This is a genomic window from Kitasatospora sp. NPDC092948, from assembly GCF_044754805.1.
GTDB lineage: Bacteria > Actinomycetota > Actinomycetes > Streptomycetales > Streptomycetaceae > Kitasatospora.
The window spans coordinates 168,181-225,851 of record NZ_JBIVPU010000003.1 but is presented as its reverse complement, the minus strand read 5'-3'; the positions used below and the strand labels follow the sequence as shown (position 1 = coordinate 225,851).

Genomic DNA, 57,671 nt, shown 5'->3' with positions numbered 1-57,671 from the left:
TCGGCGTCGTCGGCTATCACCCGGAGCTCCTCGACGCTGACGCCGTCGAGCTGCTCCTCCTCGTCCAGCAGGTGCTGGGCGAAGACCCCGGCCTCGATGCGCAGGGACAGCTCGACCTCCTCGGCGGCGTCGAGCAGGGGCGTCCTGGCGATCTCGTCGAGGTACATGCCGACCAGGTCGCGGTCGGCTTCGAGGTTGGTCGGTCGGGCGGTGCGCGTCCGATCGGCCCTGTCGCGTACGACGGCACGGGTGGCCATGCTTGCTCCCTCACTGACGGTGCCGGGGGGCTCCGTTCCGCCACCTGGCACAACCGTGTGGGCCAGTTCCCGGCTCACACGTAACGATCCAACGCACAGAAATCGGACAACATTCCCAAGTAGCTCAGTTTTTCGTGAGCCATGCAGTATCCTGCCGATTTTCATCCGATCGATAGACGCAGCGTGACGCAGCCCGCACACCCCGCGTCCATCCGGCGCCACCGAACCGGCGCGGGACCTTCGCGACACATCCGCACAACCGATGCCGAATCGCTATCGCCGGACAGCCGGTTGACCCGCGCCGCGGGGAAGGTTTCTGTCATGCACCAGCCCAACGATGGTTCATCGGCGGCCGGCCGCGGCAGCCGCCGCTCTCCGGTTCAACGCCGGACCCTGCTCGGTTGTGCCTGGATCGGACTGACGGGCCTGCTGCTCTTCACGGTGCTGCTGGTCCTGGTGAAAGCCGACTGGTCCCCGCTGGCCCGGCTGGACCACGGCTGGGCGGCGGCACTGCACCGGTACGCGCTGCGGCACCCGGTGTGGACGGCCGCCATGCAGACGCTGGCCGACCTGGGCGCGCCGTGGACCATGCGCGCCCTGCTCGGCGCCGCCGCGCTCTGGCTGTGGTGCGTGCGCACCCGGGTGCTGGCCGGCTGGGTGCTCGCGGCCGGCCTGCTGGGCTGGGCGGCGAGCACGGCCGGCCGGGCGCTGATCGGCCGCCCCCGGCCGCACTTCGTCGACCCGGTCGCGGCGGGCTCCGGCGCGGGCTTCCCGTCCGGGCACGCGATCGCCTCCGCCGTGACCTGCGGGGCGCTGCTGGTGCTGCTCCGGCCGCGCGCGGACCGGGCGGTGCGGGCGGTGGCGGGCACCGGCGCGGCGCTCACCGTGCTGGCGGTCGGCTGGACCAGGCTCGCGCTGGGCGTGCACTACCCCAGCGACGTGCTGGCCGGCTGGGCTGCGGCGGCCGTGGTGCTGGCCGTCACGACGCTGGCGGTGGAACTCTGGCTGCCGGGCGGACTCGCCCGGGACGTCCGCCGACTGCACCGGCGGCTGCGATCCCGGGTGCAACGGGTGCTGGCCGCGCCGCTGCCCGCCGAACCGGCCGCGGAGCACGACCCGAGCCGTTCCTGACGGTTCGTGAGCAACGTCACACTCCGCATCCGCCCGCTCCGGGGGAGGGAACGGACGTGGGCGGCATTCCGCATGTTTCCGGGCGGAAACGACGCCCGGCGGCCGACCCGCCACCACTCCCGGATGCCCACCGCAACGGGCCGGGCAGGCCCTCGAACGGCACCCGACTCCCCATCGGGTGCCGAGTTGCGGCAGACTTCTGCGGCTGGGTGCACCCTGCAACCGGCAGGCGCCGGACGGAAACCAGGTCGTTCCCCGCGCTTTTCCCGAACTTTTCCCGCGCAGCGCCGGACGGGTACCGATCGACGGGGGGTCCGATGACCATGCACACCGCGGACGGCCCGACCGACCCGTACGATCCGTACGCCCAGCAGCGCGGGCCCTACCCGCAGCAGGGCGGCCCGTACGTCCCGCAGGACCCGCCGACCATGCAGCTCGGCCGGATTCCCGACTTCGACCAGTACAGCCAGGCCGGCTACCCGCCGCCCCCGCCGCAGGCCCCGGTGCCGGCGCCGCGGGCGAGCGAGGAGCAGGAGGACCCGAAGCCCGCCGCCGAGAAGCCCGCCGCGTCCACCGGCCGCAACGGCCTGATCATGGCGCTGGGCTCGCTGGCGTCCCGCGCGCTGGGCTTCGTGCGCAGCGCGGTGATCGTGGCGGCGCTGGCCACCGGCCCGGCCGGCGACGCGTTCACCGTGGCGAACTCGCTGCCGAACATCGTCTACATGATGCTGCTCGGCGGTGTGCTGGCCTCGGTGTTCGTGCCGGAGCTGGTGCACGCGATGCAGACCCACAAGGACGGCGGCCAGGCGTACACCGACCGGCTGCTGACCCTGTGCGGCGTGATCCTGGTGGTGCTGACGGTCGGCGCGTGGCTGTTCGCCCCGCAGATCGTCGACTTCTACGCGCCCAAGTTCAGCGGTGTGCAGCGCGACCTGGCGATCACCTTCGCCCGGTACTGCCTGCCGCAGATCCTCTTCTACGGCGTGTTCACCCTGCTCGGACAGGTGCTGAACGCCCGTGACCGGTTCGGCGCGATGATGTGGACGCCGGTCCTGAACAACGTGGTGGCGATCGGCGTGTTCGGCGGCTACCTGGCGATGGGGCACCACGCCTACCGGGCCGAGGAGGTGAGCAGCGGCGACGCGCTGCTGCTGGGCCTCGGCTCGACGCTGGGCATCGTGGTGCAGGCCGCCGCGCTGCTGCCCTCGCTGCGCAAGGCCGGCTTCACCTACCGCCCGCGCTTCGACTGGCGCGGCGCAGGCCTCACCCGGCCGCTGCGCGCGGCGGGCTGGGCGCTGGCCCTGGTGGCGGCCACCCAGCTGTCCTTCGCGGTGATCACCAACCTGAGCACCGGCGCGGGCGACGCGGCGCACGACGCCGGCATCCCGGGCGGACGCGGTTTCAGCGCCTACAACAACGCCTACGCGCTGTTCGTGGTCCCGCAGGGCGTGATCACGGTGTCGCTGGTGACGGCGCTGCTGCCGAGCATGGCGCGGTCCGCGACGGCGGGCGACTACCGCAAGATCGGCGAAGACCTGTCGGCGGTGCTGCGCTCCTCGGCGGCGATGGTGGTCACCGCGGCCGTGCTGTTCTTCGCGCTGGGCTCGCAGATCGCGATGGCCGCGTACGGCTACGGCACCGGCAAGACCGTGCACGACGACGCCATGGTGGTGGGCCAGCTGCTGATGGCCTTCGCGATCGGCCTGCCCGCGTTCTGCGCCCAGTACGGCCTGGCCCGCGGCTTCTACGCGATGGGCGACGCCAGGACGCCGTTCTGGCTGACCCTCGTCAGCACGGGTACGAACGCGGCGCTGTGCTGGGTGGCGTACGAGGTGCTGCCGCTCCAGAACAAGGTGATCGGCATGGCGGTGGCACACACCGCAGCCGCCACCCTGTCGGTGGTGGTGACCGGCGTCGCGCTGGGCCGCCGCCTGGCGAAGGGCGCTCCCCCGGCCGCCGTGCCCGCCCCGGAACCGAGCACGGACCTGGACTCGACGATGGTGCTGCGCACCGACGCCTTCGCCCCGGGCGCGAACGCCACCGTCGACCTGGGCGTGCGGCGCGGACGGCGCGGCAGCGGGCTGGAGGGCTTCCGGCTGGTGACCCTGCACCTGGGCCTGATCGTGGCGTGCCTCCCGGGCGCGTTCGCCGCCCGCTGGCTGGCCGGCCAGTTCGGCGCAGGGCTGTTCGCCAGCATGGCGGGCCTGGCCGCGGGCGCCCTGGCAGTGCTGGTCTCGCTGTTCGTCCTGGCCCGCCCCCTGGGCGTGGGCGCATCCGTGGCACCGTTCGCCCGCAAGCTGCGAATCCCGTACCCGACCCCGACCCCGGCCGGCGGGGGCAAGCACCGGCGATAACGGACGTCGACCGGGGCAGGCACCTGCGGCGGCCCAAGGCGGGCATCGGCCGGTGACATGCGCGTCGGGCCGGGCAAGCACCGGCGGTGGCGGACGGCTGCGGCCCGGGACGAGCACCGACCGGGGCAGCCGTCAGGCCTGGGCAAGCGCCGGTGGAAGCACGCGGCAAGCAGGGGCAGGCACCTGCGGCAGCGAACGACGGCGAGCCGAGACAGGCACAGCACGCACCAGGCCCACGCAAGCGCCGGCGGTGGCCCATGTCGGGTCGAGGCAAGCACCTGCGGCAGCGAACGACGGCCCGGGGCAGGCACTGGCCAGCGACACGCGCGTCGGGCCGGGCAAGCGCCGGCGGTGGCCCGCGTCGGGCCGGGGCAAGCACCAACAGCAGCCCGCCGTCAGGCCTGGCAAGCGCCTGCGGCGGCCGCCGGCGGGTAGCGGTCAGGCGGGGGCGTCCTCGGCGGCGCCGAGCCAGCCGAGGGCGGCTACCTGGATGCCGGCCTGGAAGCGGCTGCGGGCGTCCATGCGGACCATCAGGTCGGCCATCATGCGGCGGACGGTGCGGAGGGAGACGCCGAGGCGTTGGCCGGCGCGTTCGTCGGTGAGGCCTTCGGCGAGCAGGCGCAGCAGTTCGCGTTCCTGGCCGGTGAGGCCGTGCGGGTCGCGGCGGTCGGGCTCGCCGAGCGGGCGGGCGTGGTCCCAGACCTGGTCGAACAGGGCGCGGAGGGCGGCGACCACGCCGGGGCTCTGGAGCAGGACGGCGCCTTTGCGGGGGTCCTCGGGGTCCATCGGGACGATGGCGGTGGCGTTGTCGACCACGATCATGCGCAGCGGCAGGGTGGGCGCGGTGCGGACGGCGCCGCCGAGGCCGTGCAGCCAGCGGGCGTACTGGACGGTGGTGGGGTCGTTGCGGACGCTGTCCTGGTAGACGGTGCGCATCCGGACGCCGCGTTCCAGGGTCTCCTGGTCGAGGGCGCGGCTGGCCTCCATGACCTGGGCGGGCTGCGGGCCGCCGGGGGCGAAGGAGAGCACTTCGGCGGTGGCGTCGGAAGCGAGCTGGATCAGCCGGTCGCGGACCTGGTCGAGGCTGGCGAGCATTTCGATGCCGCGCTGTTCGCCGGGGGCGTGCAGGCTGGCGTATTCGGCGATCAGTCCGGCCATCGCGGCGCGGCTGCGTTCCATCTCGCGCTGGCGGCGGGCGGCCTCGGCCTCCTGGTGGGCGAGGAGGGCGGCCAGGCCGCGTTCCGGGTTGACGGCGCGCCAGCGGGTACCGCAGCTGGTGGGGCGGGTGAGGGCGAGGTCGGCGAGGCGGTCGAGGGCGGCGCAGACCTCCGTCTCGGTGCTGTCGAGGTGGGCGGCGAGGCCGCCGGTGTCGAGGTCGGGGTGCAGCAGCATCGCCCGGTAGACGGCTTCGCCGAAGGCGTCGAGCCCGATCGGGCCGCCGGCCGTCAACGGTCGGTCTTCCGCATGTCCTGCCCGGTGCCGTTCCGCGTCGCTCTGTTCATGTCGGCCTCCATGGCGCCGGTTCACGGCGCTGCCCCCGGGTAGCGTGCTGATCGGGCGTCAGGTGTTCGAGCCCGCTCAGGTATTGAACTGACTTGCGGAGATTCTGTCTGACAGGTGGGCGAACAGTGAAGGCCCCCGGACAACTGTCATTTTCGTGCCAGGCGGATATCTGTCACCCGTGACCCGGTCCGGTGGGGGCCGCGGTTTGTCACGCTGGGGGGGTGTACGCGATCCGCCTGGAGCTGGTTCCGCCGCGCCCCCTGCCGAGTGGGCCGGAGGTGGAGGCCGGGGCCGGTCCGGTGCGGCAGGCCCTGATGCGGCTGTCGTTGGACGGGGCCCGGGTGTGCCACGCCCGGGTGCTGTTCGGGGCGGACGGGCTGGCGGCGGTGTGTTTCCTGGCGGCTCCTTCGCTGCTGGCCGCGGAGTTGGCGCTGCGGGCGGGCACGGGCGCGCTGGTGGAGCCGGGCGGGCCGCTGGCGGGCTGGGCGGTGGTGCGGTGCGAGGCCGATCCGTGGATCGCGCTCGGCATGCTGGCGGCCCGGGCCCGGAGTTGACCGGCCCGCACCCTCATTTGGCAGGCCCATGACCGGAGTTGGCGCCCCGTCGACCGGGTGGCCGTTCGGTGTCACGGCACTCTGGTGCCAGCTCCGGGTGCTGACGCGGGGGTGCCGCCCGGGCCACTCTTGGTGATGTCAGCAGGACGGCGGTGCGAGACCGCGGGAGCAGCCCCCGACGGGGGCCGCGGATCGGACCGGCCACCTGACGGCAGTTCAACACCACACTCCCCGGCGGCAGCCCGGGGATCGGCGAACGCGAGAGGATCGGGCACTCCCATGACGCTGAACATCCGTTTTGTCACGATTGCCGCTCTGGGTGCGATGCTGGTGGGTGGCGTCGCCACCGCCGCCGAACTGGCCGGGCCGAGCCGGCCGGGCGCGGTGGTCACGGCGGACGGCGCCGTGGTCGGCGGGCCGCAGCAGGGCGGCGACACGTCGTCGCAGGCGATCGTGGTGGGCCCGACCCCGACCCCGGCCCCGTCCGGCAGCCCGACCTCGACCGAGCCGCCGCACTCGGACACCTGGGGCTGGGGCTGACCGGGCCGGGCCGCAGAGCCGGGGAGGCGTCCGGATGACCACCGCACTGGAACGCCCGCTGGTGCAGCGGGCCCTGCCCCATCAGTTCCCGCTCGCCGCGGCAGCGACGGCGAGCCCGACCCGGGTGCTGTTGGCCGATCGGCACCACCTGTTCCGTTCGGGTCTGGGGGCGTTGCTGGACCGGGAGGAGGACCTCGCGGTGGTCGCCGAAGCGGTCGGCGGCGAGGAGGCCGTGGCGGCGGCGGCCGGGGTGCGCCCGGCGGTCGCGGTGCTCGGCCTGGATCCGGAGCAGCCGGATCCGACGGCCGCCGCGCGGCGCCTGCAGCATGCCGCACCGAACGCCGCGGTGCTGCTGCTGGTGCCGGCCCTGCCGCGCACGGCGCAGGACCGGCGGACGCTGGTGGAGGGCGCGGCCGGGGTGCTGTTGAAGGACGTGCAGGCGCCGGCGCTGATCGCGGCGGTGCGCGAACTGGCCCGCGGCGGCCGGGTGTACGACCCGCGGCTGGTGCTGGAGGCGGTCCGCACCGGGCAGGCGGGGCCGCTCAGCCGCCGGGAGCTGGCGGTGCTGGGCGAGATCGCCGAGGGCAGCACGGTGCAGGAGGCCGCGACGGCGCTGTCGCTGTCGCCCGGGACGGTGCGCAACTACGTGTCGGCGGCGATCGCCAAGACCGGGGCGCGCAACCGGTGCGACGCGATCCGGATCGCCCGCGAGTGCGGCTGGCTGTAGGACCGAACGACACCGAGACACGCCGACGACCCGTCAGATTCCCGCTGACGGGTCGCAGGCGTGCGTCCGGCCGTTCAGAAGCTCCCGCCGAGGCCCTCCCCGGCCCGGGCGGCGTCCACCACGTCGGCGAAGCCGTGCGCGGTGCGCGGCAGGCCGCTGGGGCGGCTGCCGATCAGGAACTCGCCGACGGAGGATTCGGCGGCCCAGTCGAGGCCGAGGGCGCGGGCGGCGGCGTCGGTGTCGCCGGAGCCGAGGCCGCAGGGGGCCAGACCCATCGCGGTGGCCACCAGGTAGAGGGTCTGGTAGAGCACGCCGACGTGCTTGAGGGTCAGCGCGTAGGCGATCTGGCTGTACTTCCAGGACAGTCGGCCGAACCGGGTGGTGACGGTGAGCAGCACCTGCGGTTCGACGCTCTGGGCGGTGGCCCGCCAGGCGGAGGTGATCAGTTCGGCGAACGCGTTCTCCTCGGCGGGGTTCTGGAACGGGCGCGGGCGCAGCCGGTGCGCGGCTGCGTCGTAGCGGTAGACGCCGGGCTCCAGGCCGACGCACCTCACCACCGAGAGGTAGACCTCCAGTTCGCCGGTGGCGCCGCCGGCCGGGTAGGGGCGGTCGACGCCGTCGTAGCTGTGCGGGTCGGCGGGGTCGCCGGGGATGATCCGGCGGACCCGGGCCACCCGGTAGAGCAGTTCGGCGAGTTGGTCGAGCGTCACCGGGGTCTCGGCGTAGAGGCGGACCGAGCGGCGGCCCTCCAGCACCTCGCTGAGCGCGGGGTCGCGGGCGAGCACGGTCTCCCAGTCGGGGACCGGCAGGTCGATGCCGGGGCCCTCCTCGCGGGTGCCGGGGCCGGAGACCGCGGGCAGTTGCGGGATGTCCTGGTGGGAGAAGACGCCGCCGCTCGGGTAGTCGTGCCGGCCGGGTCGGCTGCGGGCGTGGAACAGCAGGTCGTGGAAGTCCCACAGCGGGGCCTCGGCGCCCTGTCCGGCGTCCAGGAAGCCGCCGCCGGCCAGCAGTCCGGCCAGGGCCTCGCCCTCGCCGGCGGACATTCCGGCGAGCAGCGCGGCGTCCTGGGCGGTGCGGGCGGTGCCGAGCGCCGTCACGAACGCGCCGGCGGCGGCCCGGTGCAGGACCAGCCGGAACGGCGCCATCGGCGATTCGAGCACGCAGGACTCGCCGTGGCCGTCCGGCAGCCGGCGCAGGTAGGCGAACCGGGAGAGCACCAACTGCCCAGTGGGGCGGGCGAATCCGGGCAGGTCGGCGGAGCGGGCGATGGGGACGGCGGTGGCCAGCGGGTCGCCGAGCGGGTCGGTGACGGTGGTGGTGACCAGGTACGGGAAGCGTTCGAGCAGTTTGAGCAGCCGGACCTGGTCGAGGGCCAGTTCGTCCAGGTCGGCGTCGGTGCGGGTGAGTTCGGCGAGGGCGGCGACGGTGCGTTCGCCGAGGGCGTGGACGCGCTGGCGGCCCCACGGATGGGCGAGTTCGACGTCGGCTCCCTGGGCGGTGACGTCGACCTCGGGGCGCAGCCGGAGCAGGCGGCGGAGCGGGCGGTGGCCCCCGGTGGCGGGGGCGGGTGGCAGGTGTTCGATGACGGTCATGGGTACCTCCCCGGGTGGGCGGGGCAGCCGGGCCCGGCTGCCCCGCGCTTCGGTCAGATGAACATCGGGATCGGGTTGAGCGCGCTCTCCGGGGTCGGGGTGTCCAGCCAGCCGAGCCGGACGGGGACGTCGTAGAGCCGGCCCGGCGCGAAGCGGGCCCAGAAGTGCCGCATGCCGGGGACGATCACCCGGGCGACGGGCAGGCCGACGTCGGGGCGGGTCTGGTCGGCGACCAGGAACTCCATGCCGTGGTCCTCGACGATGCGCTGGACCAGCGCCAGGTCGTCGGCGAGGTCGGCGCCGGCCAGCGGGAGCCAGCTGGCGAGGGTGGAGTGCGGGGCCTTCGGGTCGGGCAGCAGGTAGGGCTGGTTGGCCACGGTGGCGGTGGTCCACCAGGCCTTCTGGTCGCGGTCGGCGCCCGCGTAGGTGACCCGGCCGTGCTCGTCGCCGGCGACGGGGCCGAGGAACTGGTTCATCTCGGTGAGCGCCCTGGTGAGCGCGATGTGCGGGTCGAGGTGAGCGCCGAACGCGATCAGCACGTCCTCGTTGGTGCCGGCCCCGGCGTCGGTCCGCCGGGAGAACGCGCCGATCACCGGGATGCCGAAGTCGGCGGTCAGGTCGAGCGCCCAGATCTCCCGGCGCAGGCCGCGGTAGATCTCGCGCAGCTGGTCGATGTACGGGTCGCCGAAGGAGTCCAGGTCGACGCCGGGGCGCTGCACGCGGTTGTACCACCACAGCGCCACCGCGTCGCGTTCGACGAGTTCCAGGAAGCCCTGCAGTGCGGCGTCCTCGAAGGAGGTGCCGGCGGCGCAGCCGTTGGAGTCGCCGGTGGCGTAGAACCGGCCGTGGTGCCGGTAGCCGTAGTACATCGCCTGGGTGGGCAGCCAGCGGTGGCGCTGCTCGGTCAGCGACCAGGCCGGGGACCACTCGATCGGGTCGTCGGTGCGGAACGGCTCGGGGACGACGTTGAAGGTCGACCGCTTGGCGTTCCAGTGGTCCCGTTCGGCGTACTGCTTCGCCGAGTACAGCAGGGTGCGCCCGGGGTGGATCGCGGCGTCGCCGAGCTCGGCGAAGGTGGCCAGGCGGCGGGCCTCGTCGCCCTGGAAGACGCCGGAGAACCGCTCCATGGCCTCGCCGAGCGCGGACGCCCGGGCCTGCGCGTCGGTGCGTCCCTTGCCGCAGCTGTTCGACCGCAGGCCGCTGCGCAGTTGCCGGAGGCTGCCGGCCTGCCGGGACAGGTTCTGCCCGGAGATGTACACCCGCAGGCCGGCCGGGGTGCTGCCGGCGGGGACCAGGGTGGTGACCACGCCGGTGATCGGGCTGAGCTGGGGGCGGTACTTCTCCAGCATGTCCTCGGGCGAGGCGGAGCGGTGCCCGCCGTCCTCGGTGAACGCCTTCGGACGGGACTCGAAGCGGACGGCCTCCAGCTGACGGCGCGTCACGGTGGCGTCGTCGCCGCAGGCGGCGCACTGCGGGCGGCGGACCAGGGTGTGCTTCTCGCTCTCCAGCAGCACGGTGTCCAGGGTGGTGACGGCGGGCTGCGCCGGGCGGACGCCGGCCAGCCACTTGGCGGTCTCCAGGGCGGCGAGCTGGGTGCCGAGGGCCAGCGTGGCGGGCAGGTGGGCGCCGGCGGTGGAGATCGGCTCGTCCTGGCCGAGGCGGTGCTGGAGGTAGCTGAGCGACTGCCGGTTGGCGGACAGCCGGTGCGCCAGGCACTCCCAGCAGCCCGAGCCGTCGACCCCGGGCACGTCCGGGCTGAACACCGGGCCGACCCAGACGATCGAGCCGACCGGGCGGGCCAGCAGCCAGGGGCGGCCCTCGGCGAGCGCCCGCCGGTTGCGTTCGGCGAGGCCGGGGTGCAGGTAGTCCTCGGTGAGGGCGACGGTGAACTCGGCGTCCTGGTCGACCGTCACGCCGGCGGCGGTCAGCGCGGCCAGGAACGGCGCGGCGTCCAGCTCGCCGTGGACCTCGATGCGCACCCGGGCGCTGCGCAGCGCGGCCGCCGCGGTGTCGCCGTCCTGCCCGGCCATCTCGAAGAAGGCCGCGCCGTGGCGGTCGGTGTCCGGGTCGGCGGCGGTGAGCCAGCCGCCCGCCAGCAGCTTGCCGACGCCCGCGTCGACCTTGTCGGCGGGCACGACGCCGTCGAGGGCGGCGCCGATCTGTTCGGTGGTGCGGGTGCCGTCCAGCAGCGGGGCGAGGACCTGGGCGAGCTTGCCGTCGACCACCGAGACACCGCGCTCGGAGACCAGGTAGACGGCCTCGCCGTCGACCACGTACGGGGTGAACTGGCGCTTGAAGCTGATGAGTTCGGACATGGCGGGGACTCCTCGAAGCGGTGGCGCGGTCAGCGCAGGGTGGCGAGCGGGGCGGCGGAGGCGTCGTGCAGGCGCAGCAGCAGCAGGCCGACGGCGACGGTGCCGTCCAGCGCGCCGAGGTTGACGGTGTCGTCGATGACCCGGTCGGGGAACCAGGTGCCGTGCAGGCGGTGCCGGGTGATCAGTTCGCGGACCATCGGCGCGGCGGCTTCCCGGCCGTCGTAGAACGGGCCGGGCAGCAGTGCCTCGGTGTCCTCCGGCAGGGTGTGGACCAGGCCGGCCTCGGCGGCGGTGAGCGCCTCGGTGGCGGCGGACAGCAGGGCCCGGCCGGAGAGCGCGGCCAGTGCGGGGCCGGTGACGGGCGGGGCGAGCGCGCCCAGGTCGGCGCCGTCCACGGCGTCCGCGCCGAGCGAGACGGCGGTGTCCAGGCAGGCGAGCCGGCCGGCCCGGGTGTCGGTGGCGAAGCGGTGGGCGCGCAGCCGGGCGCGGACGGCCTCGGGGTCGGCGAGCAGCGTCGGGGCCTCGGCGACGGTGCGGGCGAGCGCGGCGGCGATCGAGTCGACGCCGCCCGGGACGAGCCCCCGGAAGTCGAACGCGGGGGTCTCGTCGCCGAGCCGGTCGAGCGCCCGGGCGGCCAGGGCGCGGATCGCCCGGTCGGTGTCGGCGTGGCCGGCTCCGGCGGCGCGGCGCAGCCGCAGCAGGTTGAGCAGCAGGCCGGCGGCGCCGATCGGCACGTCGGCGGGCGCGGCCGTCCGCGGGCGGCCGGGCCGGTCGGAGACGGACTCGGCGACCTTGAGCGCGCCGGGGACCAGGGCCTGCGCGGCGGTCAGGAACGCGGGCTCGCCGAGCAGCAGGCCGCCGCGGGCCAGGCCGTGGATGATCGCGCCGGGTCCGGCGAAGCCGCCGGGGACGGGCGATCCGGCGGCCAGCCGGGGGTCGGAGGCGAACACGAAGGCCCGCGGCTGCTCGGGGTCGATCACCTCGGCGGCCTCGGACAGCAGCAGGTGGGCGGCCCGGTGGAAGCGCGGTTCGCCGGTGGCGGACCAGAGCTCGGCGAACAGCAGGGCGATGCCGAGGGTGCCGGACACCAGGTCGGGGGCGATCGCCTCGATCTGCCGCAGGCGGGTGCCCGGGTACCAGCTCTGGCCGAGCCAGCCGCTGGGCCGCCGGTCGGCGAGGATCCGGTCGCCGAGCGCGGTGGCCTCCGCCAGCAGTTCGCCCGGGGTGGGCGGTTCGGCGGCGGGCAGCAGGCGGGCGGGCGCGGCGGGGGCCTGTTCGGTGCCGGCCCGGGCGGCGTCCACGCAGCCGGAGAGCACGGCGACGTGCGTGTCCAGGTCGAAGCCGTCGAGTTCGGCGACCCGCTGCTGCAGGCGCTTCCAGCCGGTGGAGCGGAAGTGCCCGGGGATCTCCCGGCCGTCGGCGGTGAACACCGAGGAGGAGGTGGTCAGCGAGCGGAAGAACGGGATGTCGAAGGAGCGGAAGGAGTCGAGTTCGGCGAGCACCACCTCCAGCAGGTCGCCGCGGGCGGCGTCCCCGGCCCGGGCGGTGACGACGCCGCGCAGCGCGCCGGCGATCACGGTCTCCCGGGTCGCGCCGTCGTCCAGGGCGAGCGGGCTGGTGGAGGCCCGCAGGATCTTGTAGCCGTCCCAGGTGTGGCGCCAGATGTAGCGCACCCAGACGCCCCGGAAGCCGCTCAACGGCCCTTCCGGGTCCGCGAGTTCACCGCGCAGGCGGTACAGGGCGGCGTGCATCTCGCGGTAGCCGTCGATCACCTCGGCGGTGTACTGCCACGGGTCGGCGGGCTGCCCGTCGTGCACCGGGCGGTACGGGGGCAGCGGCAGGACGGGAACGCCGGGGGCGGTCTCCAGGCCGCCGACCCGGGACAGGCAGCCGACGTCGAGGGCCTCGGTGCGCCCGGCGGGCGTCCAGGACTGGAAGGCCATCGCGGTGCGCACCACGGTGGTCTCCAGCTCGTCGAGCAGGTCGTGCTGGGCGGCCGTCAGCACCGGCGGGGCCTGCACCCGCGGGTACAGCAGGCACTCCAGGTCGACCAGCACCGGGTGCTCGCCGTCCGCGATCAGGTTGTCCGCCCACAGGTCGCGGCCCTCCAGCAGTTGGACCAGGCGGATCGTCATGCCGAGGCGGCGGTAGAACCGGGCGAAGCCCTCGCGGTCGGCGCACGGACGGGACGGGACCAGTTCCTCCCAGCCGTAGTCGCCGGAGCAGTCGGTGGTCAGCGAGGCCGCGTGGCCGTCGTCGCCCCGGTCGGAGCGGACCAGCACGGTGCGCACCGGAAGGTCCAGCGACAGTTCGGAGTTGAGGCGCTCGACCAGGCCGAGGAAGGCGGTGGCGTGCCGCATGTCCTTGGGCTTGTAGACCACGCCCGCGCCGTGCTCGAAGTGCAGCAGCGCCACCGAGCGGCCCTGGGCGTGCCGGTCGCCCGCGTCGCCGCGCACCGCGGTCAGCGAGCCCGGTTCGGCGCCCTGCCACATCCGCGCGACCAGTTCGCCGCGGTCGGCGGCGAGCCGGGCGAACATCTCGGTGTACATCTCCTGCCACTGCCGGCAAACCGTGCCGACCAGGTACGCGAGGGCGGGCAGCCGTTCCAGGCGGGCCAGCCAGCCGGCGGCGGAGGCGTCCAGGCCGCCCTGGGCGTCCCAGTCGGTGGCGCGGGGGCGGCCGGTGGCGAGCTGGAACTCGTGGCAGAACGTCAGGTGGCCGACCTCGGTGAGCCGCACGGTCAGGGTCTTCGCCAGGTCGGCGCGGGCCGTGTCGGCGACCGGGACGCCGAGGATGCCGCCCGGCCCGGTGGGCAGCAGGGCATCGGCGGCGGCCGCGAAGCCGGCGGTCAACGCGCCCGGCCCGGTGGCGGGTTCGGCCGGCTGGGCGCGCAGGAAGGCGGCCAGCGCGTACGCCCAGGCCGGCAGCTTCGCCGGGTCGGCGAGGCGGACCCGGCGCAGGCCCTCGCCGAGCGGACGGCCGGTCTCGGCGAGGTGCTCCAGCAGCACGCCGGCGGCGCCCTGGTCGCCGGCCGCCCGGCTCAGCCAGGTCTCGACGGCGGCGGCGCGGCTGCGGCGGTCCTCGGTCGGGTCGGGGGTGAACAGCGCCTGTCCGTCGTCGCGGGCGGCGGCGCGTTCGTCGAAGCTCGCGGCGGCGGCGATCACCGCCCGCAACCGGGCGTCGGCGCCGGGGAGTTCGGGCAGCAGCGCGGCAGTCTGCCGGTCGGGGCCCGGACTTCCGGCGGTGCGGAGCCAGGTCTGCATCTCGAGCGACATCTCACATCTCCTGGAAACGGGCGAGGCGGGTGAACAGCGGGTCGGTGCCGAGGAGTTCGCGGTAGGTGCCCTCGGCGGACACCCGACCCCCGTCCAGCACGTAGATCCGGTCGGCGGTGCGGATGGTGCTCAGTCGGTGGGCGATCACCAGGCGGGTGCGGTCGAGTCCGGCGACGGCGTCGGCGACCCGCTGCTGGGTGGTGTTGTCGAGCGCCGAGGTGGCCTCGTCGAGCAGCAGCACGGCGGGGTCGCGGACCAGCGCGCGGGCCAGCAGCAGGCGTTGCACCTGGCCGCCGGAGAAGCCCTGCGAGTCCTCGCCGACCCTGGTCCCGAGGCCCATCGGGAGGGCTCTCAACTCGTCGGCGATCCCGGCGAGTTCGGCGGCGTGCCAGATCCGTTCCGGGTCGATGTCGGGGTCGGCGCCGGCCAGGTTGTCCAGCAGCGTGCCGCGCAGCATCCGGCCGTGCTGGAGCACCGAGCCGAGCTGTCGGCGCACCAACCGGGCGTCCAGCGCGGCGAGTTCGCGGCCGTCGTAGCGGACCGCCCCGGACTCGGGCCGCTCGAAGCCGAGCAGCAGCCGGATCAGGGTGGACTTGCCCGCCCCGGACGGGCCGACCACGGCGACGAACTCGCCGGGCTCGGCGCGCAGCGACACCGCGTCCAGTGCGGGCAGGGCACTGCCGGGGTAGCGGAAGGTCACCTCGTCCAGTGCGAGTCGGCCCTTCAGGCGGCCCGGGTCGGCGAGCTGCCCGGACCGCTGGGCCTGCGCGCCGGCCGGCTCGGCGAGGATCGGCCGCAGCCGCTCCAGCACCGGGGCGATGCCGTACGCGCTGGTCGCCGCGTGGGTGACCTGGCCGAGCGCCAGCGCGACCTGGCCGATCGCCACACCCGACGCCATCAGGTGCCCGGCCGTGACGCCCGGGCCGAACGTCGCCCCCGCCAGCAGCACCGCCAGCAGCATCGGCTGCAGGGCGGTGGTCAGTGCGCCGGCGAGCGCGTCGGAGCGCATCGCGGCGGCGTCCGCGTGCTTCTGCCCGGCGAACGGGGTCGCCCAGCGGGCGAACGCCTGGATCTCCCGGCCCGCGGTCTGGATCTTGTCGATGCCCAACAGCAGCCCGTACAGCACCCCTTGGAGCCGGCCGTGGGCCTCGAACACCTTCGCCTCGTGCTCCTGGCGGCGACGGCCGAGCAGCAGCAGCACGGCCGTCACCGCCAGCACGGCGAGCAGCAGCAGCCCGCCGAGCCGCCAGTCCACCAGCAGCAGCACCGTCAGGCCGGTGACGGCGAACACCGCGCCCAGCACGGCGCCCACCAGCCCCTCCGAGAGCACCTGTCGGGCCTGCGCCACCGCGTTCGCCCGGTGCACCAGGTCACCCGTGGTGAAGTCGCGGAAGAACCGCGCGTCCTGGGCCAGCAGCCGGTCCCAGACGGCGGGTTCGAGCGCGTTCTGCACCCGGCTGGTGAGCCGGACGGCCGCGGTGTTGCGGACCAGCGTGAGCAGCCAGGACGCCGCCACCGCGGAGCCCAGCAGCACGGCCAGCCAGCGCACCGGGTGCCGATCGGCCAGCAGCAGGCCGGGCAGCAGCACTCCGGTGGACAGCGGGACGAGCAGGCCGAGCAGCGCCGAGACCAGCCCCGCCACGCCCAGCGCCGCCAGGTCCCGGCGGGCGCCGGGGACGGCGAGCGCGAAGCGCAGCAGGGCTCCCGGGGTCGGGCGCCCCGGTGGCAACGGCGGGTACAGCAGCAGCGCCTGGCGGCTCAACTCCGAACGGACTCCGCGCCGTTCGGAGGCCGGGTCCAGGCGGCGGTGCCGTCCGGCCCGGGGAATCAGGGCGATCGGCCGGCCGTCCTCGGCGGCGAACGCCACCATCGGCCCGGCCGTGCCGGTCTCGTCCCCGTCCGGGAGGGTGACGGGACGCCAGCGCACCCCGGCCCGGCGCAGCAGCGCGGTGACCGGATCGGCGGCGTCCCGCACCTCGGCGGGGATCTCCTCGGGAACGTCCACCCCCAGGGCCCGCAGCACCTCCCGCGCCCGGTCCGCGCGGTGGCGCGGCGCGAACGGCGAGCTGTCGCCGGGGCGCGGGTCGGTGTGCGGACGGCTGGTGACGGTTGCTCCCAGTGCGGCCAACGCGTCCGCGAGCGCGGTCCGGTTGGCAGCCGCGGTGGCGTCGACCCGGGTCGCCGGGTCGCGCTCGGTGTCCGCCGCGACAGTCTCTGCGCCGCCCCGGTGGGCGGCGGTCATCGTGCTCATGCCTGCTCCTCCGTTCGGGCGGGAAGGTCGGTGGTCCTGCGGTCCTCGTGCTCGCGCAGCAACTCCCGGTACGGGCCGTCCTGTTCGGCGAGTTCGGCGGGCGGTCCCTGCTGGACGATGCGGCCCGCGGCGATCACCACGACGCGGTCGGCGGCCTGGATGGTGGAGAGCCGGTGGGCGAGCACCAGGCAGCTGACGCCGCGTCGGCGCAGGTGCCCGTTGACGGCGGCCTCGGTGTGCGCGTCGAGTGCGCTGGTCGCCTCGTCGAGCACCACCAGGGCCGGGTCGAGGGCCAACGCGCGGGCCAGTTCCAGGCGTTGGCGTTCGCCGCCGGACCAGTTGCGGGCGTCCTCGTCGATGGCCGCGTCCAGCCCGCCGCGGCGGCGGACGAGTTCGACGGCCTCGGCGTCGGCGAGGGCCCGGTGCAGGGCGTCCTCGTCGGCGGCCGGGTCCCAGAGCGTCAGGTTCTCCCGGACGGTGCCTTCGAACAATCTCAACTGCTGCTCCACGTAGGCGACCTGACCGGTGACGACGCCCCGGTGCCAGTCGTCGCGGGGCCGCCCGTCGAGCAGCACCTCGCCCTTCCAGGGGCGCAGCACGCCCGCCGCCAGCCGGGCCAGCGTGGACTTGCCGCTGCCGGAGGCGCCGACCACGGCGACCCACTCGCCGGGGGCGATCCGCAGCGAGATGCCGGAGAGCGCCGGCGGCCGGTTCGGGTCGTAGCCGAACTCCAGGTCGCGGAGCTCCAGTTCGCCGCGCAGCCGGACGGGTTCGGCGGGCGCTTCGAGCACCGGCGCGAGGTACGGGTCGACCTCGCTGGTCGCGATGTCCTCCAGCAGCGCGTTCTGCGCCCGGGCGATGGTGAACTCGGATCCGGTGCCGACCAGTTGGGAGACCGGCAGGAGGAAGCCGTTGAGCAGCAGCAGGAACGCCACCAGGGTGCCGAAGGAGAGCGAGCCGGCCAGCAGCAGCACCGTGCCGGCGACCACCGCGACGGCGGCGGCGGCCGAGTTGAGCGCGCCGGGCAGCGAGAGCGGCACCAGCACGGCGTCGGAGACCCGCTGGCCGGTGTGCACGACCCGGGCCTGCCAGCCCGCCCAGGCACGGAACAGCGCGTCCTCCGCGCCCTCCGCCTTGACCGTCTCGATCGCCGACACCCCGGCGAACGCCACCCCGTCCCGCTTGTGCCCCTCGGCGTGCAGCCGGTGGACCATGCCGCCGCGCCGCCGGTCGGCGGAGCGCAGCGCGAGCACGTCCAGCACCGCGACGGCGAGCGGGATCACGGCGAGCTTCGGCGCCAGCCAGACCAGCGCGGTCAGGTGCACGGCGGCGGTGGTCAGCGAGGACACCGCCCCCGCGACGCGGTAGGACAGCAGGTTCGACAGGCCGTCGTTGAGCTGCACCCGGGTCACCAGTCCGCCGAGCTGCCGCCGGTGGAAGAACGCGCCGGGCAGCCGCAGCATCCGCCACAGGAACGCGGCGGACGAGCGGGCGGCCATCGCCTCCAGCACCCGGTTGACCATCACCGCCCGCAGCCAGTTCCCGGCCAGCACCAGCCCCGCGACGGTCAGGCCCGCCACGGTCAGCGGCATCGCCCAGGCGTCCGCACCGGCGTTGACCACGGCGGCCAGGTAGGTGCGCAGCAGGAACGCGCCCGCCACGCCCGGCACCGTCATCAGCATGCCGACCAGCACCGCGACCAGCAGCGGCCAGGCGTACGGCCGCATCCGGGCGGCCAGCGCCCGCAGCAGCGGGAAGCGCCGGCCGCCGCGTTCGAAGTCCGGGCCGGGCTCGAAGCCGACGGCGATGCCCGCGAAGGAGTCCCAGAACTGCGCCGGGGTGGCCGAATAGGAGCCCAGCGAAGGGTCGTTGACGTACACCCGGCCGCGCTTGACGCCCTCGAACACCGCGAAGTGCGGGCCGGTGACCAGCACCAGCGACGGCACCGGCACCTCGCCGAGCCCCGCCAGCCGATCGTCCCCGCGCACCACCCGGCGCCCACGGGTCACCAGGCCGTACCGCCCGGCCGCACGCGCCACCGCGGCCACGCTCGCACCGTCCCGGCTCACCCCGCAGGCCCGCGACGCCTCGTGCAGCGTCACCCGGCGCCCGAACGCGCCCAGCACCACCGCCAGGCACGCGGCCCCGCAGTCCTGCTCCTCCATCTGCGGCACGACGGGCGTGCGGAGGTACGTGCGCCGCTTGGCCTTCGGCCGCTTCGGCGGGTTCCCGGCCGCGCGCGCCGGGCCGCCGCCGGAGGTGTCGCGCTCCGCCGCGGCGGGCGGCTCCACGGTCCTGACCGCGGTCGGCTTCATCGCTTGGCCTCCTTCCCGAGCACGGCCTGGTACGGGTGGCGGCTGCCGAGGTCGACCTGCACGTCCAGCGCCAGCGGTCCGGTCACCGGGACGTTCTGCGGCAGGCGGGCGTACGCCACCCAGACGGGGGCGGAGCCTGCGGGCAGGCCGGGGACGGCGACGGGCAGGGTGCCGTCGAGGGTGTCGGCGCGGACCGGCAGCGGGTCGATCCGGTCGACGACCGCGCGCACCGCTCCCCCGCCGAGCACCGGCACCAGCACCGGCAGGCCCGGGGCGAGCTTCGCGGCGTCCTTCGGGTTGTCGATCAGCAGCCTGACGGTGGCCGGCGCGTCGGCCGGGTCGAGGGCCAGGACCGGTGCGCCGGGCGCGAGTTGGGCGCCGGGCGTGGTCAGCAGGGCGCTGACCGTGCCGGTGGCGGGAGCCGTCAGGTCGGTGGTGCCGTCCGGGCCGGCGAGCTGCGCCAGCACCTGGCCGGCCGTCACCGGCTGTCCGGGGCGGACCCGGAACGCCAGCAGGCTGCCGGGGTGCTCGGCGAAGACCCGCACCGGCGCGGTCCCGTGCGCGACGACGGCGTGCACCGTCATGGTGTTCGGGAGCGTGCCCCACACCGCCCAGCCCGTACCGGCGCCGACGGCCAGCACCAGCGCGACGCCGGCCAGCCACAGCCGCGCAGTGACCAGCCGCACCGGATGGTCGAGCCCGGACTCCAGCGTGGCGGCGGCCTGCACGGCGGCCCGGGCGGCCTGCGAGCGCTCCGCGGCCCCGGTGTCCCGGGGTTCCGTCACCGTGCTCATGCCGCCACCCCCTGCGCGTGCTCCCGCGGCGGGCAGGCCACCGGCAGCTCGCGGATGCCGCCGAAGGCGAACTGCTCGTGGCGGCGGGCGGTGGCGTCGGTCAGCGTGGTGCTCAACTCCCGGGTCGGGCCGGCCTCCGCGAGTCCGCGCAGGACGGCCGCGCCGGCGATCCCGGAGAGCGGGGCGCCGAGGCAGTGGTGCGGGCCGTGGCCGAACGCGAGGTGCTGGCGCTCGGCACGGTCGGGGTCGAAGCGGTCGGGGTCGGTGAAGCGCCGCGGGTCGCGGTTGGCGGCGGCGTACAGCAGCACGGCGACCCGGCCGGCCGGGATCACCTCGTCGCCGACGGCGATCTCCCGGGTCAGCGCCCGGGCACTGGCCCGGACGGGGCTGCCGAGGCGCTGGGCCTCGTCGAACACGGCGGCGGCCAGGGCGGGTTCGGTGCGGACGCGGGCCGCCAGGCCGGGGGTGCGGATCAACTCCCAGGCGGCGACGGCCAGTCCGGCGGTGAGCGTCTCCAGGCCGTTGGCCAGCAGCATCACCACGAAGGCGAGGAGTTCCTCGGCGTCGAGCCGGCCCTCGTCGCGGGCGACGGTCAGCCGGGAGATCAGGTCGTCACCGGGCCGGTCGGCCCGGGACGCGCACAACTCCTCGACGTAGCTGCGGAACTCGGCGAACTCGGCGTCCAGCTCGGCGGCCTCCGGGCCCTTCCCGAACGGGTCGAGGAAGGAGCGGGTGACCAGACCGGCCCAGCCGGTGATCCGGTCCTGCTCGCTGTCGGGGATGTCCAGGATCGCGCAGGAGACCGCCACCGGCAGCGGCACGGCGAGGTCGGCGACCAGGTCGAAGGAGCCGCCGGCGATCAGCGGGGCGAGCAGCCGGGCGGCGGTGGTCTCGATCCGCTCGCGCATCTGCTCCAGCCGGCGGTGGCTGAACGCGGTGGTGGCGAGCCGCTTGAGCCGGGTGTGGTCGGCGCCGTCGCGCATCGGCAGCATCCGGTCGACCACCTTGAGCAGGGCGGTGTTGCCCGCCCGGGGCAGTCCGACGGAGGTCGGGTCGACGTGGGTGCCGGGGTTCATCAGGACGGTGACGACCTCCTGGTGTCCGGAGACCACGTACAGCGGGCCGAGGTCCAGGACCGGCGCCTCGGCCAGCAGCCTGCGGTAGAGCGCGGGTGGGTCCTGCTGAGCGGTGGGCTGCTGAATGAACCGCATCAGCTCGTTCCGGAGGCTGTCCATGCCCGGCTCTCCTTCAATCCGACGGTGGGGCAAGGGGGTGGGGACGGTGGGTGCGGGGGTGGGCCGCCGGAACGGACCACCCCCGCACAGGTCCCGAATTACTCGGTCTCGAGCGCCACCGAGCTGAAGCAGGACACCGGGCAGGCCATGCACATCAGCGAGGAGGCGCCACCACCGCTGACGGTGTCCAGCTCCTCGACCTCGATGTCGAACTGCTCGTCCTTCTCGATCTCGTTCTGCGCCATGGGAATCTCCCTCGGTTTCGCGGCGCCGGCCCGCTTCTCGGGACGGCCGCCTCGGTCGACTTCTTTTCCGCCTTTCGCTTTCCCGGTTCTGCTTTCCTCCGGTTCCGCTCCCGGCGATGTCTCAACTATGGCCGGGCGCCGAAAATCTGTGCAGTAGGAGATGTCAGATTCGGGGGAAGGTAAATGTCACCGCTCCACATGACTTTTTGCACATACTCTGACCTGCGACAATGAGCTACTTGCCGACACGCGCGCGCACCCGTCACGCTGCATTCATGACACCTCTTTCCGAGAATTCCCCGGCCGTGGAGGTAATGGATCTGCGGCGCAGTTACGGCGACTACGAGGCGGTGCGCGGCATCTCCTTCACCATCGCCCGCGGCGAACTCTTCGCCCTGCTCGGCACCAACGGCGCGGGCAAGACCACCACCCTGGAGGTGCTGGAGGGCTACCACCCGCCGACCTCCGGCACGGTCCGGGTGTTCGGCCTGGACCCGTTCACGGCCGGTGCCCGGGTGCGCCGGCGGACCGGCACGATGCTCCAGGAGGGCGGGTTCTTCAAGGAGCTGACGGTCAAGGAGACGGTCGACTGCTGGCGCACCTTCACCAGCCGGGCCCGGCCCACGGCCGAGGTGCTGGCCCGGGTGGCGCTGGAGCCGAAGGCCGGCACCCGGGTCGGCCAACTGTCCGGCGGCGAGCGCCGCCGGCTGGACCTGGCGCTGGCGGTGCTGAACGACCCGGAACTGCTGTTCCTGGACGAGCCCACCACCGGCATGGACCCGGAGGCCCGCCGCACCACCTGGCGGCTGGTCGAGGAGCTCCGGGCCGGCGGCACCACGGTGGTGCTGACCACCCACTACCTGGAGGAGGCCCAGCAGTTGGCCGACCGGGTGGCCATCATGGACGGCGGCCGGATCGCCGCCACGGGCACCGTCGACGAGGTGCTGTCCGACCGCGGCGACCTGATCACCCTGCCGCTGCCGCCCGGCCGCCCGCTCTCCGCCCTCCCCGAACTGACCGGCGCCGCGCCCTCGCTGACGAACGGCCGGGCGGTGTACCGGGTCCCCCGCTCGGCGCCGGCGCTGGCCGCACTGCACGCCTGGTCGGCCGCCCAGGGCGTCGAGCTGGACGGCCTGGAGGTGCGCTCCGGCTCGCTGGAGGACCTCTTCCTCGACCTCGCCGCCGCCACCCCTGCCCGCACCTCCGTCTCCGCCACCATCTCCGCCTCCGCCTCCGCCTCCGTCGAGGGAGCGTCCCGATGAGCTGGTTCACGTACGCCAAGGGCCAGTTCGGCCTCTCCTGGAAGGTGTTCTGGCGCAACCGGCGCTCCACCTTCATCGGGTTCCTGCTGCCGGTGCTGCTCAACCTGGTGATCGCCGCACCGCTGCGCGACAAGCGGATCGGCGGGGTGAACGCCGCCGGATACGTGGCGGTCGGGCTGCTCGGGCTGGCCCTGGTCACCTCGTTCGTCAACCTGCTGAGCAGCGTGGTGGCGCGCCGCGAGGAGCTGGTGCTCAAGCGGCTGCGCGGCACCGAGTGCCCGCCGAGCGCCGTCCTCGCCGGGCAGTTGGGCGCGGGCGCGGTGGTGGTGCTGATCCAGGCACTGGTGCTGGGCGGCATCGCGGTGGGCTGGTTCGGCGCGCCGCTGCCGGCCGACCCGGCGCTGCTGCTGCTCACCCTGCTCGCCGGCTACCTGCTGTTCTCGGTGCTGGCGGTGGCCCTGTCCGGACTCACCCCGACCACCGAGACCGCGCCGCTGGTCGCCACCCCCGTGCTGGTGCTCTGCATGTTCGGCGCGGGCGTCTTCACCCCGGTCTCCGCACTGCCCGGCTGGCTGCACGGCCCTGCGGGGGCGCTCCCCCTGACACCGGTGGTCCGCGGGCTGCGCACCGCCTGGTTCGGCCGCGAGTTCGGCGCGGAGAGCTGGTCAGGCGGCCCGCTCCCCGAGCTGGACCTGCTGCACGGCTGGTCGTCCGCCGCCCCGTCCCTGCTGCTGCTGACGGCCTGGCTGGCCGCCTCCTTCGCCCTCTCCCGCCGCCTGCTGCGCTGGGAGCCGCGCCGCGGCTGAGCCCGCCTTCGGCCGGCCCGGCCCGCCCCGAACCGCCCGGCCGGCGAACCGCCGCACACCTCCCGGCCGGGAGCGGAGCCACCGGCCGTCAATGATCGGTCGTCACCTCCCCTCGGCATAGGCTCCACTCCACCGACTCCTTCGAGCCGAGACGCACCCCGAACACCGAATCGACGAGGAAGAGGAGACCGCCCCATGGCCACCACCATGACCGCCCGGGAGTTCCTGGCCCTGCACGATCGCACCGAGCCCGCGGATCCGCTGGTCCTCCCCAACGTCTGGGACGCGATCAGCGCCCGGGCGTTCGCCGACGCCGGCTTCACCGCGCTGGCGACCTCCAGTTCGGCGGTCGCCGCCGCCCTCGGCCACCACGACGGCGAGGACACCCCCGCCGACGAGATGTTCGCCGCGGTCAAGCGGATCGCCCGCTCGGTCGACGTCCCGGTGACCGCCGACATCGAGGCCGGCTACGGCCTGGCCCCGGCCGAGATCGTCGAACGCCTGCTGGACGCCGGAGTGGTCGGCTGCAACCTGGAGGACTCCACCGCCGCCACCCGACAGCTCAAGGACCCGGACCAGCACGCCGATTGGCTCGCCCAGGTACGCGCCGCGGCCGGCGACCGCCTGGTGCTGAACGCCCGGGTCGACACCTTCCTGTTCGGCGACCGCTCCGTGGAGTCCACCGTCAAGCGCGCCGCCCTGTACATCGACGCCGGCGTGGACGTGATCTACCCCATCCTCGCCCCCGAGCACCTGCTCCCCGAACTCGCCGCGAGCATCCCCCGCCCGCTGAATGCCCTCTGCCTGCTCGACACCACCGCCCCCGCCCACCTCGGCACCCTCGGCGCCTCCCGCGTCACCTACGGCGGCACCCTCCAACAACGCTCCGCCGCCGACCTCACCGCCCTCGCCCAGCGCCTCGCCCCGCCCCGCTGACCCCCGCCGCACACCGGACAGAGCGCCGACGGCCCTCGTCCCCGGCACCGCAACACTCGTCAACCGGCGGCCCAACACCGACAATCGACAGCACTCCCGAACGACAGAACCACCACGCTTCGCACCGAAACGCCGCAGGCCCTCCGTCCCGATCGGACGGAGGGCCTGCGACCTGCGGTTCCGCTGTGCCCCAGACAGGAATCGAACCTGCGACACCGGCTTTAGGAGAGCCGTGCTCTATCCCCTGAGCTACTGAGGCGAACCACCCGACAGCCTAGCGGATCGGTCCCGCCCAGTGGCCGCCGTAACGGGCGCGGGACGGGTACGGTGCGTGGCCTTACGGTGGATTTGTTCGTTCTTGCGGCAGATCCAACCTCTCCGAAAGGCACTGGCCCGTGACTTCCTCCCCTCAGACTCCGTTCGACGGCCTCGGCAGGATCCTGGTGATCATTCCGACTTACAACGAGGCGGAGAACGTCGAACGGATCGTCTCCCGGGTCCGTGCCGCGGTTCCGGAGGCCCATGTGCTGGTCGCCGACGACAACAGCCCGGACGGGACGGGCAAGCTGGCGGACGGTCTGGCGGCGGACGACGAGCAGGTCAAGGTGCTGCACCGGAAGGGCAAGGAGGGCCTCGGCGCGGCCTATCTGGCCGGGTTCCGGTGGGGCATCGAGAACGGGTACGACGTGCTGGTGGAGATGGACGCGGACGGCTCGCACCAGCCGGAGGAGCTGCCGCGGTTGCTCACCGCGCTGCGCAGTGCCGACCTGGTGCTGGGCTCGCGCTGGGTGCCGGGCGGCGCCGTGGTGAACTGGCCGAAGTCGCGGCTGCTGCTGTCCAAGGGCGGCTCGACGTACTCGCGGCTGATGCTGAACGTCCCGATCCGCGACGTCACCGGCGGCTACCGGGCGTTCCGGAAGGAGACCCTGCTGGGCCTCGGCATGGACCAGGTGGCCTCGCAGGGGTACTGCTTCCAGGTCGACCTGGCCTGGCGGGCCGTCAAGGCCGGTTTCAAGGTGGCCGAAGTCCCGATCACCTTCGTGGAGCGCGAGCACGGCGCGTCCAAGATGAGCCGCAGCATCGTGGCGGAGGCCCTCTGGCGGGTCACCGCCTGGGGCGTCTCCGACCGGGCGTCCCGATTCACCCGAAAGCGCTGAACCCGCCCACGAAAAAACCTCCGCGGGCGGGTGACAACGAGTGTCACCCGCCCGCGGAGGCCTGTCCGGACCAGGCTGCTGCCTCAGCCGAGGCGCAGCAGGCGGGCGCCGATGGACGGCGGGGCCAAGTCCGACTGGAGAGTCACCGGGATCTCGATCCGGTCGTCGCCGTCGCCCGCCGACAGCGTGCCGACCTGGGTGCCGGCCGGCAGGGTGTGGGCGATCTTGCCGATCGGGGTGAGGGTCAGGTGCGCGGTGATGCCGTTCCAGCCCGCGACGGTGAGCTCCTTGGCGGCCACCACCGGCACCTTGCCGCCGACGCCGTCGCTGACGTAGCCGACCACGTCGCCCTGCTTGGCCAGGGTCTGCCCGACCAGCACGGTCTGCGCGGCCACGTTGATCTTCTGGCTGACCGGCTGGGCCGCGTTCACCAGGCTCGGCTCCTCCTTGGTGGCCGGCTGGCCCAGCGTGACACCGAGCAGGGTCCGCTTGACGCCGCCGATCTCCTTCACCGCCGCCCACATGAAGCAGGACTGCGCGGGGGTCGACGAACCGGTCTTGCCGCCGATCATGCCGTTCTTCCCGAGCACCTTGTTGGTGTTGTAGACCCGCTGGCCGTTGAACTTGGTGTCGGGCTCGGCGATGACCTGCCGGAAGATCTCGTCCTTCATCACCTGCTCGGCCAGCTTCAGCTGGTCCTTGGCGGTCGACTTGGTGTCGTTGTTGTACCCGGCCGGGTCGGCGTAGACGGTGTTGGTCATGCCGAACTGCTTGGCGGTGTCGTTCATCTTCTTGACGAACGCCTCCTCGCTGCCGGCATCCCACCGCGCCAGCAGCCGGGCCACGTTGTTCGCGGACGGCAGCATCAGCATCTCCAGCGCCTCGTACTGGCTGAGCTGCTGGCCCTCCGTCAGGGCGACCTTCGACTCGTCGGCGTTCGACGACTCCTGCGCGGCCTGCTTGTCGACCGTGAGCATCGGGCCGGTCTGGCCCTTCTTCAGCGGGTGCGCCTGCAGGATCAGGTACGCGTTCATCACCTTGGTGACGGACGCGATCGGCACCGGCGTCTCCTCGCCGGACCCGCCGAGGTCACCCACCCCGACCACCTCGGCCGCGGCCTGCCCCTTGGCGGGCCACGGGATGTTCAGCTGCTCGCCCTGGAACGTGAACGAGTCGGCCAGCCCGAGCTTCGTCTTCGGCGAGGGCAGCGGACGCAGCAGCTGCACGGCCGCCAGCACCCCGAACACCACGGCCAGGAAGACGCCCCAGACCACCACCCGCTTCATCGCCCGCCGCAACGGGGTCATCGGCCGCGCGCTCAGCGCCTTCAGGACCTCCAGCGCCTCGACAGTGTTCTCCGGCCCGGCCGGCGGCGCGGACGCCACGGACGCGGGCGCGGCCTTCGGGGCGGGCGCGACGGGCGCCGGCGCGGCCTTCGGGGCCGGGGCCGGGGCCGGAGCCGGAGCCGGCTTGGGTGCGGTCCCGCCCTTGGGCAGCCGCAGCGTCATGGTCGGCTCGGCCGCAGCGGGAACGGACTTCTCCTCCGCCTTACCCATGCGAAGCGTCATGGTCGGCTCGGCCGCCGCAGGAACGGACTCCTCGTCCGACTCCTCCGCCTTCCCGATGCGAAGCGTCATGGTCGGCTCGGCAACAGCAGGGACGGACTCCTCCTCGGCCTCCGACTCCTCCAGTTCCTCCGCCACCTCGGGCTTCGCCGCAGCCTCCGGCCCGGCAGGAGCGGACTCCTCCGTCTCCGCCACCTGCCCGATCCGCAACGTCATCGTCGGCTCGGCAACAGCGGGAACGGACTCCTCGTCCGACTCCTCCACCTTGCCCATACGCAGCGTCATGGTCGGCTCGGCAACAGCAGGGACGGACTCCTCCTCGGCCTCCGACTCCTCCGACTCCTCCGCCACCTCGGGCTTCGCCGCAGCCTCCGGCCCGGCAGGAGCGGACTCCTCCTCGGAAGCGGCCTCCGCCGTCCCCTCCTCTTCCCCGTCCTCCTTCTCCTCTTCTTCCTCCGGCTTGGCGGACGTGAGCGCCGCGCCTGCCTCCGGAAGGTCGAGGTCGAGGTCGGGCTCGGATTCGGGCTCGGGCGAGGTCGCGGGTTCCTCGGCGTCCCGGACGCGGAGGTGCACGGTGGAGCCGCCCTCGCGAGGATCCTCGGCCGGCCGCGTCCTGCCGTCGCGCGGCTTGCTCTGCGGGGACTCGCCCACGTAACCCACTCCTCCTCGTCCGCCCCGGCGGTCGCCGGTCCGATCACACAAGCTGGTTTTTTTCCGGTGGGTTCTCGACCCGCCCGGGTACCTGTACAGTCTCCGGCACCGTGGCCGCGATGGCCCGCCGCACCCCGCCCCACCGGCGGCTTTTCCTGCTCGCGCGGGCCGTCCCCGGATCAGACGCGGGGGCGTCGGACGGCGGTTCCAGCCTGCCTGGGCAAGGTCACGATTCGGAGGCGTACTCGACAAGCCTGTGTGAGAGGCGTCACCCTGTCATTCATCCACGCGGGGAGGCTTGGATGGGCAGGAGCCGCAGAACTATTCCCGAGGAGCTGTTGCTGCTCGCACTGGACCCGGCCACGGGTACCACCGCGCAGCCGCAGACCCTCGACCTCGGACTTGCCGGGGCGCAGCTCGTCGAGCTGTCCCTGGCCGGAAGGATAGTCCCGGACGGGGACCGGATCGCCGTGGTGGTGCCACGGCCGACCGGTGACCCGACGTTGGACCATGCGCTGGAGCTGTTGCGCAGGCGCGGCAGTCCGGTGCGCGCCGCGCACTGGATCGGTGGGCCGCGCCTGGGCCTGAGGCAGACGTACCTGGCGCACCTGGAGCGGTGCGGCATGGTGACGGCCGTGCCGGGTCAGGTGTGCGGCGTGCTGCCGACGACCCGTTATCAGGCGTCGGACGACTGCACCAACGCGGCGATCAAGCAGCGCCTGGACACCGCGATCCGCACCGGTGTGCCGCCGGACCCGCGGACGGCGGCGCTGGCGGCGCTGGCGCATGCGGTGGGTCTGGGCAAGCACCTGTACCCGGGCAACGAGGGGCGGTCCTCGCGTTCCCGGCTCCGGGACCTGATCAGGTACGACCCGCTGGGCGGGATGGTGGCCCACGCGGTGATGGACGTGCAGAACGGTCTGCCGTCCCAGCAGGGCAGGTCGGCGCCCGCGGGTTCGCGCGGTCCGGCCGGTCGGCCCGCACCCGCAGGGCGGGGTGTGGCCAGCCGGGTGGGCGCGCGATGAGCGGTCCACGCCGCCGGGGCCTTGGGTAGGGCCCCGCGTTCGATGCGGTGAAGGGCGGCCGGCCCGGTGCGATGCACCGGGCGGCCGCCCTTCACCGTTGGCGCTCTCGCCCGGGAGGGGTCTGCGACGTGCCGTCAGGGGCCTTGGGACGCACGGGACGTCCATTAGCGCGTGGGGCGGGTGGTCCGCAAGAGCCACCGTCCCCATTGGGTGATTTTCCGACGATCTGTTCTAACGCGCTGCCGCGATTCCCGGGCGTGGACGGCAGTTGAAGTGGCATGCTGCTCAGCGTCAGGGGGTTGGTACCAATTACCGCACTGTTGCCAGAAGTAGGGCCGGAGGTCGATGTGTCCGCCAGCGTGAATCCGACGGTGCGCCGCCGCAGGCTCGGTGCCGAACTCCGGCGCTTGCGTGAACTCCGTGGGATGACCGCGGAGGAGGTGGCCGGCCGTCTGATGGTCTCCCAGTCGAAGATCAGCCGGCTGGAGAACGGCCGCCGCTCGATCAGCCAGCGCGATGTCCGCGACCTGTGCGACGTCTACCAGGTCGACGACGAGCGGGTCCGCAACGGGCTGATGGAGATGGCCAAGGAGTCGCGCCAGCGCGGCTGGTGGCACGAGTTCGGGGACATCCCGTACAGCGTGTACATCGGGCTGGAGGCGGAGGCCTCGTCGATCCGGGCCTACGAGTCCTCGTTCGTGCCCGGGCTGCTGCAGACCCCGGAGTACGCGGAGGCGGTGGTGACCGGCACCCAGCCGGACACCGATCCGGTGGCGATCCGCCGCCGGGTGGAGGTGCGCCTCAAGCGCCAGCACCGGATACACGGCGAGGACCAGATCGGCAGCCTGTGGGTGGTGGTGGACGAGGCGGTGCTTCGCCGACAGGTCGGCGGGCCGCAGGTGATGGCGGCGCAGCTGTACCAACTGGTCGAGCTCGGCGAGCGGCCGAACATCAATCTGCAGGTCATACCGTTCAAGCACGGTGCCCACCCCGGCATGACCGGGACATTCTCCCTGATGGAGTTCCCCGAGTCAGCGGATTCCACGGTCGTCTACTTCGAAGGAGTGACGAGCGATCTCTACCTCGAGAAGGAAGCCGACGTACGCCGCTATACCAATCTGTACGACCATCTGCGAGCCGCGGCGCTGAGTGTCACGGAAAGCCGGTCGATGATCACCCAATTGGCAGAGGAGTTCACGAAATGAGCAAGGCCATCGAGACCCTGACCTGGCGCAAGAGCAGCTACAGCGGCGGCAACGGCGCGTGCGTCGAGATCGCTGTCCCGTCTTCTGCCTCGATCGCGGTCCGGGACTCCAAGGACCCGCAGGGCCCGCAGCTGCGCTTCTCCAGCGCGAGCTGGGCGGCTTTCGCAGCGGCTGCCGGTGCGGGCGCCTTCGGCGAGATCTGATCCACGGCTCCCTGCTGCACACCCCGGTGCCCGTCGCCTCCCCGCGGCGGGCACCGCCGCACCGACGCCCGTCCCGCCGGGCGAGGGGGCGTCACACGCCCGTCGGGTAGCGGGTGTTCCAGGCCTCGGTGCCGTGCAGGGCGGGGCCGTGCAGCAGTTCCAGCACCAGGTCGTCGGCCAGCTCCAGGATCGTGCCGCGGCCTTCGAGTTCGGCCAGCAGTTCGGGCGGCAGCGAGGTCTCGCCGTGCAGGGCGCCCAGCAGGTTGCCGCATATGGAGCCGGTGGAGTCGCTGTCGCCGGAGTGGTTGACGGCCAGCAGCAGGCCGCTGCGGACGTCCTCGGCGACCAGCGCGCAGTACAGGCCGATGGCGAGCGCCTCCTCGGCGGTCCAGCCCTCGCCGAGCTCCTCGACCCGTTCGGCGGACGGCACGCCGGCCCGGACGGCGTCCAGCGCGGCGCGCAGCGCGGCGGTGGTCTCCTCGTGGCCGGGGCGCTCGGACAGCAGCGCCAGCGCGAGGTGGACGCCCTCCTCCAGGGTGCCGCCGCGGGCCACCGCGTGGACGATCACCGCGAACGCCCCGGCGGACAGGTAGCCGGTGGGGTGCCCGTGGGTCAGCACCGAGCATTCGACGGCGAGTTGGAACACCAGGGTCGGTTCCCAGGCGGTGAGCAGTCCGAACGGGGCGGCGCGCATCACGGTGCCGCAGCCCTTGGAGGCCGGGTTGCGCGGCTCGTCGACGGTGGGCAGCGGGCCCTCGCCGGTGCCGCCCAGGCCGGACAGGCAGGCGTTGCCGGGGGCGCGGCGCTGGTACAGCCATTCCTCGCGGCCCAGCCAGCCGAGGTCCTGGCGGCGCTCGTCGGGGCCCCAGTCCTGCTGGGTGGCGTACCAGCGCAGGTAGGCGCGGTGCACGTCGGACGGCGGGTGCCAGGTGCCGCTGTCGCGGCCGATGTGGGAGCGGATCAGGCCGTCGACGGTGAACAGGCTCATCTGGGTGTCGTCGGTGACCGCGCCGCGCCGCCCGTAGGCGGGGAGGTATCCGGTGACACCGGCCTCGCCGTGGGCGGCGCGGATCTGCTCCAGCTGTTCGAACTCGATGCCGGCGCCGAGGGCGTCGCCGATCGCACCGCCGAGCAGACAGCCCCGCACCCGGCTGCGGAAGTCCTGCTGCTGGGCGCGTGACCACAGGGGCATCACGGGTGAGGGCCTTTCGGTCGGTGGCATCGGACAGCAGACGCACTGTATTCGAAGGCCCGCCCGGACCCGCCGGACTCCACCGAACATCCATCCGCCGGTCGCCGGGCGGCCGCCGTCAGCCGAGCACGGGGAGCAGCCGGGGCAGGTGCCCGTCCGAGGCGAGGGCGGCGGCGCGGCGTTCGGCGGGCACCGGGCCGTAGTCGGTGGTGCGCTGCCGGGCGGGGCGGCCGACCGCCGTGGCGATCGCCTCCAGGTCGCGGACCGACTTGTAGGAGCCCCAGGAGGAGCCGGCCATCCGGGAGATGGTCTCCTCCATCAGGGTGCCGCCGAGGTCGTTGGCGCCGCTGCGGAGCATCTCGGCGGCGCCCTCCGCGCCGAGCTTCACCCAGCTGGTCTGGATGTTGGGGATGTGCGGGTGCAGCAGCAGCCGGGCCATCGCGGTGACCGCCCGGTTGTCGCGCGCGGTCGGGCCGGGCCGGGCGATGCCCGCCAGGTAGACCGGCGCGTTGGTGTGCACGAACGGCAGCGTGACGAACTCGGTGAAGCCGCCGGTGCGCTGCTGGATCCCGGCGAGCAGCCGCAGGTGGCCGAGCCAGTGCTTGGGGGTGTCGACGTGCCCGTACATCATGGTGGACGAGGAGCGCAGGCCCACCTCGTGGGCGGCGGTGACCACCTCCACCCAGGTCGCGGCGGGCAGCTTGCCCTTGGTGAGGATCCAGCGCACCTCGTCGTCGAGGATCTCCGCGGCGGTGCCGGGGATGGAGTCCAGGCCGGCCTCCTTCGCCGCGGTCAGCCAGTCGCGGATCGACAGCCCGGTGCGGGTGGCGCCGTTGACCACCTCCATCGGCGAGAACGCGTGCACGTGGATGCCCGGCACCCGCTGCTTCACGGCCCGGGCGATGTCGAAGTAGGCGGTTCCCGGCAGGTCCGGGTGGATGCCGCCCTGCATGCACACCTCGGTCGCGCCGACCTGCCAGGCCTGCTCGGCCCGTTCGGCGACCTGGTCCAGCGACAGGGTGTAGGCGTCGGCGTCGGTGCGGCGCTGCGCGAACGCGCAGAAGCGGCAGCCGGTGTAGCAGACGTTGGTGAAGTTGATGTTCCGGGTGACGCAGTACGTCACCTCGTCGCCGACGGTGTCGCGGCGCAGGTCGTCGGCGATCCGGGTGAGCGCGTCCAGCGCGTCGCCGTCGGCCTGGAACAGGGCGAGGGCCTGGTCGTCCGTCAGCTTCGTCGGGTCGTCGGCGGCGGTGGACAGCGCGGCCCGCAGGTCGGCGGGCAGGCGGGTCGGGGTGGGGACAGCGGCCTGTTCGCGCAGGGTGTCCCAGTCGCCGTACACGTCGTCGAAGTCGGAGCGGCGGTCGCCGGTGCGGCCCTCGGTGTCGACGGTGCGGAACAGGTCGGTGCGGCCGCCGCCGGTCATCGGCTCGTCGGGTTCCTGCCAGGGCAGGCCGACGGGGTTGCGGCCCTCGACGGCCAGGCCGGTGGCGGGGTCGGCGAGCGCCCGGACGTGCGGCAGCAGGCGGGGGTCGAGCCACGGCTCGCCGCGCTTCAGGTACTCGGGGTAGATGGTCAACCGCTCGCGCAGGGTGAACCCGGCCTCGGCGGTCCGTTCGGCCAGCTCCTCGATGTGCGGCCAGGGGCGCTCCGGGTTGACGTGGTCCGGGGTCAGCGGCGAGACGCCGCCCCAGTCGTCGATGCCGGCCCGGATCAGCAGCGCGAACTCGGCGTCCACCAGGTTCGGCGGGGCCTGGATCCGGGCGGCCGGGCCGAGCACCAGCCGGGCCACCGCCACCGCCGCGGCCAGTTCGGACAGTTCGGCGTCCGGCATGGCCCGCATCGCGGTGTCCGGCTTGGCCCGGAAGTTCTGCACGATCACCTCCTGCACGCCCTGGTAGGCGCGGGCCACCTTGCGGATCGCGAGCAGCGACTCGGCCCGCTCCTCGAAGGTCTCGCCGATGCCGATCAGCACACCGGTGGTGAACGGCACGGCGCTGCGGCCGGCGTCCTCCAGCACCCGCAGCCGGACCGCCGGCTCCTTGTCCGGGGAGCCGTGGTGCGGGCCGCCGGGCTCCGACCAGAGGCGGGTGGCGGTGGTCTCCAGCATCATGCCCATCGACGGGGCGACCGGCTTGAGCCGCTGGAAGTCCGTCCAGGACAGCACGCCCGGGTTCAGGTGCGGCAGCAGCCCGGTCTCCTCCAGCACCCGCACCGCCATCGCCCGGACGTACGCCAGGGTGTCGTCGTAGCCGTGCGCGTCGAGCCACTCGCGGGCCTCCGGCCAGCGGTCCTCGGGGCGGTCGCCGAGCGTGAACAGGGCCTCCTTGCAGCCCAGTTCGGCGCCCCGGCGGGCGATCTCCAGCACCTCGTCCGGGGACAGGTACAGGCCGTGGCCGTCCTTGCGGAGCTTGCCGGGCACGGTGACGAAGGTGCAGTAGTGGCAGCGGTCCCGGCACAGCCTGGTCAGCGGGATGAACACCTTGCGCGAGTACGTGACGACACCCGGGCGGCCCGCCTGCTCCAGCCCGGCGTCGCGCACCCGGGCCGCCGCCTCGCACAGCTGCTCCAGGTCCGCGCCGCGCGCCTGGAGCAGCACCGCCGCCTCCGCCACGTCCAGCGCCACGCCGTCGCGCGCTCTGCGCAGCGCGCGTCGCATCGCGGTCGGGGTGGGGGACGAGGCGACGGGGGCCGGAGGCTGATGACTCATGGGGCCGACCCTACGCGCCGTACGCCTGTGGGACTACACAACCCTGACGGAGCCTCAGGGTCGCAATGCTCCGGATACAACGCGAGACGTACCGCGATCTGCTGCCGTCGGGCGACGCCCCGAACGAGCGTCCGGGGTTTCAATGGACACTGACAGCAGACGGGCTCGGAAGGGGGCCGCAGTGGACCAGAACTCCACCGCAGTACAGGACTTGACGGCAACTCGGGCCGGTCGGCGGCGCCCCGCCGTCCGTTACGGTGTGCCGGTGGCGATCGCCGCCGTCGTCGCCACCGGCATCGGCCTGGTGCCCGCACTGGCCAGCGACGAGTCTCCGAACCTGCCCGCCATCAGCGCCCAGGACCTGGTCGCCAAGGCCCTCTCGGCCGACACCGACACCTTCAGCGGCACCGTCCGGGTCAACGCCGACCTGGGCCTGCCCACCGCGCTGACCGAGGCCGCCACCGGCTCCGGCGCGCTCGGCGACCTCGCCCGCAGCGCCGGCGCGCACACCGGCAGCGCCGACCCGCAGCAGAAGGCCGTCGAACTGCTCGGCGGCTCGCACACCCTGTCGGTCGCCTCCGACGGCCCGGACCGCCAGAAGGTCACGCTGTCCGGCGAGAAGTCCGGCTACGAGCTGGTCCACAACGGCGACCAGGTGTGGGCGTACGACCGCGGCTCCCAGCAGGCCCTGCACCTGACCGGCGCGGGCGCCGACGGCCACCGCCCGGACGGCAAGGCGGGCATCGGCTCCGTCACCCCGCAGGACATCGCCAAGCAGCTGCTGGAGCACTCCGCCGGAACCACCTCGGTGACGGTCGACGGCACCGAGCGGGTCGCCGGGCACGCCGCGTACAAGCTCAGCGTCAAGCCCAAGCAGGCGGGCTCCACCGTCGCGGAGATCCGGGTCTCGATCGACGCGGAGAAGGGCCTGCCGCTGGCCGTGCAGCTCCGCACGGTCGACGGCGCGACCGCGTTCGACGTGCGCTTCGGCACGCTGTCCTACGCCAAGCCGGACGCCAAGACCTTCCAGTTCGGCGTCCCCAAGGGCGCCAAGGTGGTCGAGCGCGCCGCCGGCGACCACGCCGCCGACCCGATGCCGTCGATCCCGGGCCTGCCCTCGCTGCCGAGCGGCGGTAAGGCCGACGGGGCGGGCAAGGCCGACGGGGCCAAGGCGGGCGTCATCGGCGAGGGCTGGACGGCCGTCGCCCGCGCGGACGCGGGCGCGGAGGCCGCGAAGGGCGTCGCCAAGTTCGCCGGCCGTCAGGTCAAGGGCGGCACCCTGGTGTCCACCCGCGTCGTGAACGCCCTGATCACCAACGACGGCAAGGTCTACGTGGGCGCCGTCACCCCGGAGACCCTGGAGCAGGCCGCGGCCGCCGGGAAGTGACGTTCCGCCGAACGGGCCCGGCCCGCCGACTCGTCGGCGGGCCGGGCCCGTTCGTCCGCGCCGTGGGTGGAACCGTAGCCGGAACCGCCGTCCACCGGGCAGAATCCGACGTCCGGGCGGGCGTTCGCCCACCCCTTCGGCACATGACGGACACGAGGCAGGAAATGGCTGGAAAGTATTGGCCGGTGTTCGCCGCACTGCTCGGCGCGGCCGCACTGGCGGTCGCCCTCGCGCCGTCGTCGATGACGATGACCTTGCTGGCGGTGCCGGCGGTCGTCGCGGGCGGCTTCGCCGGCGCGGCCAGGAGGCGGGGCCCACGCGGTCTGGAGCCGCCGATCGCGGTGTTCGCCACCGCCGAGCTGACCGCCCTGGCCAGCGGCGCCCCGGACATCCGGACCGCCACCGGAGCACCGCTCGCGCTCCGGCCGGAGGAGACCTTCCCGGTGCTCCGCCGCAAGGCCTCGGCCGAGCGGGCCGACTGCGTGGTCCTGGGCACGACCGAGACCGGCGAGCGCGTCTGCTTCACGATCCGGATCCTGGCCGAGCAGTTCGAACGCGCCGAGCGGATCACCGACCCCGAGACGCACCGGACCCTCGCCAAAGCGTTCTTCGACGCGCGCGTCGTGATCGGCCCCGAACTGACGACTCCGAAGTGAACCCCGGCGGCGCCGCCGCCCCGTCAGCGGGCGACCGTCTCCGCCGGCACCGGCGCGGCGACCTGCCGCCGGTCCGCCCGGACCCGGCGCAGGGCGTCCACGCTCAGCAGCACCAGCGCCACCCACACCAGGCCGAAGCCCACCCAGCGGGCCGGCGACATCGACTCGTGGAAGACCGTCACGCCGATCAGGAACTGGAACACCGGCGCCAGGTACTGCAGCAGGCCCAGCGTGGTCAGCGGCACCCGCAGCGCCGCCGCGCCGAAGCACATCAGCGGCACCGCCGTGATCACCCCGCTGACCATCAGCAGCGCGGTGTGCCCCCAGCCGTAGTGGCCGAGGCTGCCCTCGCCGCGCACCCCCAGGTACACCAGGAAGCCGAGCGCGAACGGGAACATCACCGCGCTCTCCACCGCCAGGCTCTCCGGCCCGCCCAGCGCGACCTTCTTCTTCAGCAGCCCGTACGTGGCGAACGAGAACGCCAGCGTCAGCGCGATCCACGGCAGCCGCCCGTACGCCACCGACAGCACCGCGACCGCGGCCACGCCGACCCCGACCGCCGCCCACTGCGCGGTGCGCAGCCGCTCGCGCAGCACCAGCACGCCGAAGGCGATCGTCACCAGCGGATTGATGAAGTACCCGAGACTGGTCTCCACCACGTGCCCGGCGTTCACGGCCCAGATGTACACGCCCCAGTTCACCGAGACGGTGACCGCCGCCAGCGCGAGCAGCGCGAGCCTGCGCGGCTGGCGCAGCAGCGGGCGTATCCACCCCCAGCGGCGGCGTATCAGCAGCATCGCGGCCACCGCCACCAGCGACCACACCATCCGGTTCGCCAGGATGTCCGCCGCCCCGGCCGGCTCCAGCAGCGGCCAGAACAGGGGGAACAGGCCCCACATCCCGTACGCCGCGAAGCCGTTCCACAGCCCGACCCTGGCCTCTCGCGCACTCTCCGCCATGGCCTGCCCTTCACCCGCGCACGAAACGTCCTACGAAAGGTAGCGGCACGCGGGTGAAGGTGTCATCCCCATAATGAGCTGTCACTCCTGACAAGGGGAGGAAGGGCAGGGGCCCGAGGGCCAGCTGCCCACCGACGTCACCGGCCCCCTACTCCGTCACCGTCCACGTGCTCGAACCGGCCAGCAGACCGGCCAGCTCCCCCCGCCCCTTCTGCTCCTCCGCCAACGCCAACTGGTCCGCCATCTGCGTGTCGTAGACGTCCCGCTGCACGTCCCGCAGCACCCCGATCGGCGTGTGGTGCAGCAGGTCCGCCTCGGCGAGCCGGGTGAGCGCGAACGCCGTCGTCGGGCTGCTCGCGTGCGCGTCGTGGACGACGGCCTCGCCCTCGCTGCGCGGCGCGATCCGCAGCTCGCCGTCCGCACCCCGCACCACGTGCCGGTCCGCGCCGACCAGGATCGGCTGCCCGTGCTCCAGCCGGATCAGCGCCTCGTCCCGGGTGCCGGGCTCCTTCAGGAGCTCGAACGCGCCGTCGTTGAAGATGTTGCAGTTCTGGTAGATCTCCACCAGCGCGGTGCCCTCGTGCTGCGCCGCGGCCCGCAGCACCGACTGGAGGTGCTGCCGGTCGGAGTCGATGGTCCGGGCGACGAAGCTCGCCTCCGCGCCGATCGCCAGCGACAGCGGGTTGAAGGGGGCGTCCAGCGAACCCATCGGCGTGGACTTGGTGATCTTGCCGACCTCGCTGGTCGGCGAGTACTGGCCCTTCGTCAGGCCGTAGATCCGGTTGTTGAACAGCAGGATCTTCAGATTGACGTTCCGGCGCAGCGCGTGGATCAGGTGGTTGCCGCCGATCGACAGCGCGTCGCCGTCGCCCGTCACCACCCAGACCGACAGGTCGGGGCGGGACGCGGCCAGGCCGGTGGCGATCGCCGGGGCGCGGCCGTGGATCGAGTGCATGCCGTAGGTGTTCATGTAGTACGGGAAGCGCGAGGAGCAGCCGATGCCGGAGACGAAGACGGTGTTCTCCCGGCGGATGCCGAGCTCCGGCATGAAGGACTGGACGGCGGCCAGGATCGCGTAGTCGCCGCAGCCTGGGCACCAGCGCACTTCCTGGTCGGTCTTGAAGTCCTTCGCGGACTGCGGGCCGTCGGCCTTCGGGACGAGCCGCAGCGCGGGGAAGTCGGTCATCGGGTCGCCTCCGCGTCGAGCGTGCCGATCGCCGCGTGCAGCACGTCGGCGAGTTGGGCGGCCTTGAACGGCAGGCCGCGCACCTGGTTGTAGGACTGGGCGTCGACGAGGTACTTCGCGCGCAGCAGCAGGGCGAGCTGCCCGAGGTTCATCTCGGGGACGATCACCCGCTCGTAGCGGCGCAGCACCGTGCCGAGGTTGGCCGGGAAGGGGTTGAGGTGGCGCAGGTGGGCCTGGGCGACCTGGCCGCCGTCCGCCCGGACCCGGCGCACCGCGGCGGTGATCGGGCCGTAGGTGGAGCCCCAGCCGAGCACCAGGACGCGGGCCTCGCCGCTGGGGTCGTCGACCTCGATGTCCGGCACCTCGATGCCGTCGATCTTGGCCTGCCGGGTGCGGACCATGAAGTCGTGGTTGGCCGGGTCGTAGGAGATGTTGCCGGTGCCGTCCTGCTTCTCGATGCCGCCGATCCGGTGCTCGAGGCCGGGAGTGCCGGGGACGGCCCAGGGGCGGGCGAGGGTGTGCGGGTCGCGCTGGTAGGGGCGGAAGGAGCCGTCGGGGCCGTTCGGCTCGGTGGCGAACTCCACGCGCAGGTCCGGGAGTTCGTCGACGTCCGGGATCTTCCACGGTTCGGAGCCGTTGGCCAGGTAGCCGTCCGAGAGCAGGAACACCGGGGTGCGGTAGCCGAGCGCGATCCGGGCGGCGTCGAGCGCGGCGTCGAAGCACTCGGCGGGCGTCGCGGGGGCCACGATCGGCACCGGGGCCTCGCCGTTGCGGCCGAACATCGCCTGCAGCAGGTCGGCCTGCTCGGTCTTGGTCGGCAGGCCGGTGGACGGGCCGCCGCGCTGGATGTCGACCACCAGCAGCGGCAGTTCCAGCGACACCGCCAGGCCGATGGTCTCCGACTTCAGCGCCACGCCCGGGCCGGAGGTGGTGGTCACGCCCAGCGCGCCGCCGAACGCCGCACCGAGCGCCGCGCCGATGCCGGCGATCTCGTCCTCGGCCTGGAACGTCCGGACGCCGAAGTTCTTGTGCTTCGACAGCTCGTGCAGGATGTCCGACGCCGGGGTGATCGGGTACGAGCCGAGGAACACCGGCAGCCCGGACCGCTCCCCCGCCGCGACCAGGCCGTACGACAGCGCCAGGTTCCCGGAGATGTTGCGGTACGTGCCGGCCGGCAGCTTGGCCGGCGGCACCTCGTAGGAGACCGCGAAGTCCTCGGTGGTCTCGCCGAAGTTCCAGCCCGCCCGGAACGCCGTCACGTTCGCCTCCGCGATCAGCGGCTTCTTCGCGAACTTCTGGCGCAGGAACAGCTCGGTGCCGTGGGTGGGCCGGTGGTACATCCACGACAGCAGGCCGAGCGCGAACATGTTCTTCGCCCGCTCGGCGTCCTTGCGGGCCAGCCCGCTGTCCTTCAGCGCCTCCAGGGTCAGCGTGGTCAGCGGCACCGGGTGCAGCCGGAACGACTCCAGCGAGCCGTCCGACAGCGGGTCCTTGTCGTACCCGACCTTCGCCAGCGCCCGCTTGGTGAACTCGTCCGTGTTGACGATGATCTCGGCGCCGGCCGGCAGGTCCGGCAGGTTCGCCTTCAGCGCCGCCGGGTTCATCGCCACCAGCACGTCGGGGGCGTCGCCGGGCGTCAGGATGTCGTGGTCGGCGAAGTGCAACTGGAAGCTGGACACACCCGGCAGGGTGCCTGCGGGGGCCCGGATCTCCGCCGGGAAGTTCGGCAGGGTCGACAGGTCGTTGCCGAACGCCGCCGTCTCCGAGGTGAAACGGTCACCGGTGAGCTGCATGCCGTCGCCGGAGTCCCCGGCGAACCGGATGATCACCCGGTCCAACCGTCGGATCGGCTTTGCCGTCCGCCCGGACCCGTCCTGCGGACCCGAACGGGGCGAGGCCGGACCCGTCCGGCTCTCGCCGCCCGGGCCGTCCACTGCCTCTGACTGATCGACCTGACTGGTCACTGCCGCGGACCTCCTCGAGGAGCGCCAGCAGCGGGCGTGAGCCGTGTGCCCCGTCCGCCTGGCGCACCAAGGGAATCCTAAACAGGTGGAGCACAACCGGAAGGGAACTCGCGAAGACCGAAATCGCGGGTCCCCGGCCGGTCACGACTCCAAATACGCCAGTACTGCGAGAACGCGCCGGTGATCCTGCTGGCTCTGCCCCAAACCCAATTTTTGGAAGATGTTCGACACATGCTTCTCGACAGCACCGTCCGACACCACCAGTTGCTTGGCTATCGCGGCATTGGTCCGGCCCTCCGCCATCAGCCCCAGCACCTCGCGCTCACGGGGCGTCAGATTCGCCAGCGTGTCCACCTGCCGGCTGCGGCTCAGCAGCTGCTGCACCACCTCCGGGTCCAGCGCCGTCCCGCCCTGCGCGACCCGGGTCACCGCGTCCGCGAACTCCCGGACCTCCGCGACCCGGTCCTTCAGCAGGTAGCCCACCCCGCGGGTCGAACCCGCCAGCAGCTCACCCGCGTACTGCTCCTCCACGTGCTGCGACAGCACCAGCACGCCCAGCTGCGGATACCGCTTGCGCAACTCCACGCACGCCCGCACCCCCTCGTCGGTGTGCGTCGGCGGCATCCGCACATCCGCCACCACCACGTCCGGCAGCGCGCCCTCCCCGTGCAGCCCGTCCACCGCCCGCAGCAGCGCCTCCCCGTCACCGACCCCCGCCACGACCTCCATCCCCCGGTCCGTCAGCAACCGCGTCAGCCCCTCCCGGAGCAGCACGGAATCCTCGGCGATCACCACACGCAACATGGGACGACCCTATCGGGCGCGAAAACCTTGCGGGCACGAAAACAGGGGCGCGGGGAGAGCTGCGCGAGAGCAGGTGGGCGCGAAAACAAGGGCGCGGGGAACTGCGCGACAAGCGCAAGTCAGGTCCGCAAGGTCGCGAACACGTGCAAGTCATTGCCCTGCGTCGCGATCTTTCCGACGGGTGCGTTCCCCTTCGCGCAGTTCCCCGCGCCCCTGGTTGCGCACCCTCTCGTGCCCACCCGCCCGCGTGTCTCACATGGTGCGGATGGCCACCGTGTCGCACAGCTCCTGCAGCGCCGCCTTGGCCGGGCACTCCGGCAGCGCGTCCAGCAGCGCCCGTGCCTCCTCGGCGTAGCGCAGCGTCTCGCGGCGGGCCCGCTCCAGCGCCGGGTGCCGGCGCAGCAGGCGCAGCGCCTCCGCGTGGGCGGCGTCGTCGGACGCCAGATCGGTGTCGAGGAGTTCGCGCAGCCGGGCGTCCTCGGGGTCGGCCGGGTCGACGGGCATCTGACGCAGCAGCAGGACCGGCAGCGTGGGGACGCCCTCGCGCAGGTCGGTGCCGGGGGTCTTGCCGGACTCGTGGCCGTCGCTGGCGATGTCGAGGACGTCGTCGGCCAGCTGGAACGCGGTGCCGATCCGCTCGCCGTACTGGGTGAGCAGGTCGACGATCCACGGCTCGGCGCCGGCCATCATCGCGCCGAAGCGGCAGGAGACGGCGATCAGCGAGCCGGTCTTGCCGGACAGGACGTCCAGGTAGTGGTGCAGCGGGTCGTCCTCGGCGCGGGGCCCGACGGTCTCCAGGATCTGGCCGGTGACCAGTCGCTCGAACGCGTCGGCCTGGACCTTGACGGCTTCGGGGCCGAGGCCGGAGAGCACCTGGGAGGCGCGGGAGAACAGGAAGTCGCCGGTGAGGATGGCGACCGAGTTGTCCCAGCGGCTGTTGGCGCTGGGCGCGCCGCGCCGCACGGGGGCCTCGTCCATGACGTCGTCGTGGTACAGCGTCGCGAGGTGGGTCAGTTCGACCACCACCGCGGACGGCACCACCCCGGGCGCGCCGGGGTCGCCGAACTGGGCGGCGAGCATCACCAGCAGCGGCCTGAACCGCTTCCCCCCGGCCTCGATGAGGTGGCTGGCGGTCACCGTGATGAAGGGCACGTCGCACTTGACGGCCTCGATCAGGGCGGCCTCCACGGCCTCCATCCCGGCCTGGACGTCACGGGTCAGATCGCGGTCCTGCACGCTCAGCCCGAAGGGCCCCACGACGGTCACGCTGACCACTCCTGTCCCTGGTCGATCCAGCGGGCCGGTCCCTCAGCGCCGCCGATGCACATACAAGGCAGCGTATCCGGTCCCGAGTGGATCACTGCACGGGCATGGTCCTTCCTCCCCTGGTGGCGGGAGGTGGGCCCGGTACGGACCGACCTCCCGCCGGCCGGGAGCGGTCAGCGGACGAAGACCGAGGCCTTGGTGGCCAGGTCGAGGAAGTACTGCGGGAGCAGTCCCAGGCCCAGGGTCACCAGGACGCCGAAGGCGATGGTGGTGGCGGTGAGGGTGCTGGGGACGGCGACGGCGGGGCCGGACGGCTGGGGGTCGGAGAAGAACATCAGGACGATGACGCGGATGTAGAAGAAGGCGGCGATCGCGGAGGACAGCACACCGACGATCACCAGCGGGGTGGCGCCGCCGGCGGCCGCGGCCTGGAAGACCGCGAACTTGCCGGTGAAGCCGGAGGTGAGCGGGATGCCGGCGAAGGCCAGCAGGAAGAGCGCGAAGACCGCGGCGAGCAGGGGGGAGCGGCGGCCGAGGCCGGCCCAGTTGGAGAGGTGGGTGGCCTCGCCCTTGGAGTCGCGGACCAGGGTGACCACGGCGAACGCGCCGAGGGTGACGAAGGAGTAGGCGAGCAGGTAGAAGAGGACGGCGGCGACGCCGCGCCGGTCGGTGGCGATCAGGCCGGTGAGGATGAAGCCGGCGTGCGCGACCGAGGAGTAGGCGAGGAGCCGCTTCACGTCCTGCTGGGTGACGGCGAGGATCGAGCCGACCACCATGGTGAGGATCGCGACGCCCCACATGACGGGCCGCCAGTCCCAGCGGACGCCGGGGAAGGCGACGTAGAAGAGCCGCAGCAGGGCGCCGAACGCGGCGGTCTTGGTGGCGGCGGCCATGAACCCGCTGACGGGGGTGGGCGCGCCCTGGTAGACGTCCGGGGTCCAGGAGTGGAACGGCACCGCGCCGACCTTGAACAGCAGGCCGACGGCGAGCATGGCCAGGCCGATCAGCAGCAGCGCGTCGTTCTGCGTGGTGACGGCGAGCGCCGGGGTGACGGGGGCGGTGCCGGCGACCACGTCGGCGATGTCGCCGAGCCGGAGGCTGCCCGCGTAGCCGTACACCAGGGCGGTGCCGAACAGGAAGAACGCGGAGGCGAACGCGCCAAGCAGGAAGTACTTGACGGCGGCCTCCTGCGACAGCAGGCGGCGGCGCCGGGCGATCGCGCACATCAGGTACAGCGGCAGGGAGAGCACTTCGAGCGCCACGAACATGGTGAGCAGGTCGTTGGAGGCGGGGAAGAGCAGCATGCCGCCGACCGCGAACAGGGTGAGCGGGTAGATCTCGGTGGTCCGCAGGCCCTCGCGGGTGGCTTCGCGTTCCTGCTCACCGCCGGGGACGGCCGCCGCCTGGGCGGCGAAGGCGTCGATCCGGTGGCCGTTGATGCGCGGCTCCAGCCGGCCCTCGGCGTAGGTGAGGACGGCGAGGACGGCGGTCAGCAGGATGACGCCCTGCAGGAACAGCGCGGGCCCGTCGATGGCGACCGAGCCCATCGCCAGCAGGCCGGCCCTGGTGGTGGCGTGGCCCTGGGCGGCGAGGACGATCACGGCGACGAAGCCGCCGACCAGGCCGACCAGCGAGATGCCGAGCTGGGTGGAGGCGCGCAGCCGGCGCGGCAGGAACGCCTCGGCCAGGATGCCGATCAGCGCGGCGCCGAACACCACGAGCATCGGCGAGAGTTGGCCGTACTCGATGTGCGGGGCCGGGATGCTCGGACTGTTGCCGCCGGCGGCCGCCAGCGCGTGGGTGGAGATCACTTCTGCTCACCTCCGTTGGTGGCGGCGACCGGGTGGGCGGGCGCGGGGTCGGTCCGGTGGACCTGGCTGAGGGTGTCGTTCACGGCCGGGTTCACCATCCGGGTGAGCGTCTGGGGGTAGACGCCGAGCAGCAGGGTGAGCGCCACCAGCGGGGCGACCACCGCGAGTTCACGGGCCTTCAGGTCGGGCATGCCGGTGACGGACTCCTTCACCGGGCCGGTCATGGTGCGCTGGTACAGCATCAGCGCGTACAGCGCGGCCAGCACGATGCCGAAGGTGGCGATGACGCCGATCACCGGGTAGCGGGTGAACGTGCCGACCAGGACCAGGAATTCGCTGACGAACGGGGCCAGGCCGGGCAGCGACAGGGTGGCCAGGCCGCCGATCAGGAAGGTGCCGGCCAGGACGGGGGCGACCTTCTGCACGCCGCCGTAGTCGGCGATCAGGCGGGAGCCGCGGCGGGAGATCAGGAAGCCCGCCACCAGCATCCACGCGGCGGTGGAGATGCCGTGGTTGACCATGTAGAGGGTGGCGCCGGACTGGCCCTGGCTGGTCATCGCGAAGATGCCCATGATGATGAACCCGAAGTGCGAGATGGACGCGTAGGCGACCAGCCGCTTGATGTCCTTCTGGCCGATGGCGACCAGCGCGCCGTAGACGATGCCGATCAGCGACAGCACCAGGATCGCCGGGGCGAAGGTCTTCGAGGCGTCCGGGAACAGGCCGAGGCAGAACCGGAGCATCGCGAAGGTGCCGACCTTGTCGACGACCGCCGTGATCAGTACGGCCGTTCCGGCGGTGGACTCCCCCATCGCGTTGGGCAGCCAGGTGTGCAGCGGCCACAGCGGGGCCTTCACCGCGAAGGCGAAGAAGAAGCCGAGGAACAGCGCGCGCTGCGCGGTCGGGTCGATCACCAGCTTGCCGGAGTGGATCGCGTCGGTCAGCGCGGGCAGGCCGAACGTCGCCTGTCCCTGGTCGGCGGCCACCACGTACAGGCCGATCACGGCGGCCAGCATGACCAGTCCGCCGAGCAGGTTGTACAGCAGGAACTTGACGGCCGCGTAGGAGCGTTGGCGGGCCGAGTCGGGTCCGCCGGCCCGGTCGCCGAAGCCGCCGATCAGGAAGTACATCGGGATCAGCATGGCTTCGAAGAACACGTAGAACACGAACACGTCGGTGGCCAGGAAGGACACCAGCACCATCGCCTCGACGGCGAGGATCAGGGCGAAGAAGCCCTGGGTGCGGCGCTTGGACTCGAACGAGCCCTCGGGCGCGGCCGGGTCGGCGTCGTGCCAGCCGGCCAGCATCACCAGCGGCACCAGCACGGCGGTGAGCAGTGCCAGCACGGTGCCGATGCCGTCCGCGCCGAGCGAGAAGCTGATCCCGAAGGACCGGATCCAGCTGTAGGACTCGGTCAACTGGTAGCGGGGGCCGCCCGGTTCGAAGGACGCGGCGACCGCGGCGGCCAGTCCCAGGGTGGCGGCCGAGACCGCGAGTGCGACGTACTTGGTGGTGCGCCGCCGGGCCTCGCTGGTGCCGGCCGGGAGGGCGGCGGTGACCACCGCTCCGACGGCCGGGACGGCACAGGTGGCGGAGAGGAGGTAGCTCATCAGACCGACCTCATCAGGAGAGTGGAGGCGACCAGCACCAGCGTGCCGCCGAACATGGAGAGCGCGTACGTCCGGACGTATCCGGTCTGGATCCGGCGCAGGCGGCCGGACAGTCCGCCGATGGCGGCGGCCAGGCCGTTGACGACGCCGTCCAGGCCCCTGCTGTCGAACCAGACCAGGGTGGCGGCGAGCGCGGAGCCGGGCCGGACCAGGACGGCGTGGTTGAAGTCGTCCTGGAGCAGGTCGCGGCGGGCGGCGCGGGTGACCAGCGAGCCGATCGGCGCCTTCACCGGGACGGGGCCCCGGCCGTACATCCGGTAGGCCAGGCCGACGCCGGCCAGCATGCAGACGGTGGCGAGGGTGCTGACCACGTACGAGTTGAACGGCGGGTGGCCCTCCTCGTGGCCGGTGACCGGCTCCAGGAAGTGCAGGAAGGAGCTGCCGAGGGTGAACAGCCCGCCCGCGAACACCGAGCCGAAGGCCAGCACGATCATCGGGATGGTCATGGTCTTCGGGGACTCGTGCGGGTGCGGCAGGTGGCCCTCGGCGTCCGGCTGCCAGCGCTGCTCGCCGAAGAAGGTGAGCAGCACCACCCGGGTCATGTAGAACGCGGTGATCGCGGCGCCGGTCAGCGCGCACAGGCCGATGATCCAGCCCTCCGCGCCGCCCTTGGCGAACGCCGCGTCGATGATCTTGTCCTTCGACCAGAAGCCGGACAGCAGCGGGAAGCCGATGAGCGCGCCGGTGCCGAGCAGGAAGGTCCAGAAGGTGACCGGCATGTGCTTGCGCAGCCCGCCGTAGTGCCGCATGTTCACCTCGTCGTTCATGCCGTGCATGACCGACCCGGCGCCGAGGAACAGCCCGGCCTTGAAGAAGCCGTGGGTGACCAGGTGCATGATCGCGAAGGCGTAGCCGATCGGGCCGAGGCCGGCCGCCATGATCATGTAGCCGATCTGCGACATGGTCGAGCCGGCCAGCGCCTTCTTGATGTCGTCCTTGGCGCAACCGACGATCGCACCGAAGATCAGCGTCACCGCACCGACCACCACGACGGCGGTCTGCGCGTCGGGCGCCAGGTTGAAGATCGCCGAGGAGCGGGTGATCAGGTAGACGCCGGCGGTGACCATGGTGGCCGCGTGGATCAGCGCGGAGACCGGGGTCGGGCCCTCCATCGCGTCGCCCAGCCAGGACTGCAGCGGGACCTGCGCGGACTTGCCGCAGGCGGCCAGCAGCAGCATCAGCGCGATCGCGGTGAGCTTGCCCTCGCTCGCGTCGCCCGCCGCGGAGAACACCGGCCGGAAGGCGAACGAGCCGAACTCGGCGAACATCAGCATGATCGCGATCGACAGGCCCATGTCGCCGACCCGGTTGACGATGAACGCCTTCTTGGCGGCCGTCGCGGCGCTCGGCTTGTGCTGCCAGAACCCGATCAGCAGGTAGGACGCCAGTCCGACGCCCTCCCAACCGACGTACAGCAGCAGGTAGTTGTCGGCCAGCACCAGGATCAGCATGGCGGCCAGGAACAGGTTCAAGTAGGCGAAGAACCGGCGGCGGCGCTCGTCGTGCGCCATGTAGCCGACCGAGTAGAGGTGGATCAGCGAGCCGACGCCGGTGATCAACAGCACGAAGACAATGGACAGTTGGTCGAGTTGAAAGGAGATGTCGGCCTGGAAGCCGTCCACCGGGATCCAGGTGTAGAGCCGCTCGATCACGGCGCGGTGCGCGGTGTCACGGCCGAGCATGTCGGCGAACAGGGCGAGGCCGAAGGCGAAGGACAGCGCCGCGAGGGCGGTCGCGATCCAGTGCCCGAACCGGTCCAGGGCCCGTCCGCCGAGCAGCAGCAGGGCAGCGCCGGCCAGCGGCGCCGCGACCAGCAGCGGAATGAGAGAGTTCACTGAAGGGCCCTCCGCCTACAGCTTCATCAGGTTGCTGTCGTCGACCGAAGCGGAGTGCCTGGTCCGGAAGATGGAGACGATGATGGCGAGGCCGACCACGACCTCGGCCGCCGCGACCACCATGGTGAAGAACGCGAGGATCTGGCCGTCCAGGTTGCCGTGCAGCCGGGAGAACGTGACCAGCGCCAGGTTCGAGGCGTTCAGCATCAGCTCCACGCACATGAACAGCACGATCGCGTTGCGGCGGATCAGCACGCCCGAGGCGCCGATGGTGAACAGCAGCGCGGCGAGGTACAGGTAGTTGACCGGGTTCACTCCGCCTCCTCCTTGGTCGGGGTCGGCACGGTCTCCAGCGCCTGGCGGGGCCCGGTCACCTTCGGACGGGCGGAGGGCGGACGGCCGAGCCAGTCGGCGGTGCTCTCCTCCAGTTCGGCCATCCGCTGCAGCATCTCCTGGCTGACGTCGCGGATCTGGCCGCGCTCGCGCAGGGTGCTCATCACCGAGTCCTCGGCGACGGTGCCGTCCGGCAGCAGGCCCGGGATGTCCACCGCGTTGTGCCGGGCGTACACGCCGGGGGCGGGCAGCGGCGGCACCTGGATGTTGTCCTTGACGCGCTGGGCGGCCAGTTGACGCTGCGTCATCCGCTCGTGGACCTTCTCGCGGTGGGTCAGCACCATCGCGCCGATCGCCGCGGTGATCAGCAGTGCGCCGGTCACCTCGAACGCCCACACGTACTTGGTGAAGATCAGCTTGGCCAGGCCCTGCACGTTGCCCTCGGCGTTCGCCTCGGACAGGCCGGTGAAGTGCGACAGCTTCGCGTTCGCCAGGCCGGCGATCAGCAGCACGCCGAAGCCCAGGCCGCAGAGCACGGCGGCGATCCGCTGCCCCTTCAGCTGCTCCTTCAGCGAGTCCGCCGAGGAGACGCCGACCAGCATCACCACGAACAGGAACAGCATCATGATCGCGCCGGTGTAGACCACGATCTGCACCACGCCGAGGAACACCGCGCCCTGCGCCAGGTAGCAGACCGCCAGCGACAGCATGGTGGCGGCCAGGCAGAGCGCCGAGTGCACCGCCTTCTTCATCAGCAGCATGCCGAGCGCCCCGCCGACCGCGATCACGGCCAGCACCCAGAACTGCACGGCCTCGCCGGTGGAGGTCATGACTGCGCCTCCTTGTCGCGCGCGTGCTTCTCCTGCTGCACGGTGCCCGGCGCGGCGCCGGTGATCTCGCCCCGGTAGTAGGCGCCCTCGTCGGCGCCCGGGAAGTACGCGTGCGGCGAGTCGACCATGCCCTCGGTCAGCCCGACCAGCAGCTGCTCCTTGGTGAAGATCAGGTCCTGCCGGCTGTCGTCGGCCAGCTCGTACTCGTTGGTCATGGTGAGCGCCCGGGTCGGGCAGGCCTCGATGCACAGCCCGCACAGGATGCAGCGGGCGTAGTTGATCTGGTAGACCGCGCCGTAGCGCTCGCCCGGCGAGTACCGCTCGTCGTCGTGGTTGTCGGCGCCCTCGACGTAGATCGCGTCGGCCGGACAGGCCCAGGCGCACAGCTCGCAGCCGACGCACTTCTCCAGCCCGTCCGGGTGCCGGTTCAGCTGGTGGCGGCCGTGGAAGCGCGGAGCGGTGGGCTTCTTGTACTCCGGGTACTGCTCGGTGAGCCGCTTCTTGAACATGGCCTTGAAGGTCACGCCGAAGCCGGCGGCCGGCCCGAGGACCGACTTCTCCGAAGATTCGTCAGACATGGCGGGGCTCAGCTCCCTTCGGAATGGTCGGCCCCGTTGAGGGCGTCCTGGAGTTGCGGGGTCCGGCGACGGCGGCGCGGGACGGGCGGCAGTTGCTGACCGGGCAGCGGCGGCACCGGGTAGCCGCCGGCCATCGGGTCGAAGGCCGCAGGCGGCGCGGCGGCGGGCGGCTCCTCGGGCTTCTTCCGGACCACGTCCGCCACCAGCGCGATCAGCAGGACCGCCGCCAGCGGGGCGCCCACGTACAGCAGCACCTTGGTGAAGTCGTAGCCCTCGTTGCGCAGCGCCCGCACCGCGGACACCATCACCAGCCACACCAGGGAGACCGGGATGAGCACCTTCCAGCCGAGCTTCATGAACTGGTCGTAGCGCAGCCGGGGCAGCGTGCCGCGCAGCCAGATGAAGAAGAACAGCAGCAGCTGGATCTTCAGCACGATCCACAGCATCGGCCACCAGCCGTGGTTGGCGCCCGCCCAGAACGTGGAGATCGGCCACGGGGCCCGCCAGCCGCCGAGGAACAGCGTCGAGGCGACCGCCGAGACGGTGACCATGTTGACGTACTCGGCCAGCATGAACATCGCGAACTTCAGCGAGGAGTACTCGGTGTTGAAGCCGCCGACCAGCTCGCCCTCGGCCTCCGGGAGGTCGAACGGGGCGCGGTTGGTCTCGCCGACCATCGCGATGATGTAGACGATGAACGACACCGGCAGCAGCACCGCGAACCAGGTCGGCTGCTGCGAGGCGACGATCTCCGAGGTCGACATCGAGCCCGAGTAGATGAACACCGCCGCGAACGACAGGCCCATCGCGATCTCGTAGCTGATCATCTGGGCGGACGAGCGGATGCCGCCGAGCAGCGGGTACGTCGAGCCGGACGACCAGCCGGCCAGCACGATGCCGTAGATGCCCACCGAGGCGGTGGCCAGGATGTACAGCAGCGCGATCGGCAGGTCGGTGAGCTGCAGCGGAGTGCGGGTGCCGAAGATCGACACCTCGTTGCCGGCCGGGCCGAACGGGATCACCGCGAACGCCATGAACGCGGGGATCGCGGCGACGATCGGCGCCAGGACGTAGACCGCCTTGTCGGCGCCCTTGACCACCAGGTCTTCCTTCAGCGCCAGCTTCACGCCGTCGGCCAGCGACTGCAGCAGACCCCACGGGCCGTGCCGGTTCGGGCCGATCCGCAGCTGCATCCAGGCGACGACCTTGCGCTCCCAGACGATCGCGATCAGCACCGTCAGCACCAGGAACGCGAAGCAGAACACCGCCTTCAGCAGCACCAGCCACCACGGGTCACGGCCGAAGAAGCCCAGGGTGTCGTACGCAGCAGAGAGGTTCACTGTTCCTCCGCCGGGGCGATGGTGACCAGGTGGCCGAGCGTGGTGCCGAGCGTGCGGTGCACACCGCCGCCGGGCGTCGAGTTGAGCGGCAGCCAGACCGTGCGGTCCGGCATCGCCTCGGTGACCTCCAGCGGCAGGGTCAGCGACCCGGCCGGGCCGGTGATCCGCAGCAGCGCGCCGGTGGCGCCGATCTCGGCGGCGGTGGCGGCGGACAGCCGGGCCACCACCGGGTGCCGGGTGCCGGCCAGGTGCTCGTCGCCGTCCTGGAGGGAGCCGTTGTCGAGCAGCATCCGGTGCCCGGCCAGCACGGCCTGCCCGGTCACCGGGCGGGGCAGCGTGCCGGGGTGCGCGCCGGGCGCGGCCGGGCGGTCGCCCTGCCACGGGGCGAAACGGTCCAGCTCCAGCCGGGCCGCCCGGACGTCGGGCAGGCCGATCGGCCGGTCCAGCGCGTCCGCGACCATGGACAGCACCCGGACGTCCGAGTGCAGATGACGGCCCATCAGCTGATCGGGCTTGATCGCCGGTTCGAACATCCGGACCCGGCCCTCCCAGTCCAGGAAGGTGCCGGCCTTCTCGGCGACGGCGGCGACCGGCAGCACCACGTCGGCCAGCGCCGTCACCGCGGACGGGCGCAGCTCCAGCGAGACCACGAAGGCACGCTCCAGGGCCTGTTCGGCGAGCGCCGGGTCCGGCAGGTCGTCCACGCCGACGCCGCCGACCACCAGCGCGTCCAGCTCGCCCGCGACGGCGGCGGCCAGGATCTGCCCGGTGTCACGGCCGGCCCCGGCCGGCAGCGCGTCGACGCCCCAGTGCGCGGCCGCCTCGGCGCGCGCGGCCGGCACCTCGACGGCCCGGCCGCCGGGCAGCAGCCCGGGCAGCGCGCCGGCCTCGACCGCGCCGCGCTCACCGGCCCGCCGCGGCACCCAGGCGAGCTTCGCCCCGGTGGTCTGCGCCAGGCGCAGCGCGGCGGTCAGGCCGCCGACGGTCTGGGCGAGCCGCTCGCCGACCAGGATCACCGCGCCCGGGGAGCGCAGCGCGTCCGCGCAGCGGCCCGCGTCGTCGGCGAGCACCTCCTCGCCGCCCAGCGCGCCGAGCCACTCGGCCTCGGTGCCGGGGGCGGCGGGCAGCAGCGCGCCGTGCAGCTTGGCCAGGCCGCGGGAGGCGTGCGAGGCGATCGAGAACACCCGCAGCCCGGACGCCCGGTTGGCCTTGCGCAGCCGCAGGAAGACGATCGGCGCCTCCTCCTCGGCCTCCAGCCCCGCCAGCAGCACCGCCGGGGCGGCCTCCAGCTCGCGGTACGTCACACCGCCGCCGTCCAGGTCCACGCCCTGCCCGGCGACGGCGGCGGCCAGGAACTCCGCCTCCTCGCCGCTGTGCGGACGGGCCCGGAAGTCGACGTCGTTGGTGCCGAGCGCGAGCCGGGCGAACTTGCCCCAGCCGTAGGCGTCCTCGACGGTGACCCGGCCGCCGGCCAGCGCCGCGGCCCGCTTGCCGCGCAGTCCCTCGGCGACCGCCGCCAGCGCCTCCGGCCAGGACACGGCGACGAGTTCGCCGTCGCGCCGGACCATCGGCGAGGTGAACCGGTCACGCTGCTGCGCGTACCGGAACGCGAACCGGCCCTTGTCGCAGTTCCACTCCTCGTTGACCTCCGGCTCGTTGCCGGCCAGACGCCGCATCACCTTGCCGCGCCGGTGGTCGGTGCGCTGCCCGCAGCCCGCCGAGCAGTGCTCGCACACGGACGGCGAGGACACCAGGTCGAACGGGCGGGAGCGGAACCGGTAGGCGGCGGAGGTGAGCGCGCCGACCGGGCAGATCTGGATGGTGTTGCCGGAGAAGTACGAGTCCAGCGGCTGGTCCGCGCCGGTGCCGACCTGCTGGAGCGCGCCGCGCTCGACCAGGTCGATGAACGGGTCGCCGGCGATCTGCTGGGAGAACCGGGTGCAGCGCGCGCACAGCACGCACCGCTCGCGGTCCAGCAGCACCTGGGTGGAGAGCGGGATCGGCTTCTCGTACGTCCGCTTGACGCCCTCGAACCGGGACTCCGCGGCGCCGTTGGTCATCGCCTGGTTCTGCAGCGGGCATTCGCCGCCCTTGTCGCAGACCGGGCAGTCCAACGGGTGGTTGATCAGCAGCAGCTCCATCACGCCGCGCTGCGCCTTCTCGGCGACCGGCGAGGACACCTGGGTGCGCACCACCATGCCCTCGGCGACCGGGATGGTGCAGGAGGCGACCGGCTTGCGCTGTCCCTCGATCTCCACGATGCACTGGCGGCACGCCCCGGCGGGGTCGAGCAGCGGGTGGTCGCAGAAGCGCGGGACCTGGGTGCCGATCTGCTCGGCGGCGCGGATCACCAACGTGCCCTTGGGGACGCTGACTTCGACGCCGTCGATGGTGAGCGTGACCAGCTCGGTCTGGGTGGAGGAAGGTTCCGTGACCGTCACGCGTGCACCTCCCTCTCGGTGGCGGACTCGTGGACGGAGGCCCGGTCGGCCCAGACGGTGGAGGCCGCCGGGTCGAACGGACAGCGGTGTTCGTTGATGTGCTGCTCGTACTCGGCGCGGAAGTGCTGGAGCGAGGAGACGATCGGGCTGGCGGCGCCGTCGCCCAGCGCGCAGAAGGACTTGCCGTTGATGTTGTCGGCGATGTCCAGCAGCTTCTCCAGGTCCCCGGGCACGCCCTGGCCGGCCTCGATCCGCTTGAGCAACTGCACCAGCCAGTAGGTGCCTTCGCGGCAGGGGGTGCACTTGCCGCAGGACTCGTGGGCGTAGAACTCGGTCCACCGGGTGACGGCCCGCACCACGCAGGTGGTCTCGTCGAACACCTGGAGCGCCTTGGTGCCGAGCATCGAGCCGGCCGCGCCGACGCCCTCGTAGTCCAGCGGGACGTCGAGGTGCTGGTCGGTGAACATCGGGGTGGACGAGCCGCCCGGCGTCCAGAACTTGAGGCGGTGCCCGGACCGGACGCCGCCGGAGATGTCCAGCAGCTGACGGAGCGTGATGCCGAGCGGGGCCTCGTACTGGCCGGGGTTGGTGACGTGCCCGGACAGCGAGTACAGGGTGAAGCCGGGCGACTTCTCGGTGCCCAGCGACTTGAACCAGTCCTTGCCGCGGGCCAGGATCGGCGGCACCGAGGCGATCGACTCGACGTTGTTGACCACCGTCGGGCAGGCGTACAGGCCGGCGATCGCCGGGAACGGCGGGCGCAGCCGGGGCTGGCCGCGGCGGCCCTCCAGCGAGTCCAGCAGCGCGGTCTCCTCGCCGCAGATGTACGCGCCGGCGCCGGCGTGCACGGTGATGTCCAGGTCGATCCCGGAGCCGAGCACGTCCTTGCCGAGGTACCCGGCCTCGTACGCCTCGGCGACCGCGGCCTGAATGCGGCGCAGCACCGGGACGACCTCGCCGCGCAGGTAGATGAAGGCGTGCTCGCAGCGGATCGCGTAGGACGCGATCACCATGCCCTCGATCAGCGAGTGCGGGTTGGCGAACAGCAGCGGGATGTCCTTGCAGGTGCCCGGCTCGGACTCGTCGGCGTTGACCACCAGGTAGTGCGGCTTGCCGTCGCCCTGCGGGATGAACTGCCACTTCATGCCGGTGGGGAAGCCGGCGCCGCCGCGGCCGCGCAGTCCGGCGTCCTTGACCAGGGCGATGACCTCGTCCGGCTGCATCGCCAGGGCGGCCCGCAGGCCGTCGTAGCCGCCGTGCCGGCGGTAGGTTTCGAGGGTCCAGGGGCGGTGGTCGTCCCAGGACGCGGAGAGGACCGGGGAGAGCAGCTTCTCGGCCGGCTCGGCGGAGGTCATCACGCTTCCGTCCCTTCTTGCCGGGGGGAGACCACCTTGGTGCCCGGGGCGCCGGGCAGCGGCTCGCCCTTGGCGAGGCGCAGGCCGGCCAGCGAGGGGGTGCCGCCGGCCCCGGACTCGTCGACCGCGCCCTCGCGCTCGTCGGCGAAGCCGGCCAGGATCCGGGAGGTCTCCTTGAACGAGCAGAGCTTCGCGCCGCGGGTCGGCCGGACCTCTTCGCCGGCCCGTAGCCGGTCCACCAACTCCCGTGCGGATTCCGGGGTCTGGTTGTCGAAGAACTCCCAGTTCACCATCACCACGGGCGCGTAGTCGCAGGCCGCGTTGCACTCGATCCGCTCGATCGAGATCGCGCCGTCCTCGGTGGTCCGGTTGTTCTCGATCTCCAGGTGCTGCTTCAGCTCGTCGAAGATCTGGTCGCCGCCGAGCACCGCGCACAGCGTGTTGGTGCACACCCCGACGTGGTACTCGCCGGCCGGGCGGCGCCGGTACATGGTGTAGAAGGTGGCGACCGCGGTGACCTCGGCGGTGGTGAGGTCCAACTGCTCGGCGCAGAACCGGATTCCGGTGGAGGAGACGAAGCCCTCCTCGGCCTGCACCAGGTGCAGCAGCGGCAGCAGCGCGGAGCGGGACTGCGGGTAGCGGGCGATCAGTTCGGCGGCGTCGGCGGCGAGTCGCCGCTCCACCTCCGGCGGGTAGGGCTTGGCCGGCAGTGCCGGTAGGCCGAGTTCTGTGCTGCTCACCGGTCCACGCCTCCCATCACCGGGTCGATCCCGGCCACTGCCACGATCACGTCGGCGACCTGGCCGCCCTCGCACATCGCCGCCATCGTCTGCAGGTTGGTGAACGACGGGTCGCGGAAGTGCACCCGGTAGGGCCGGGTGCCGCCGTCGCTGACCACGTGCACGCCGAGCTCGCCCTTGGGCGACTCGACGGCCGCGTACGCCTGGCCGACCGGCACCTTGAAGCCCTCGGTGACCAGCTTGAAGTGGTGGATCAGGGCCTCCATCGAGGTGCCCATGATCTTCCGGATGTGGTCCAGCGAGTTGCCCATGCCGTCGGGGCCGACGGCGAGTTGGGCGGGCCAGGCGATCTTCCGGTCGGCCACCATCACCGGTCCGGGCTTCAGCCGGTCCAGGCACTGCTCGACGATCCGCAGCGACTGCTTCATCTCCTCCAGGCGGATCACGAACCGTCCGTAGGAGTCGCAGCTGTCGGCCGTGGCGACGTCGAACTCGTAGTTCTCGTACCCGCAGTACGGGTCGGTCTTGCGCAGGTCGTGCGGCAGCCCGGTGGAGCGCAGGATCGGACCGGTGGCGCCGAGCGCCAGGCAGCCGGGCAGGTCGAGGAAGCCGACGTCGACCAGGCGGGCCTTGAACACCGGGTTGTCGGTGGCGAGTTTGTCGTACTCGTGCATCCGGGAGCGGAGCAGCTTGACGCCCTCGCGGATCTTGTCGACGGCGCCGGGCGGCAGGTCCTGGGCCAGGCCGCCGGGGCGGACGTAGGCGTGGTTCATCCGCAGGCCGGTGACCAGTTCGAAGATGTCCAGGACGACCTCGCGGTCGCGGAAGCCGTAGATCATCAGGGTGGTGGAGCCGATCTCCATGCCGCCGGTGGCGAGGGCCACCAGGTGCGAGGAGATCCGATTCAGCTCCATCATCAGCACCCGGATCACGGACGCCCGTTCGGGGATGTCGGCGGTGATCCCGAGGAGCTTCTCCACGGCCAGGCAGTAGGCGGTCTCGTTGTACAGCGGAGTGAGGTAGTCCATCCGCGTCACGAACGTGGTGCCCTGCACCCAGTTGCGGAACTCCATGTTCTTCTCGATGCCGGTGTGCAGGTAGCCGATGCCGCAGCGGGCCTCGGTGACCGTCTCGCCGTCGATCTCCAGGATCAGCCGCAGCACGCCGTGGGTGGACGGGTGCTGCGGGCCCATGTTGACGATGATCCGCTCGTCGTCGGCGCCCGCGACGGCCTCGGCGACCTCGCCCCAGTCGCCACCGGTGACGGTGAACACCCGTCCTTCGGTGGTCTCCCTGGAGCCCGCTTCATAGTGTGTGCTGCTCATCAGGTGTACGACCTCCGCTGGTCGGGCGCCGGGATCTGGGCGCCCTTGTACTCGACGGGGATGCCGCCGAGCGGGTAGTCCTTGCGCTGCGGGTGCCCCAGCCAGTCGTCCGGCATCATGATCCGGGTGAGCGCCGGGTGGCCCTCGAAGACCAGCCCGAAGAAGTCGTAGGTCTCCCGCTCGTGCCAGTCGTTGGTCGGGTAGACGCTCACCACCGACGGGATCCGCGGGTCCGCGTCGGGCGCGGTCACCTCGATCCGGATCAGCCGGCCGTGGGTGATCGACCGCAGGTGGTACACCGCGTGCAACTCCCGGCCGGCCTCGGCCGGGTAGTGCACGCCGCTGACGCCCAGGCACAGTTCGAACCGCAGCGCCGGGTCGTCGCGCAGGATCCGCACCGCCTTCAGCAGGTGCGCGCGGGAGACGTGGAAGGTCAGCTCGCCGCGGTCCACCACGGTCTTCTCGATCACCGTGTCGACGTCGAGGCCCTGCTCCTCCAGCGCGCCCTCGAACTCGTCGGCCACCTCGTCGAACCAGCCTCCGTACGGGCGCTCGCTCGGGCCGGGCAGCACGATCGGGGCGTTCAGCCCGCCGAAGCCGGAGGTGTCGCCGGTGCCGTGGGCGCCGAACATGCCCTGCCGGGTGCCGACCACCTCCACCGGGATCTCCTGCCGGCCGGCCGGGAGTCGAGGCTCGTTCTCGTGCTCGCTCATCGCAGCAGCCCCCGCATCTCGCTGGTCGGGGTGGCCGCGAGCGCCACGCGCTCGGCCTCCTCCTCGGCCCGGCGGCGGTTCACGCCGAGCTTCTCGTGCTGGATCTTGTCGTGCAGCTTGAGGATCGCGTCCAGCAGCATCTCCGGGCGGGGCGGGCAGCCCGGCAGGTAGATGTCCACCGGGACGATGTGGTCGACGCCCTGAACGATCGCGTAGTTGTTGAACATGCCGCCGGAGGAGGCGCAGACGCCCATCGAGATGACCCACTTGGGGTTCGGCATCTGGTCGTACACCTGCCGCAGCACCGGCGCCATCTTCTGGCTGACCCGGCCGGCCACGATCATCAGGTCGGCCTGCCGCGGCGAACCGCGGAACACCTCCATGCCGAACCGGGCCAGGTCGTAGCGGCCCGCGCCGGTGGTCATCATCTCGATCGCGCAGCAGGCGAGCCCGAAGGTGGCCGGGAAGACCGAAGCCTTCCGCACCCAACCCGCGGCGGCCTCCACGCTGGTGAGCAGAAAGCCGCTCGGCAGCTTCTCCTCGATACCCATCAGTTCCCTCTCAATGCCTTCGAGTCCGGTGGCTTGTCCGCCCGTTCACAAACGGGGTCGGGGGTCAGTCCCACTCCAGGCCGCCGCGGCGCCAGACGTAGGCGTAGGCGACGAACACGGTGGCGATGAA

The 57,671-nt window shown here is 72.8% G+C and carries 46 protein-coding genes and 1 tRNA gene (2 of these 47 only partly in view); 14 read left to right on the top strand and 33 right to left on the bottom strand.

Annotated elements, in window-relative coordinates:
* Positions 1–257, bottom strand: partial view of a sigma-70 family RNA polymerase sigma factor gene (locus ACIQF6_RS10520; protein WP_400892684.1) — the start only. Its footprint begins 715 nt before the window's first position; 257 of the gene's 972 nt are visible here — the first part of the coding sequence; it begins with the start codon at positions 255–257; its stop codon lies off the left edge, out of view.
* Between the two features lie 321 nt (positions 258–578).
* Here ACIQF6_RS10520 and ACIQF6_RS10515 point away from each other — a divergent pair, with 321 nt between their 5' ends.
* Positions 579–1,388: a phosphatase PAP2 family protein gene (locus ACIQF6_RS10515; protein WP_400892682.1), complete on the top strand. Its 810-nt coding sequence runs from the start codon at positions 579–581 to the stop codon at positions 1,386–1,388.
* Between the two features lie 317 nt (positions 1,389–1,705).
* Positions 1,706–3,742 (top strand): murein biosynthesis integral membrane protein MurJ, encoded by a 2,037-nt coding sequence (murJ, locus tag ACIQF6_RS10510; protein WP_400892680.1) that lies wholly within the window; start codon positions 1,706–1,708, stop codon positions 3,740–3,742.
* Between the two features lie 438 nt (positions 3,743–4,180).
* On the opposite strand, the gene ACIQF6_RS10505 is transcribed toward murJ, so the two are convergent.
* Positions 4,181–5,191, bottom strand: a complete 1,011-nt coding sequence (locus ACIQF6_RS10505) for a LuxR C-terminal-related transcriptional regulator (protein WP_400892678.1) — start codon at positions 5,189–5,191, stop codon at positions 4,181–4,183.
* A 275-nt stretch (positions 5,192–5,466) separates the two neighbouring features.
* On the opposite strand from ACIQF6_RS10505, the gene ACIQF6_RS10500 reads away from it, so the two are divergent.
* The 3 genes from ACIQF6_RS10500 to ACIQF6_RS10490 all read left to right on the top strand — a co-directional run bounded on the left by ACIQF6_RS10500 (position 5,467) and on the right by ACIQF6_RS10490 (position 7,066).
* A complete protein-coding gene (locus tag ACIQF6_RS10500) occupies positions 5,467–5,799 on the top strand; it encodes a hypothetical protein (RefSeq protein ID WP_400892676.1) in 333 nt (110 codons plus the stop codon).
* Between the two features lie 279 nt (positions 5,800–6,078).
* Entirely contained in the window at positions 6,079–6,339 is a 261-nt protein-coding gene (locus ACIQF6_RS10495) for a hypothetical protein (protein ID WP_400892674.1), read from the top strand.
* A 34-nt stretch (positions 6,340–6,373) separates the two neighbouring features.
* Positions 6,374–7,066, top strand: coding sequence for a response regulator transcription factor (locus ACIQF6_RS10490; protein WP_400892672.1), 693 nt, complete (start codon positions 6,374–6,376; stop codon positions 7,064–7,066).
* Between the two features lie 74 nt (positions 7,067–7,140).
* On the opposite strand, the gene ACIQF6_RS10485 is transcribed toward ACIQF6_RS10490, so the two are convergent.
* From ACIQF6_RS10485 to ACIQF6_RS10450, 8 genes are all read right to left on the bottom strand, one after another.
* Positions 7,141–8,658, bottom strand: a complete 1,518-nt coding sequence (locus ACIQF6_RS10485) for a SagB family peptide dehydrogenase (RefSeq protein WP_400892670.1) — start codon at positions 8,656–8,658, stop codon at positions 7,141–7,143.
* 53 nt (positions 8,659–8,711) lie between these two features.
* Entirely contained in the window at positions 8,712–10,973 is a 2,262-nt protein-coding gene (locus tag ACIQF6_RS10480; protein ID WP_400892668.1) for a TOMM precursor leader peptide-binding protein, read from the bottom strand.
* 29 nt (positions 10,974–11,002) lie between these two features.
* Positions 11,003–14,248 carry a type 2 lanthipeptide synthetase LanM gene (gene lanM, locus ACIQF6_RS10475; protein WP_400892666.1) on the bottom strand — a complete coding sequence of 1,082 codons (3,246 nt, stop codon included), beginning with the start codon at positions 14,246–14,248 and terminating at the stop codon, positions 11,003–11,005.
* Position 14,249: 1 nt separating this feature from the next.
* A complete protein-coding gene (locus ACIQF6_RS10470) occupies positions 14,250–16,499 on the bottom strand; it encodes an ATP-binding cassette domain-containing protein (protein WP_400892664.1) in 2,250 nt (749 codons plus the stop codon).
* On the bottom strand, positions 16,496–18,814 hold the full coding sequence (locus ACIQF6_RS10465) for an ATP-binding cassette domain-containing protein (protein ID WP_400892661.1): 2,319 nt from the start codon (positions 18,812–18,814) through the stop codon (positions 16,496–16,498). The genes ACIQF6_RS10470 and ACIQF6_RS10465 overlap by 4 nt, the downstream gene beginning before the upstream one ends.
* The gene (locus tag ACIQF6_RS10460; protein ID WP_400892658.1) at positions 18,811–19,608 is read right to left on the bottom strand and encodes an HlyD family efflux transporter periplasmic adaptor subunit; all 798 of its coding nucleotides are present in this window, start codon (positions 19,606–19,608) and stop codon (positions 18,811–18,813) included. The genes ACIQF6_RS10465 and ACIQF6_RS10460 overlap by 4 nt, the downstream gene beginning before the upstream one ends.
* Positions 19,605–20,843 carry a cytochrome P450 gene (locus tag ACIQF6_RS10455; protein WP_400892656.1) on the bottom strand — a complete coding sequence of 413 codons (1,239 nt, stop codon included), beginning with the start codon at positions 20,841–20,843 and terminating at the stop codon, positions 19,605–19,607. The genes ACIQF6_RS10460 and ACIQF6_RS10455 overlap by 4 nt, the downstream gene beginning before the upstream one ends.
* Positions 20,844–20,941: 98 nt before the next feature.
* Positions 20,942–21,088, bottom strand: coding sequence for a hypothetical protein (locus ACIQF6_RS10450; protein WP_400892653.1), 147 nt, complete (start codon positions 21,086–21,088; stop codon positions 20,942–20,944).
* Between the two features lie 275 nt (positions 21,089–21,363).
* On the opposite strand from ACIQF6_RS10450, the gene ACIQF6_RS10445 reads away from it, so the two are divergent.
* The 3 genes from ACIQF6_RS10445 to ACIQF6_RS10435 all read left to right on the top strand — a co-directional run bounded on the left by ACIQF6_RS10445 (position 21,364) and on the right by ACIQF6_RS10435 (position 24,092).
* Positions 21,364–22,350 (top strand): ABC transporter ATP-binding protein, encoded by a 987-nt coding sequence (locus tag ACIQF6_RS10445; protein ID WP_400892650.1) that lies wholly within the window; start codon positions 21,364–21,366, stop codon positions 22,348–22,350.
* Complete coding sequence (locus ACIQF6_RS10440; RefSeq protein WP_400892648.1) at positions 22,347–23,156, top strand: ABC transporter permease; 810 nt, start codon at positions 22,347–22,349, stop codon at positions 23,154–23,156. Before ACIQF6_RS10445 ends, ACIQF6_RS10440 begins: the two co-directional genes overlap by 4 nt.
* A 195-nt stretch (positions 23,157–23,351) precedes the next feature.
* On the top strand, positions 23,352–24,092 hold the full coding sequence (locus tag ACIQF6_RS10435; protein ID WP_400892645.1) for an isocitrate lyase/phosphoenolpyruvate mutase family protein: 741 nt from the start codon (positions 23,352–23,354) through the stop codon (positions 24,090–24,092).
* A gap of 186 nt (positions 24,093–24,278) precedes the next feature.
* On the opposite strand, the gene ACIQF6_RS10430 is transcribed toward ACIQF6_RS10435, so the two are convergent.
* Positions 24,279–24,351 (bottom strand) — tRNA-Arg (locus tag ACIQF6_RS10430).
* Positions 24,352–24,487: 136 nt separating this feature from the next.
* Here ACIQF6_RS10430 and ACIQF6_RS10425 point away from each other — a divergent pair.
* Positions 24,488–25,249, top strand: coding sequence for a polyprenol monophosphomannose synthase (locus tag ACIQF6_RS10425; RefSeq protein WP_400892643.1), 762 nt, complete (start codon positions 24,488–24,490; stop codon positions 25,247–25,249).
* A gap of 83 nt (positions 25,250–25,332) precedes the next feature.
* Here the strand turns inward: ACIQF6_RS10425 and ACIQF6_RS10420 are convergent, their stop codons facing one another.
* Complete coding sequence (locus ACIQF6_RS10420) at positions 25,333–27,465, bottom strand: hypothetical protein (RefSeq protein ID WP_400892640.1); 2,133 nt, start codon at positions 27,463–27,465, stop codon at positions 25,333–25,335.
* A gap of 302 nt (positions 27,466–27,767) precedes the next feature.
* On the opposite strand from ACIQF6_RS10420, the gene ACIQF6_RS10415 reads away from it, so the two are divergent.
* The 3 genes from ACIQF6_RS10415 (at position 27,768) to ACIQF6_RS10405 (ending at position 29,898) form a co-directional block, all read left to right on the top strand.
* Positions 27,768–28,490: a GPP34 family phosphoprotein gene (locus ACIQF6_RS10415; RefSeq protein WP_400892638.1), complete on the top strand. Its 723-nt coding sequence runs from the start codon at positions 27,768–27,770 to the stop codon at positions 28,488–28,490.
* Between the two features lie 347 nt (positions 28,491–28,837).
* Positions 28,838–29,695: a helix-turn-helix domain-containing protein gene (locus ACIQF6_RS10410; RefSeq protein ID WP_400893877.1), complete on the top strand. Its 858-nt coding sequence runs from the start codon at positions 28,838–28,840 to the stop codon at positions 29,693–29,695.
* Positions 29,692–29,898 carry a DUF397 domain-containing protein gene (locus ACIQF6_RS10405; protein ID WP_400892635.1) on the top strand — a complete coding sequence of 69 codons (207 nt, stop codon included), beginning with the start codon at positions 29,692–29,694 and terminating at the stop codon, positions 29,896–29,898. Before ACIQF6_RS10410 ends, ACIQF6_RS10405 begins: the two co-directional genes overlap by 4 nt.
* A 91-nt stretch (positions 29,899–29,989) precedes the next feature.
* Here ACIQF6_RS10405 and ACIQF6_RS10400 read toward each other — a convergent pair whose 3' ends face one another.
* Both ACIQF6_RS10400 and ACIQF6_RS10395 read right to left on the bottom strand, forming a co-directional pair.
* Complete coding sequence (locus tag ACIQF6_RS10400) at positions 29,990–31,090, bottom strand: ADP-ribosylglycohydrolase family protein (protein ID WP_400892633.1); 1,101 nt, start codon at positions 31,088–31,090, stop codon at positions 29,990–29,992.
* 118 nt (positions 31,091–31,208) lie between these two features.
* Entirely contained in the window at positions 31,209–33,797 is a 2,589-nt protein-coding gene (locus ACIQF6_RS10395; RefSeq protein ID WP_400892631.1) for a bifunctional FO biosynthesis protein CofGH, read from the bottom strand.
* 265 nt (positions 33,798–34,062) lie between these two features.
* On the opposite strand from ACIQF6_RS10395, the gene ACIQF6_RS10390 reads away from it, so the two are divergent.
* Together ACIQF6_RS10390 and ACIQF6_RS10385 are read left to right on the top strand one after the other, a co-directional pair.
* Positions 34,063–35,184: an outer membrane lipoprotein carrier protein LolA gene (locus ACIQF6_RS10390; protein ID WP_400892629.1), complete on the top strand. Its 1,122-nt coding sequence runs from the start codon at positions 34,063–34,065 to the stop codon at positions 35,182–35,184.
* A 164-nt stretch (positions 35,185–35,348) separates the two neighbouring features.
* Positions 35,349–35,840, top strand: coding sequence for a hypothetical protein (locus tag ACIQF6_RS10385; protein WP_400892627.1), 492 nt, complete (start codon positions 35,349–35,351; stop codon positions 35,838–35,840).
* A gap of 23 nt (positions 35,841–35,863) precedes the next feature.
* On the opposite strand, the gene rarD is transcribed toward ACIQF6_RS10385, so the two are convergent.
* The 19 genes from rarD to ACIQF6_RS10290 all read right to left on the bottom strand — a co-directional run.
* Complete coding sequence (gene rarD / locus ACIQF6_RS10380; RefSeq protein WP_400892625.1) at positions 35,864–36,799, bottom strand: EamA family transporter RarD; 936 nt, start codon at positions 36,797–36,799, stop codon at positions 35,864–35,866.
* A 148-nt stretch (positions 36,800–36,947) separates the two neighbouring features.
* A complete protein-coding gene (locus tag ACIQF6_RS10375) occupies positions 36,948–37,985 on the bottom strand; it encodes a 2-oxoacid:ferredoxin oxidoreductase subunit beta (protein ID WP_400892622.1) in 1,038 nt (345 codons plus the stop codon).
* On the bottom strand, positions 37,982–39,949 hold the full coding sequence (locus ACIQF6_RS10370; protein ID WP_400892619.1) for a 2-oxoacid:acceptor oxidoreductase subunit alpha: 1,968 nt from the start codon (positions 39,947–39,949) through the stop codon (positions 37,982–37,984). Before ACIQF6_RS10370 ends, ACIQF6_RS10375 begins: the two co-directional genes overlap by 4 nt.
* Positions 39,950–40,090: 141 nt before the next feature.
* Positions 40,091–40,750, bottom strand: coding sequence for a LuxR C-terminal-related transcriptional regulator (locus ACIQF6_RS10365; protein ID WP_400893875.1), 660 nt, complete (start codon positions 40,748–40,750; stop codon positions 40,091–40,093).
* A gap of 255 nt (positions 40,751–41,005) precedes the next feature.
* Complete coding sequence (locus ACIQF6_RS10360) at positions 41,006–42,019, bottom strand: polyprenyl synthetase family protein (RefSeq protein WP_400892617.1); 1,014 nt, start codon at positions 42,017–42,019, stop codon at positions 41,006–41,008.
* Positions 42,020–42,192: 173 nt separating this feature from the next.
* Complete coding sequence (nuoN, locus tag ACIQF6_RS10355) at positions 42,193–43,830, bottom strand: NADH-quinone oxidoreductase subunit NuoN (protein ID WP_400892614.1); 1,638 nt, start codon at positions 43,828–43,830, stop codon at positions 42,193–42,195.
* A complete protein-coding gene (locus tag ACIQF6_RS10350) occupies positions 43,827–45,440 on the bottom strand; it encodes an NADH-quinone oxidoreductase subunit M (protein WP_400892611.1) in 1,614 nt (537 codons plus the stop codon). Before ACIQF6_RS10350 ends, nuoN begins: the two co-directional genes overlap by 4 nt.
* On the bottom strand, positions 45,440–47,335 hold the full coding sequence (nuoL, locus tag ACIQF6_RS10345) for an NADH-quinone oxidoreductase subunit L (protein WP_400892608.1): 1,896 nt from the start codon (positions 47,333–47,335) through the stop codon (positions 45,440–45,442). The genes ACIQF6_RS10350 and nuoL overlap by 1 nt, the downstream gene beginning before the upstream one ends.
* Positions 47,336–47,350: 15 nt before the next feature.
* Positions 47,351–47,650 carry an NADH-quinone oxidoreductase subunit NuoK gene (gene nuoK, locus ACIQF6_RS10340; protein ID WP_043915678.1) on the bottom strand — a complete coding sequence of 100 codons (300 nt, stop codon included), beginning with the start codon at positions 47,648–47,650 and terminating at the stop codon, positions 47,351–47,353.
* Positions 47,647–48,498: an NADH-quinone oxidoreductase subunit J gene (locus tag ACIQF6_RS10335; RefSeq protein ID WP_400892606.1), complete on the bottom strand. Its 852-nt coding sequence runs from the start codon at positions 48,496–48,498 to the stop codon at positions 47,647–47,649. The genes nuoK and ACIQF6_RS10335 overlap by 4 nt, the downstream gene beginning before the upstream one ends.
* The gene (gene nuoI / locus ACIQF6_RS10330; RefSeq protein WP_400892604.1) at positions 48,495–49,076 is read right to left on the bottom strand and encodes an NADH-quinone oxidoreductase subunit NuoI; all 582 of its coding nucleotides are present in this window, start codon (positions 49,074–49,076) and stop codon (positions 48,495–48,497) included. The genes ACIQF6_RS10335 and nuoI overlap by 4 nt, the downstream gene beginning before the upstream one ends.
* Positions 49,077–49,084: 8 nt before the next feature.
* A complete protein-coding gene (nuoH, locus tag ACIQF6_RS10325; RefSeq protein WP_400892601.1) occupies positions 49,085–50,416 on the bottom strand; it encodes an NADH-quinone oxidoreductase subunit NuoH in 1,332 nt (443 codons plus the stop codon).
* Positions 50,413–52,857, bottom strand: a complete 2,445-nt coding sequence (locus ACIQF6_RS10320; protein ID WP_400892598.1) for an NADH-quinone oxidoreductase subunit G — start codon at positions 52,855–52,857, stop codon at positions 50,413–50,415. The genes nuoH and ACIQF6_RS10320 overlap by 4 nt, the downstream gene beginning before the upstream one ends.
* Positions 52,854–54,212 carry an NADH-quinone oxidoreductase subunit NuoF gene (gene nuoF, locus ACIQF6_RS10315; protein ID WP_400892596.1) on the bottom strand — a complete coding sequence of 453 codons (1,359 nt, stop codon included), beginning with the start codon at positions 54,210–54,212 and terminating at the stop codon, positions 52,854–52,856. Before nuoF ends, ACIQF6_RS10320 begins: the two co-directional genes overlap by 4 nt.
* Positions 54,212–54,952: an NADH-quinone oxidoreductase subunit NuoE gene (nuoE, locus tag ACIQF6_RS10310; protein ID WP_400892593.1), complete on the bottom strand. Its 741-nt coding sequence runs from the start codon at positions 54,950–54,952 to the stop codon at positions 54,212–54,214. The genes nuoF and nuoE overlap by 1 nt, the downstream gene beginning before the upstream one ends.
* Positions 54,949–56,277, bottom strand: a complete 1,329-nt coding sequence (locus tag ACIQF6_RS10305; protein WP_400892591.1) for an NADH-quinone oxidoreductase subunit D — start codon at positions 56,275–56,277, stop codon at positions 54,949–54,951. Before ACIQF6_RS10305 ends, nuoE begins: the two co-directional genes overlap by 4 nt.
* Positions 56,277–56,990 carry an NADH-quinone oxidoreductase subunit C gene (locus ACIQF6_RS10300; protein ID WP_400892589.1) on the bottom strand — a complete coding sequence of 238 codons (714 nt, stop codon included), beginning with the start codon at positions 56,988–56,990 and terminating at the stop codon, positions 56,277–56,279. Before ACIQF6_RS10300 ends, ACIQF6_RS10305 begins: the two co-directional genes overlap by 1 nt.
* Complete coding sequence (locus ACIQF6_RS10295; protein WP_400892587.1) at positions 56,987–57,541, bottom strand: NuoB/complex I 20 kDa subunit family protein; 555 nt, start codon at positions 57,539–57,541, stop codon at positions 56,987–56,989. Before ACIQF6_RS10295 ends, ACIQF6_RS10300 begins: the two co-directional genes overlap by 4 nt.
* Before the next feature lie 64 nt (positions 57,542–57,605).
* On the bottom strand, positions 57,606–57,671 hold the final stretch of the coding sequence (locus ACIQF6_RS10290; protein WP_014137597.1) for an NADH-quinone oxidoreductase subunit A. It continues 294 nt past the right edge of the window; only the last 66 of its 360 coding nucleotides appear in the window; its start codon lies off the right edge, out of view; its stop codon occupies positions 57,606–57,608.

Bases quoted from the DNA above. Each gene is read 5' to 3' on its own strand.
- ACIQF6_RS10375 (WP_400892622.1), bottom strand. From the start codon at position 37,985: ATGACCGACTTCCCCGCGCTGCGGCTCGTCCCGAAGGCCGACGGCCCG.
- ACIQF6_RS10350 (WP_400892611.1), bottom strand. From the start codon at position 45,440: ATGAGCTACCTCCTCTCCGCCACCTGTGCCGTCCCGGCCGTCGGAGCG.
- ACIQF6_RS10465 (WP_400892661.1), bottom strand. From the start codon at position 18,814: ATGAAGCCGACCGCGGTCAGGACCGTGGAGCCGCCCGCCGCGGCGGAG.
- ACIQF6_RS10460 (WP_400892658.1), bottom strand. From the start codon at position 19,608: ATGAGCACGGTGACGGAACCCCGGGACACCGGGGCCGCGGAGCGCTCG.
- nuoI (WP_400892604.1), bottom strand. From the start codon at position 49,076: ATGTCTGACGAATCTTCGGAGAAGTCGGTCCTCGGGCCGGCCGCCGGC.
- nuoF (WP_400892596.1), bottom strand. From the start codon at position 54,212: ATGACCTCCGCCGAGCCGGCCGAGAAGCTGCTCTCCCCGGTCCTCTCC.
- ACIQF6_RS10400 (WP_400892633.1), bottom strand. From the start codon at position 31,090: ATGCCCCTGTGGTCACGCGCCCAGCAGCAGGACTTCCGCAGCCGGGTG.
- ACIQF6_RS10415 (WP_400892638.1), top strand. From the start codon at position 27,768: ATGGGCAGGAGCCGCAGAACTATTCCCGAGGAGCTGTTGCTGCTCGCA.
- ACIQF6_RS10470 (WP_400892664.1), bottom strand. From the start codon at position 16,499: ATGAGCACGATGACCGCCGCCCACCGGGGCGGCGCAGAGACTGTCGCG.
- ACIQF6_RS10435 (WP_400892645.1), top strand. From the start codon at position 23,352: ATGGCCACCACCATGACCGCCCGGGAGTTCCTGGCCCTGCACGATCGC.
- ACIQF6_RS10405 (WP_400892635.1), top strand. From the start codon at position 29,692: ATGAGCAAGGCCATCGAGACCCTGACCTGGCGCAAGAGCAGCTACAGC.
- ACIQF6_RS10385 (WP_400892627.1), top strand. From the start codon at position 35,349: ATGGCTGGAAAGTATTGGCCGGTGTTCGCCGCACTGCTCGGCGCGGCC.
- ACIQF6_RS10485 (WP_400892670.1), bottom strand. From the start codon at position 8,658: ATGACCGTCATCGAACACCTGCCACCCGCCCCCGCCACCGGGGGCCAC.
- murJ (WP_400892680.1), top strand. From the start codon at position 1,706: ATGACCATGCACACCGCGGACGGCCCGACCGACCCGTACGATCCGTAC.
- ACIQF6_RS10335 (WP_400892606.1), bottom strand. From the start codon at position 48,498: ATGACCTCCACCGGCGAGGCCGTGCAGTTCTGGGTGCTGGCCGTGATC.
- ACIQF6_RS10295 (WP_400892587.1), bottom strand. From the start codon at position 57,541: ATGGGTATCGAGGAGAAGCTGCCGAGCGGCTTTCTGCTCACCAGCGTG.
- ACIQF6_RS10455 (WP_400892656.1), bottom strand. From the start codon at position 20,843: ATGGACAGCCTCCGGAACGAGCTGATGCGGTTCATTCAGCAGCCCACC.
- ACIQF6_RS10440 (WP_400892648.1), top strand. From the start codon at position 22,347: ATGAGCTGGTTCACGTACGCCAAGGGCCAGTTCGGCCTCTCCTGGAAG.
- ACIQF6_RS10445 (WP_400892650.1), top strand. From the start codon at position 21,364: ATGACACCTCTTTCCGAGAATTCCCCGGCCGTGGAGGTAATGGATCTG.
- ACIQF6_RS10395 (WP_400892631.1), bottom strand. From the start codon at position 33,797: ATGAGTCATCAGCCTCCGGCCCCCGTCGCCTCGTCCCCCACCCCGACC.
- ACIQF6_RS10495 (WP_400892674.1), top strand. From the start codon at position 6,079: ATGACGCTGAACATCCGTTTTGTCACGATTGCCGCTCTGGGTGCGATG.
- ACIQF6_RS10515 (WP_400892682.1), top strand. From the start codon at position 579: ATGCACCAGCCCAACGATGGTTCATCGGCGGCCGGCCGCGGCAGCCGC.
- rarD (WP_400892625.1), bottom strand. From the start codon at position 36,799: ATGGCGGAGAGTGCGCGAGAGGCCAGGGTCGGGCTGTGGAACGGCTTC.
- ACIQF6_RS10490 (WP_400892672.1), top strand. From the start codon at position 6,374: ATGACCACCGCACTGGAACGCCCGCTGGTGCAGCGGGCCCTGCCCCAT.
- lanM (WP_400892666.1), bottom strand. From the start codon at position 14,248: ATGTCGCTCGAGATGCAGACCTGGCTCCGCACCGCCGGAAGTCCGGGC.
- ACIQF6_RS10300 (WP_400892589.1), bottom strand. From the start codon at position 56,990: ATGAGCGAGCACGAGAACGAGCCTCGACTCCCGGCCGGCCGGCAGGAG.
- ACIQF6_RS10450 (WP_400892653.1), bottom strand. From the start codon at position 21,088: ATGGCGCAGAACGAGATCGAGAAGGACGAGCAGTTCGACATCGAGGTC.
- ACIQF6_RS10305 (WP_400892591.1), bottom strand. From the start codon at position 56,277: ATGAGCAGCACACACTATGAAGCGGGCTCCAGGGAGACCACCGAAGGA.
- ACIQF6_RS10480 (WP_400892668.1), bottom strand. From the start codon at position 10,973: ATGTCCGAACTCATCAGCTTCAAGCGCCAGTTCACCCCGTACGTGGTC.